This is a genomic window from Terrimicrobium sacchariphilum (assembly GCF_001613545.1).
Lineage (GTDB): Bacteria > Verrucomicrobiota > Verrucomicrobiia > Chthoniobacterales > Terrimicrobiaceae > Terrimicrobium > Terrimicrobium sacchariphilum.
Map to the genome: position 1 here is coordinate 3096367 of NZ_BDCO01000002.1, position 55074 is coordinate 3151440.

The window sequence follows — 55074 nt, forward strand, 5'->3', positions numbered from 1 at the left end:
GGCGCGGCGTGAATGAGCATGCGGGTGGGCGTCGCAGTATCGTTCCGAAACGTATGCACTTTTCCTCGCGGTGCGAAAACCGTATCGCCTGCGTCAGCCTCGATCCATTCGCCTTCCATGAGGAAGCTCACGCGTCCCTCAAGGATGTAAAACCACTCGTCCTCGCAGTCATGCCTGTGGGGCGGCGGGCCTCCGCCGGGTTGAGTCACCTCCACGAAACTCGTGAATTGTCCGCCCGTCTGCCCGCCATCGAGAAGGAGCGTCATTTGTTCACCAAAGGCGTGGAAAACGCGGGCCTGGGAGGATCGGGTAAATACGGGGTCCATGGGAAAATTACGGACAGGGCTTCAGGCAATATCCAGCTACAGCAGCGCGGGCTGCGGGCCTGCGGCGGGCGGGACGGATGATCTCGGAGGCTTCCGGCTGCCGACGAGGCGCTCGAAGATGGGTGAGGCCATGAGGGTCGTGACCACGGCCATAATGACGAGGGTGGCGAAGATTTCGGGCGAGATGACGCCGCGCTGGAGGCCGATATTGATGATGATGAGCTCCATGAGGCCGCGGGCGTTCATGAGGGTGCCAATGCCGAGGGCCTCGCGATTCGGGAGGCCGGTGGCGCGGGCGGCGAACCAGCAAGCGACACCCTTGCCCAGCACGGCGGCAATGAGGACCGCTCCGCAGATGAGCCAGAGGAAGCCAGTGTTGAGCAGGCCGATTTTCGTATTGAGTCCGGAGTAGGTGAAGAAGAGCGGCAGGAGCAGGGCAACGGTAAGCGGCTGGATACGAGCGATGAGGTCGCGGCATACGATGCCGCGCGGCATGGCGGCTCCCATCACAAACGCCCCAAAGACGGCATGCATGCCGACGAGATCGGTAAACCACGCGCCCGCCGCCATGAGGGCGAGGCAAAGGACGAGGCCGGATTCGGTGAGTTCCTCGTCCTTCGTGATCCAGCGCTGACAGTAGCCGAGCAGCGGTCGAATGACGAGTAAGGCGACGGCCACGTAACCCGCGCCGCCCGCGATGTTGGTGATGGCATGGCTCCAGTTGTTATCAAAGCTGGCCAGGACGACAGCGAGCAGGCACCAGGCGGTGGCGTCGTCGATCGCGCCCGCGCCGAGGGCGACCGTGCCCATGGTGGTTCCGGCAAGGCCCTTGAAATGAATGATGCGGGCGAGCATCGGAAAGGCGGTGATGCACATGGACGCGCCCATGAAGATCATGGCATTCATCAGCGACGTGCGCTCGGGGAAGAGGTCGGTCCACTGGTAGATGCCCCAGGCGAGCACGGCTCCCAGCACGAAGGGCGCGGCCATTCCGGCCACCGAGACAGCGATGGAACTGCGGAGGTTCTGCCGCACGATATCGACGCGGAACTCCAGGCCAACGACGAACATGTAAAGCGCGAGGCCGAGCTGGGAGGCGGGAAAGAGGTAGCTCTGGGTGTCGCGGGTTTTCTGCGTCGGGTCCCACGGAAAGAGCGCATGCTGGAGATCGGGAAAGAACAGCCCAAAAAGCGACGGCCCAAGCATCACGCCCGCGATCATCTCGGCGACGACCTGAGGTTGCCCGAAGCGCGCCGCGATGGCCCCGACGATACGGCAGAAGATCAGGATGACCGCCAGTTGCAGGAGGAACTGAATGGCCAGGCTCAGGTTGTTCATTCGGCGCGCAGTCTGGATGCAGCGCAACGAAATCCGCAACAGAAAAAGCGAGACAGGGTTTACGAGCCGTGATTCGCCTTATTACCCTCATCCACCCTCGCCCGGATGGCTTGCATAAGCGCCAAATCAAGCTGCCTTCGGACTTCCTTTGCCCGGGAAAAGTTCGGGATGAGGCGGAAACTCGATATCCGGGCCTGAGTCTCGATCGTGTCTCCGCGTTTGATGATCTGCGAAAGGGAAACGTCAAACGTACGCCGTCCCGTGATTGTTCCGAACTGATACACGGGGAGATACATCGTCCAGGGAATTTCGATCTGGTCACCCGAAACGGAAATCGTGAGCTGCTGTCCCTGTTCTGAGGGAGGCGCCAAACCCTGAAGATCAAACAACCCGTATGGGCCTGTGATCCTCGCGGAAGAAACCAAACCGAGATTGTAGAGGTTAAAACTCGGGAAACGGGAAACCCACAACGTAGCTTCCCCTCGTAGGGCAACCAGAACAACGGCGATGAAGAGAAATGCCACGCCGAAAGCGATCCATCGCCAGATATGTCGGGGGCGCTTTGCCGGCGGAAAGTTGTGTCGTAAATCGCTCACCAAAGACCTAAGGCTGACGAAAACATGCCGCAGAAACAATGCGGAAACACCTCAGCGAGCCCAGGTAATTTCACCGAGTCAAATTGACGCGGTGGGGCGGCGGGAGCATATTTAAGGTTGTATGCGTCCCGACAAATTCACCGCGAAAATGCAGGAGGCGTTCAATGCGTCGCTTGACCTCGCCTCGAAGCGCAATCATTCCGAAATCTCTCCCGAACATTTCCTCCTCGCCCTGCTCCAGCAGCCCGACGGGCTGACGCGTCCGCTGGTGGAGAAGCTGGGGCTGAATCCGGCCACGCTGGAGCAGCAGCTGGAGGCTGATCTTTCCCGCCGCGCGGCGGTGCATGGCGGTTCCTCGCCGCAACTATCGGCCGACCTGCGCAAGGTCCTCGACAGCGCCGAGGGCGAGATGGGCAAGCTCAAGGACGAGTACCTGAGCGCCGAGCACTTCCTCCTCGCCCTTTTGGGCTCGAACACGGGCGCGGCGAAGCTTTTGAAGTCCTCTGGAATCACTCAAGACAAGCTGATGCAGGCCCTGCAGGCGATCCGCGGCAATCAGCGTGTGACCGACCAGGACCCGGAGGGCAAATACCAGACGCTGGAGAAATACGGCCGCGACCTGACCGAGCTGGCCCGCAAGGGCAAGATCGACCCCGTGGTGGGCCGCGACGATGAAATCCGCCGCACGATGCAGGTGCTCTCCCGCCGCACGAAGAACAACCCCGTACTCATCGGTGAACCCGGCGTGGGCAAGACGGCCATCGTCGAGGGACTCGCCCGCCGCATCGTGAGCGGCGACGTGCCGGAGTCCCTGAAGAACAAGCGCATCATCTCGATGGACATCGGCGCGATGATTGCGGGCGCGAAGTTCCGGGGAGAATTCGAGGACCGGCTGAAGGCGTTCCTCAAGGAGGTCACCGCCAGCGAGGGCGAGATCATTCTTTTCATCGACGAACTCCACACCATCGTGGGAGCAGGCGCGGCGGAGGGCTCCGCCGATGCGTCAAACATGCTGAAGCCGCAGCTCGCGCGCGGCGAACTGCGCACCATCGGCGCGACGACGCTGGACGAATATCGCAAGTACATCGAGAAGGACGCCGCGCTCGAGCGGCGCTTCCAGCCCGTGATGGTCGACGAACCGAGCGTGGAGGACACCATCGCCATCCTGCGCGGCCTGAAGGAACGTTACGAGGTGCACCACGGCGTGCGCATCCAGGACGGTGCGATCATTGCCGCCGCCACGCTCTCCGACCGCTACATCAGCGACCGGTTCCTGCCCGACAAGGCCGTCGACCTCATCGACGAGGCGGCGTCGCGGCTCAAGATCGAGCTGGATTCCATGCCCACCGAGATCGACCAGCTCGAGCGGCAGATCATGCAGTTTGAGATGGAGAAGCAGGCCCTTCAGAAAGAAAAGGACCCGGCAAGCCGCGAACGGCTCTCCAAGCTCGAAAAGGAACTGGCCGACGTGAAGGAGGAGTCCTCCCGCCTGAAGGCTCAGTGGCAGAAGGAAAAGGAGGAGATCGGCAAGTCCCAGAAGGTGGCCGAGGAAATCGAGCGCCTGCGCACCGAACTGGAACAGGCCCAGCGCAAGGGCGATCTCGGCCGCGCCTCGGAGATCCAATACGGCGCCCTCCCCGACCTGCAAAAGCAGCTTGAGGAAGCGACGGCCAAGCAGTCCGCATCCGGCTCAGCCCTCCTGAAAGAGGAGGTCACCGAGGAGGACATCGCAAAGGTGGTCGCAAGCTGGACCGGTATTCCCGTGTCCCGCCTTCAGGAAGGCGAGCGCCAGAAGCTGGTGAAGATGGAAGAACGCCTGATGGAACGCGTAATCGGCCAGGAACAGGCGATCAAGGCCGTCTCCAATGCCGTGCGCCGCGCGCGAGCGGGCCTGCAGGACGAGAACCGGCCCATCGGTTCCTTCCTCTTCCTCGGTCCCACGGGCGTGGGCAAGACGGAACTGTCGAAGGCGCTGGCGGAGTTTCTCTTCGACGACGAACACGCCATCATCCGGCTCGACATGAGCGAGTACATGGAGAAGCACACTGTCGCCCGCCTCATTGGCGCGCCTCCGGGTTACGTCGGCTACGAGGAGGGCGGCCAGCTCTCCGAGGCCGTACGCCGCAAGCCGTACAGCGTTGTCCTATTCGACGAGGTGGAAAAGGCACACCACGATGTCTTCAACGTCCTGCTCCAGGTGCTCGACGACGGCCGCATCACGGATGGCCAAGGGCGCACGGTGGACTTCAAGAACACCGTCATCATCCTGACGAGCAACATTGGCAGCCAATACATCATGGAGGACCTGCCGAAGGACGAGCGCAACAAGCGTGTGACCGGGGCACTACGCGAGCACTTCCGACCGGAGTTCATCAACCGTATCGACGAGATCATCATCTTTGACCGTCTCGACGATCGCCAACTGGCGAGCATTGTGGAGATCCAGCTCAAGCATCTCCTCGACCGCCTGACGAAGCAGAACATCACGCTCCAGCTCACGGAAGACGCAAAGAAGTTCCTTGGTCGTGAGGGGTACGATCCCGCCTATGGCGCGCGCCCGCTCAAGCGCGTGATCCAGCGCGAGATCCTCGACCCGCTCAGCCTGGAAATCCTCGACGGAAAATTCGCCGAGGGCGACACGATCAAGGCCGACGTGAAGGACGGGCATCTGTCCTTCGAAAAGGCCTGAGCCGGGTTATAAAGAACGGGAGGGTGACTGCCCTCCCGTCCCGCGGATTAGCTCGCGCAAGCCTCTAAACGAAACGACGACGGCGGCGGCGAAAGAGAAGCAGCGTACCTACGCCTGCAAAAAAGAGGGCAATCGTGGTCGGCTCCGGCACTCGGAAGAGACCAACGGCCCTTGAGTGGCGACTGGCGTCGCCTGACTGGATCTCTGGAATCCCACTCGATTCCGCGTTGAATGTCATACGGAGAAGATTCACGGGGGCTGAACTGCTCTCGATAATCTCAAAGACAGCTAAAATATTTGGATCGGCCTCTAGAGCGACATGATTGCCATCCAAGAATGTGCCACTTCCCACATTGGCAGTTGTGTTGACCGAAGTCCTGGGCGAGAGCAGCCCGATCGGGTTCCCTTCATCGATCCCCGCCTCGCTCCGGGTGGAGTCGGCGAGGCTGCGAGAATACGTGACGAGAGAGAAAATCGCCAATGCAACCGGGAGGAACTTTGCCTTCATGCCAAGTGAGGCAAATAGGAAATCCCCTCCTTTCTGTCAATCGCCGTAAATTTCACAACCTAAAGCAAATCAGCAACTTAAATAGTCACACCTCACACAACATTGCACATCCTCGAGCGTCAACCAGTTGCAATATTGCGTACTTTTCCGGCATTTGGGCCTCTAGGAAATTATTTCGAGAGAGCGTCCAAAACGATCTGCTGAGTAAGTAATTCCGGGAGGGTTATGGGTTCCGCATGGTTGGCGGGATAGAAGACGTAGAACGGTACCCCGGCGCGACCAAAGGCTTGGAGGGCTGTGGTGATCTCAGGATTGGCGTTGGTCCAATCGGCCTTCATTGCGACGATACTGCGGTCGCGAAGGAGCTGGCGAACCGCAGGGACGTTAATGGCGGTGCGTTCATTGAACTTGCAGGAAATACACCAGTCGGCGGTAAAATCGACAAAGACAGGCGTCCCTTTGGCGCGGAGATCGTCGAGGGCCTTTTGCGAGAAGGGCACCCAGTCGATACCGTCCTTCCCCGCCGGGGCCTCCGCCATGGCCGTCGGGGGCTGACTTTGGACAAAAGCGAGCGCGACGAACTGCCATGCCCCGAAAGCAATGATCGCTAGCGCGGCGAGGATGGCGAGGAACCGCCCGGCAGGTTTCGTCAGCGGACCGCAGAAGGACCCGTAGATCCAGCAGGCGAGGCCGAGGCAGACGAGGAAGGAGAGCGTCCAGATGACGCCGCCGAGGCCCTTCTGCCCGCCGATGACGCTAAGGAGCCAGATGAGGGTGGCGATGAGCGGGAAACCCATGAACTGCTTCAGCCGCTCCATCCACGCGCCGGGCCGGGGCAGGACCTTCATCCAGCCGGGCTGGGCGGAGAGCAGGAGATACGGCGCAGCCATGCCGAGCGAAACAGAGGCAAACATCGCAAAGATGACGACGGCGGACTGGCTGAGGGCAAAGCCGAGCGCTGGCCCGAGAAAGGGCGCGGTGCAGGGCGTGGCGAGCAGCGTGGCAAAGACACCCTGGAAAAACGATCCCGCGTAACCAGAGCCAGACGAGGCCTCTGCGAGGGCGTTGCTGGCCTGGCCAGGGAGGATGATTTCAAAAACGCCGAAGAGATTGAGGGCGAAGACAAAGACGATGCAGGCGGTGAAGAAGTTGAACCATGGATTCTGGAACTGGAACGCCCAGGTGACATGATTTCCCGCCGCCTGGAGGGCGACGATAAGAGCGCCCAGGCCCAGAAACCACGCAAAGATGCCGGCGGCGAAGGCTAGGCCGTGGCGGAATATCTTCGCTGGATGCTCACCCGCCTGCCGGATAAAGCCGAAAATCTTGAGCGAAATGACGGGCAGAACGCAGGGCATGAGGTTGAGGATCATGCCTCCGAGGAAGCCAAAGAGGAGGGCCTTCCAGAACGGGAAAGTCGCGGAATCCGGCCCTTTTGGCGCGGCTCCAGAGCCAGAAATAGCGGCCGCCTGCGAGATCGGCGTGGCAGTAGCCTCCACGGTGTCGGAGGACGAGATCATCCAGCCGCGTCGATCCGGTCCGGAACCGACGACGAGCACGCCCTGAATGGAACTGACGCCAGGAATGGCGACCACAGCGGAACCCGAGCCGGTAACCGTGGTATTCGGATGCTGCACCTGCTGGCCCGCGGCGGGGATGGGGAAAACATCGACTGGCAAAGAGGCCGGAAGGCCGGAGATTTCCAGTCCGAGACCGTCCTTGCCCTGCGTCCACGCGAGTTTGTAGGGCGGCGGCTCCGCGCTGGGAAGCTGGGCACGGTACTTGGCAAAGAGCTCCTGGTTGGCAGGTTCCGCCGAGGCGGCGACGGGCAGAGTGAGCTCCAGATCGGCCTTGCCGGGAATGCAAATCTCTGCACAGACGAGCCAGGAGGATTTGGCGCGGAGGGTGACGGATTTTTCCGTGAGACTGGCGGGAGGAACGATGGTGACGAGTAGCATCGTCTCGTCCCCGTAGGCGTAGACCTCGATGTCACCAGGTTCCTTCAGGCGCTCGGGCAAGGGCCACTCGATCGGCCCCGCTGCGAAACCCGGGGGCAGCGCCCAGTCGAGCGTGGTGGGAAAGCCCGCGTCGCCGCCGTATTGCCAATAGGTATGCCACGTCGGAGCCATCTTGAGAAGGAGGCCGACCTGAAAGGGCTTGCCCGGCACGATGGCCGTAGTATTGGCGACAAGCGAAGCCGTCACCAGCGTCTGGCCCTGATGAATCTGGGCAGGAACCTGGAGACACGAAACAGCGAGGAAAAATACAACGAGGAGACCGCGCATCACAGGCGGGAATCTCCGCCATGGTGGCGCTTCTGTCCAGAACGGGAGCGAAAGTCGGAGGTGGGAATCCGGAAGTCGGAAGTTTTTGCTCCGATGAGGGGGCCTCTTGAACGAGAAGGATCTGGTGCAGGTTCCGTCACCTCGTGTCGGTCGCTTTGCGCATGTCGCCTACTGCCCCGTCGCAACCGCCACACCATGCTGCCCCCGACGTTTGAAGCTCAGTGGCTCCATTTCTCAATCGCTTCGACGCACGAATAGCCTCTGCGACCAGCGCTCACGGGGAAAAATTCGCCATTTGCGGATTCATTCGTCGTTCATGCGCGAAAAGAAAGGCGGCATTTCCAAATACCGCCCGTACGTCTCGATGCGTACGCGAGGCAACAAAGAGACGCGGGCTGAAAATTCCTCGGGCGGGCGGCAGGCAGAGCGCCACCGCCTTTCCCTATCGAAGCGGCACCGGGGCCGGAGCAAAAACTTCCGACTTCCGAAATCCCACTTCCGACCTCGCCTTATCCTTCAATAAACCGTCCCATGCCGCGGAACTTGTCGTAGCGCTTCTGAAGCAGCTTGTTCGTGGCGACGGGAACGAGTTCGTCGAGGGCGGTGACGATGGCGTCGCGCAGGAGGAGCGAGGCGGCCTCGGGGTCGCGATGGGCTCCGCCGAGTGGCTCGGGGATGACGCCGTCAATGACGCCTAGCTTCTGAAGCTCGCTCGCATTGAGCTTGAGAGCCTCGGCGGCTTCCGGAGCGTGCTTGCGGTGTTTCCAGAGAATGGCGGCGCAACCCTCGGGGCTGATGACCGAGTAATAGGCGTTTTCCAGCATGAGCACGCGGTCGGCCACGCCGATGCCGAGAGCTCCGCCGGACCCGCCCTCGCCGATGACCACGGCGACGATCGGGGTTTCCAGGACCATCATCTCGCGGAGATTCACCGCGATAGCCTCGGCGATGTGGCGCTCCTCGGCTCCGACGCCCGGGTACGCGCCGGGAGTGTCGATGAGGGCGACGACAGGCAGGCGGAACTTTTCCGCCATGCGCATGAGGCGCAGCGCCTTGCGGTAACCCTCGGGATGCGGGCTGCCGAAGTTGCGCAGAAGGTTTTCCTTCACGTCGCGGCCCTTTTGCTGGCCGATGACGACACAACGGTGCGGACCCACCTTGGCGAGTCCTCCGGGCATGGAGGCGTCGTCGCCAAACAGGCGATCACCTTTCAGTTCGACGAAGTCGGTGAAGGCCTTGTCGACGTAATCGAGGAAAAAGGGGCGGGACGTATGACGGGCGATCTGCACGCGCTGCCAGGCTGTGAGATTGGCATAAATCTCGCGGCGTGTCGCCTCTACTTTTTCCTGCATGGTACGCACCTCGGGATCGAGGTCGATATCCTGCCCCTGCACGTGTTTCTTGATCTCTTCGAGCTTCTGCTCGAGTTCCACGATGGGCTTCTCAAATTCAAGGGCTTGGATTTTCATGAAAAAGTCACTGGATGGTTACCGGGGTTCCGCGGGAAACAAGCAGAAAGATTTCCTCCATGTCGTCGACCGGAACGATGAATCCGGCGGGATGGTTCTCCGCTGCCGCATCGCCACCCCGTATGGCGACGCCTCCGCCGAGCATGAGCCAGCGGTCTGCACCTGCATAGTTCTTGTCGCCAAAGGCGACACGAGTCGTGCCATTGAGGGCGATCTTGTCGGCAACCTTGTTATTGCCGACAGCGGTGCCCTTGGCGGAAATGAGAGGGTACTCCTTGAAGAAGACGCCGTTGTTTAACACCGTGAGCGTCTTGGCTTTACGGTCGATGGCGATGGTCGTGGTGAGCTGGGGGATGTAGAGCTGCTGGCCGATGGAGAGATTGATCGTCTCGAGGTTATTGACGCGGTAGATGAGGTCGGCATTGGTCTTCATCTTTGACGCGACTTTGGCCAGGGCATCGCCGCGCCCGACGGTGTACGGCACCTTTCCACCGGCGGTGGAGGGGCTGAAGAGGTCGGTAACATTCATGTTGCCGAGGAGGCGCTTGGCGTCGCCCACCTTGAGAGATGCGGGATTTTCGGCGATGAAGTCAGCCAGCGCCTTGCGTCCCTCCTCGGGAGTGGAGGTCTTGAGCGACTGCACGGTCTTGTCAAACACAGCGATGGAATAGTCCGGCGGAGGCGTCGGCGGCGGGGCCTCGGCCTGCATTTTCTTATCCTCGCGGTCGAGCTGCTGGGGTTTCCAGTACAGCTCATAGGCAAAATACGCGGAACCGCCAAAGATGGCCCCGGCAAGCAAGAGGATGACGAGGGCGCGAACGAGTATCATCATTTCCTGGTCAGTCGTCGGGTATTAGAAACCATTCCGGGAATGGGATGCAAACTCAGATCAGCCCGCGGCGTTTCCACTCATCAACATTGCCCCCGGCGGAGCGTTGGATGAGGTCCATGGTGAACTTCAGGAGACAGACTTCCCAGGCATCGTCGACGCCGGTGATGAGGGTATCCATGGGGTCGTTGCGACTACGCATATCCTCCTCCAGCCGAGCGACTACCACCTCCATCGGGTCGTGGACGAGGTTTTGCTCGAGGTCGGTTTTGCGGAGTTCGAAGCCGTAGCGAAGGATATGGGCGACGCCGGAGAGCTTCTCCACCGCATCGGCATATTCACGGGCCGAATCGCCGAAACCATCGAGGAGAAGCTTGCGGAAATGATGCGGTGCAACGATGCGTGGGCGCTCGGCCTCAATGCGTCCCCCGCGCACGCGGACGACATTCACCTGATCAAGGAGTTCGCTCACGAGGAGGAACCGGAAGCTGGTCGAGCCAAAGGTCTCGATCGTGCGCTGCGGCTGGATCACCACGCGGGTATTCTCCAGCGCGTAGTGAAAGTCGTGTTCCTCGATCATCCAAGGATCATACGAAGCATGCCCCGGGGTGCAATAGCAGTTGTCGGGATTTGACAACCGGGGGCGTTCCGCTTTTCTGTCGGAACGACATCCGCGTCGGCAAAGACCGACCAAACGCAATCCTTACGCCCACAAGCCCACTGAGCACGCCCACACCACCCTCTCCCACACGGGTTAATCTGCGCACGCCGGATGTGATGTCCCGCGTGCAGGCCGAAGTCGAAAGCCATTACCGCAGCCAGCTGGTGGAGACGATCCGCGGCGGCGGCGGTGTGATGCGCCGTGGCAATACGGTCGTGCGGCTGGCGAAGCAATTTGGCTTTTGCTACGGCGTCGAGCGCGCCATCGATCTCGCCTACGCGGCGCGGAAAGTGTTTCCCGACAAGCGCATCTCGCTCCTCGGCGAGATCATTCACAATCCCGACGTGAACGCCCAACTCTCGAGCATGGGTATCCGTCACCTCGCAGCGCATCCGGCGGATGCGGATATCGAGGAACTGCAGGCGGAGGACGTGGTGATCGTGCCGGCCTTTGGCGCGGAGGTGGACACTGTGGCAGCCATCAAGGCGCGCGGCTGTCAGATCGTCGACACCACCTGCGGCGACGTGATGAGCGTATGGAAGCGAGTAAGGCAGAATGCCAACGAACAGGTCACGAGCGTGATCCATGGCAAGGCCTCACACGAGGAGACCCGCGCCACCGCATCCCGCGCACTCGGGCCGAAGGGCGACGGGCATTACCTCGTCGTGCTCGACACAAAGGAGACCGAGATGGTGTGCGATTACATCCGCGGCAAGGGCGACAAAAATGCCTTCCTCACACGGTTCTGGAACGCGCATTCGAAGGGCTTCGACCCCGACGTGCACCTGCGCCGCATCGGAGTGGCAAACCAGACGACCATGCTGCGCAGCGAGACCGAACAGATCCAGGGCATGCTGCGCCAGGCCATAGCCGACCGCGACAGCGGCAGCACGGAGAATTTCCGCTATTTTGACACCATCTGCGGGGCCACGCAGGAGCGGCAGGATGCGCTCTTTGGCCTGCTCGACGAATCCCTCGACCTCCTGCTCGTTGTCGGCGGCTACAACAGCTCAAACACGACGCACCTCGTGGAGATCGGCGAAAAGAAACTCCCGACGTGGTTCATCCGCAATGCCTCGTGCCTGCTTTCGGGCGACGAGATCAAGCACTTCGACATCCACCAGAAGCTGGAGGTCATCACACGGGGTTGGCTCCCGCAAAAGGAACTCCTCACCGTCGGCATCACCGCCGGAGCGAGCTGCCCCAACAACCTGATCGAAGATTCGATCAAGCGCATCCTGGAGCTGCGAGGGGAGACGGAGTAGCGGGGCGGCAACCCTTGCCTCCTCTCAGAGGCAGACAGGCCGTTCACCCAAGGTGAAACTCCTGTCCATGCCCGCCGCCTCCCGGGCACTGACCCGGTGGCATGCGCTTCAGCCCTCCGGAAGTCAAAGTCCCACCGGGCCTTTATCCGGAGTGAAGGCTACAAAAGCCTGCGCAGTCGGCGGGTGGCGGCGCGACCGAGGACTATCTCGCCTGCATCGCGGAGGAGGAGGCGGGTTTCCTCGCGATTCCCGCCCTCCGCGGCGCGGATGCGGCTGAGGTTGACAATGAGCGAGCGCTCCATGCGGACAAAGGGGGGCGCAGGCAATATCTCCTCCCATTCCTTTACGCGGCGCAGCACGACGACCGGGGACTGTCCCGCCACGTGCACGCGGGTATAGGCTCCCTCTGCCTGGATTGCCGCGATGTCCCCCACCCGCACCATATGCAAGATGCGCCCGTCGCGCAGCGGCGCGAGATCATTGAGGTCCAGCCTTTCAGGCGGATCAGCCGATACCGAAGGCGCAGGCTGGAGGCGCAGCCGCCGGAGGGTTTCCTCCAGGCGCTCGGGATGGACGGGCTTGAGCAGATAGTCGAGGGCATTGGTCTGAAAGGCCCGCACGGCATAGCTGTCATGTGCGGTGACAAAAACGACCCGGGTACCAGGAGGCAGGTGCGGGAGCAGATCAAAGCCATTGGCAGGTGGCATCTGCACATCGAGGAAGACGACATCGGGCCGTACTGCGGCGGCCAGACTCACGGCCTCCTCCACCGTGCCGGCCTCCCCGGCGAGCGCGACATCAGCATGGTCGCGAAGCAGCCGGGCCAGCCAGCGGCGGGCGGGAGGCTCATCATCGACAAGGAGGGCGCGGATCAGAGAGGGCATACTTGTGAAGGCGGGGCAACCGGGAGCTGGATTCGCGAGGTCACACTGGCTGCGGCGGGTGCCAGCGTGAGCGAGGCGCGATCGCCATAAAGAAGCTCCAGGCGGCGGCGCAGATTCGCAAGACCGATGCCGGTCGACGGATGCGTGCCAGGTTCCACCCAGCAGCCGGAGTTTGTCACCGCGACGACAAGGGTCTCTCCCTCGATAAAGGAAACAATCTCCACCCGCAGCGGACGGATGGCAGCGAGTTGACCGTACTTGATCGCATTCTCCAGCAGCGGCTGCACCAGCGCGACGGGCACGAGGGCGTCGACCACGCCCGGGCCGGTCTCGAGCACGTACTCAAACTGCTCCTCGAAACGCACCTTTTCCACCCTCAGATAACTCTCCAGCGCCGCAAGCTCCACCCCGAGGCGCTCCAGGTCGCCGCGCTGCTGGAGCGAGAAGCGCAGGTAGTCCGTAAGCGCGAGCGTGAGTTGGCGCACGGTCGCGGGTTCGTCGGAGGCGGCAAGCAGGGAGTTCAACGCATTGAAGAGAAAATGCGGGTTCACCTGCGAGCGCAGCATCTGGAGTTCCCCCGCGCGTAGGGCGGCTTCCGTACGCGCAGCGCGCAGCTGCTCCTGCTGGGCGTCGAAGAGCGAATGAATGCCAAAGTACAGAATGCTCCAAAATACATACAGGGCCGCACGCATGGGGAGGCTCACGCTGAAAACCTCCCGCAGGACGTCCATCACCCGTTCCACCCTCAGCAGGTCGGCCAGCACCAGGGTGGAGACCGTATCGGCCACGCCGAGCGACGCGCACAATGCGAGGATGCCAGCCACGCGTGGCGGGGTAAAGACCGGGCCCGACGCCCGCATCCTGCGATACAGGGGCCGTAGCAGAAACGCCGAAAGCACCACGCCAAAGGCCGTGCGGTATGCCGACAGCACCAACCCGTACTCCAGGGACAGATAGCTCGTCATCGTCCCCGACACGAGCAGCGTCGCGCCCCAGCCAAAGCACTGAAGCCTCCAGAAGAGGCTCTCGCGGCGGTCCGGGTCGAGCGATAAACCAAGCTTCACGCCGTCACCATATCTGGCACTCAACAGGAAAAAAGCCCCCAAAACGCGCCACACCTCCGTTTCGTGAAATTTTTCCGCGGTTTCGTGAAGATAGTCGTGCAAGCCCCCCGGGCCTCTCTGCCACATTCCCACCCCATGAAGACCCGGTATCGCCTGATTCCGTCGCTACGCCCTCTCCTTCCGCGCCTTGCTCTCGTTTGCCTTCCGGCCCTGGCACTCGCAGCCTGCTCGTCGAGCACCGATACCGCCGAAGCCGATACCCAGGCAGCGGCACCCAGCGGCACCATCGCCCGCAAGGCGCTCCTCCACAACGCCCCGCCGCCGATCAAGCTCCTCAACGCCGTCGGCACCGTGGGCGAGAAGGTCGAGAAGAAATTCGAAAAGAAGTCCGATACGACCACAACGACCGCCAGTACCTCGGACACGACGACCCCGCCGCAGGCCAGCCAGTAGCAGCGCGGGCTGCCCGCCTGCTCCCAACCGCAGAAAAGATCCGCCCGGTCAAATCGGCTCGCGTCAGATTCCGCGTATTGCCTCCGCCATGCACCGACGATACGGCGCGCATGGTACGTTCTAGATTAGAGACCGCCGTGCAGGGCTGCTGGAACGGGACTTATTCAGGGTCCGAAACCAGAGCCGCTAGGCTAGATCGAAGAGTCGCTCGATTTTCGCGATTCCCGCTGCCGAGGCTTTGTCCTCCGGATTGATCTCCACCGCGTGTTTGAGCGCCTGATAGGACTTCAGCCACTCTTCGCAGTTGTCATAAGCCACGCCAAGCGCGCGATAGGCCGGTCCATATTTGGGATCGAGCTTCACGGCGGCTTCAAGATGGCACGCGGCCTCCGCAGGTCGGTCCAGTTTGATCAACATCTCCCCGGCACCACGCAGCGCAATCGCGTTGAGCGGATTCCATTTTACCGCTTCCAGATAGTCATCCAGGGCCTTTTGGAACTCCCCCATCTCCCAGTACGCCAACCCGCGATTCCCATACGCGATATCGCTCGGCTCCAATTTCAGGATTTCCCCGTACACCTCTGCTGCACCGAAGAAATCACCCACATCATGCAGCGCATCACCACACAGATACCGAAGCAACATCTTTGCCTTCGGCGGTAATGGCTGCTCCCTCCGGTTTACCGCATCAATAACCCGGATGCTTTCGGCCGACTTTCCCTGCTCGTGCAAATAAACCGCAGCACGAACAACACATCGCTCATCCGATTTCCAAAAATCGTCACGATCCAGCAAGGCATCGATCAGGGCCGGGCCGGACACAACCCGATCAAGCTCCGCCTGAATTTCCTCCCATGTCATCGTACCGTTCACGACGGGTATCCCGGTTCTCAGGACCGGGGCATTTCGCAGAGTTCGACCGATCCGCCATGTATCACCACGGGGTGGCGTTGCAGCAGATCGAGGATTTCCTGTCTGTCCTCGGCGTCAAACCGCATGTAGCCCCCGATATGGTCAGAGGGCTTTGCCGTCTCGGCGTTGCCGATCGTGATTCTCTCCCCGATGGCACTCCCGCCTTTGAACAAGCCACTCTGCCGGGCCGCATCGAGAAACTCGCCCCACTCCGCCAAGGTCGGATCGCTTTCCGTGTTGTCCTGAATGAAGAGGATGTACTGGGTCATGGTGCTCGGGGATTTCGGAATTTTCCTTTGAGCCGAGCTTCTATCCCGCCTCCCCACTCGTCTAGACGCTTTTTGCGCTTCTCAAGAATGGCGAATCTCGTCCGTGCAAGATCATACACACCGACCCCTATTTTCTCGGGAAACCGGATGGTCATTTTTGATATTCGACGCCTGACCCCCACTTCACGTTTTCCCCGCTTTCCAGTAAGATAGAATTTCGAAGACTGCATAAAAGTGAAACTAGATTTCTTGTTCGCTTTTTGATTCCAAATTTTCTTCCGAGGCCCATGTATTCGGCTTCGATCTGGATTAAGTAATCCTGAATTTTTTCCGGCTCCGCTTGTTCCAGAAGCATCGTAAATACCCGAGGGAGGTACGATTGATACTCATCTTTAGGCCAATCTCGACGGCTGATTCCGATCGGATCCCAAATGTAAAAGAGAACTTCGTCGACTCGGCGGTAAAGCTGCATTTGATCGTCAGGAAGGCGTTGTCCCATATTTCTTATCTCCGGATCTAAATTGGATTGCCTATTGCCGCCCGCTTTCGCCGAGGAAATCAAGGCGGAAAGCAGATGCCGCATGAATACTCATTCAGGCCGCGGGCTTCCAGAGGGTTTAAAGAACCATGCAATTCGCCTGGCCGGAAAAGGTGAACTCTTACGTATCGCCCCCACCTTCAGCTCGATCCAGCAACTTTCATTCTTCAACGCACAGACGAGACAGCCGCGTTGAGGAAACCCCTTGTTCCCACACCATTGGGGCACAATGTACACTTCAGAGGTACATGAGCGCAGAATCTTTTAAACGGGGTCTGGCGGCAGCCGCGAAGGTTTTCACGAGCCAATCGCGAGAGTACAAGGTCGGCGATGAGGTGCTCGCTTGTACCTTCTGCCGGGGGAAGTCCTTCGAGCATCGCAGAGTGCTCCTAAACACCGCGGCAGCGACACTCGTGAACCTGGATTGGGCGAACGCACAAGCCTCCGCTATGGTATGCGATCAATGCTCCCACATCATGTGGTTCTTCAAGGAACCCACTCGAGTCCTGTGAGATAGAAACGGAAAACGCCCAGATCCGAGTCCCCTATTTTGATATTTGACTCCCGCCCCAACTTCTCACGTTCAGGCTCTCAAAATATCAATATTAAATGGCTGACCCGAATGGCATTAAGATAAGGCCGTTTTGAGAGTGTTGCGCGTGATTGGAGAGCGTTGCAGGTATTGAACCGGCTTGCTCCCGACCGATTCCCTCGTTCCCAAACAATCTACGGGATAATCGAGGGCCTGACCGATGGGCACGAAACCTGTTTTCAGGAGCTTTTCGAGCAGTTTTCGGGTTGATTTCTCCCTCGAAAAGACGCCTTATCTTAATGCCATTCATGGCTGACCCCATTTCCTCGCTCGTGCATGATTATGCACACTGAACCCTACTTTCCGGTTGAATCAATTACTCTTTTTCTCCTACCGATAGAAGAAGAAATTACCCCCGGAATCAGAACTAAAAGAGAAATCGCCACGCCAATAAGTGCATATGGCCCAATATTGTAAGCAAAAAAGTATAAAGCTGTACCGGTATCAGTTGGACGAAGAAATCTTACTTGCCCAGCACCATTTTCGTAGGTGAGTCGAATATCATCAGTCCGATCTTCGTAATCAAAGAACCTCAAATCCCTAGTCCAAGCGGTTACAAACACCTTATCTCCTGTTCGTATTTCACCGATTTCCAGCGGCTTTTTTCCAACGACAGTTTCTGCCGGATATCCAGATCTCTCAATTATTGCGGCCCCAAGAGAATTTATCGCCAGCCGTACTTCCTTCGCATTTGCTGTTCCTTCATTTGATATAACAATACTCAAAATTTTTTTTGGACTATCATAGGCAGAAAGATCACGCACGAAATGTATTGCTTCGTTCGCTTGCCGAGAAGCGACCCGGGCCGCATCCCTTAAATCCTCAGCACTCGCATGATTTTGACCGACCTTTTTATTGACGAAGGCCTCATAAAAGGCTTTCTGCGATAAGCCCGAGAATGGAGAGTCTTGTTCTTCCAATTCTTGAGTCAGCGCTATAGGTACAAGGTACGGTCCTGATTGAATCTGGGAAAACGGCGGGGGAAGCTTCAAATCCGCAATCTCAACCCGAGCAATAAGCTTATCCTTGGCGGGTCCGTAGGTTTCAAAGCACCAGGTTATCCCTTGCAAGAGGACGATACCCGCCGAAATCCATCCCACGAATTTGGCAACAATTTTCAGCGGTGATACCGGTTCAACAGCGGAAGTCGGCGACTCTGCCACCGGAGACGCCGGGGCAACGGAAGAATTCGGCTTGGACATGCGAGATAAATGAATCCCCCAGATGTATCAGATCAAGAATTATATCCTCTCCTTGAGGCAGGAATAGCAGCACGGAATAAGGACGTCTCTGCAATTTACATATCTCGAATCATATTGCACATGCGACTTGGAGAAGCGGAGACCAGAATGATGAGATCACTTCATGAATGAGAGGAATCAGGGTCAGCCATTTAATGTTAATATTAGCTTACGGATACAGACCGCGAAGGGATTGGGACAGCAGATCAAATGATAGTGAAAACGGAGAAACCGATCATCAAACTATCAACAATAAATGGCTGACCACCCCCGGTAGCGGAAAAGATCATATCAAATGTTGATCCCAAAACCGACGGTTCGTGAAGGAAAGCTCATGATCGTATTCCGATCGGTAGTAGTCGCAGAATTCATCCGACGCTCGCTTAGTAAAGTCCTTCAGTGCCCGCAACGCCTCGATAGCCCTGTACACTTTCGGATCTTCATCCTCCGCTTTCACGCCGTCATGGCCCTCCCGCAGATATCCGTCCTCGATTGCTCGTCGAATATCACGATTCCGACCATCCGTATCGCTGTAGCCAAACTCCGGCCACGGCATTTCCTCATCTCGAAAGTAATAATATAACGCGGCCCTAGCCTCGCCGGGGAGCTCCGCCATTAAATCGGTCGCTTTGTCGACAAGGCTCTCAAACTCGTCGCGATCTTCCAAGTCTTCCGCGAGAACTTCCTGAACATCAGCCTTATCCTTCAACTTAATGATCTTCTCGACCTGGCGTTCTAGAACCTCAATTCGATCTTCGGACTGCCCCAAGGCGCCCTTCGCTTCTTCGTAATTTCTTTCGAGCGCAGCATACTTCTTTGGGTCCACTTTGGCCGGTGGGACATAGGTATTTTGATATTCCTCAAACCATTTCAAGAATTCATCCCGGCGCTTTTCCCACATTGCAACTGCTTTCCGCGTTGCTCCCATCACTTCCACCAATTCTTCGTAAAACTGATTGAGGTCCTCTTTGACATTTAGTCGCAAGATTTGGGTTCCGGTGAGCACCCCTTTGATTTCTTCAAACGTCAGTGGCGGCGCTAAGAGCGGGAAAGCACGGTGAGCCATACTCCAAGATGCACCTAATTCGCAGAGGCAAAACTCGCTTGCATAGTAATCTGGAGTCAGTAAAAGGATAACAGCCTTAGGCTCTTCGATTTGCGATCGAATAAATTCTACAAAGTTGGCTCCAGCTGGAATCCCCATTCCTTCCAACGATGAACAGAATATCTCTCTGTCGGAGATTCCTATTCCAGTCTCGATAAGAACAACCAGCCGATCCGCGAGATCCTTGTTTGCAACGGCATGACTGAGGAAAAGAGGACGAGATTTCATCGTTTCACAGAGGTAACGCCGTGATTATCAACGGCAAGATTAATTGTCTATTATTTCGTTTATGGAACCACACATCTTTACTCAGAACTTCATCAAAATTTGCCTTGGTTCGCTCGCGAAGTGCTTCAAGTAACTCGCCTTTTCGGAAGAGCGGGCAAAATGGATTAGCCATTTAATACTGATATTTCGAGGATCTGTTTCCGCGCTCTTGCTGTCAAATTCGTACCTGAAGTACACGGCCAACCATCTCTGCCCATTGATCTACCTCTTCATTTCTCTATCCGATTCCGCGAGCCCCCCTACAGCCCGCCGAGGAACTTCTGCAGTTTTTCGGCGACGGCGGAGAAGCTGAGGGTGCGGGCGGCGGTGGATTCTACTTGCGCTAGGGCGTGGCGGTAGGTGGCTTCGTCGGCCAGGAGGGATGAGGCGATGGCGGAGAGTTGCTCGGGGGTGCGGCCGAGGCCGCTGGTGTCGGGGAAGGCCATTCGCTCGACGGCTCCGTCGCCGCCGACACAGATGACGCGAGCCAGGAGGGCGTCGCCTGCGACCTGGCCGGGGACGGCGCTGCGGTCGAGCTGGAAGACGATGCGGTGGCGGGCCATCTCGCGCAGGTACTCAGGGTACGGAAGCGGACCGGCGAGGATGCGAAGCGACGGGCTGATGGACTGGAGGAGACGCTCGCCGCGGCGGCCGTCGGTATTGACTACTGTGACGCGCTGGGAGAGGCGGCCGGCGGTGGCGACGGCGAGGAGGTGGTTGCGGGACGGGATGTCAAACTCGCGGGTGCCGACGAAGATGCCGGAGCGGTCGGAGATGGGGGCGGAGAAATTCCACGCCGGGGCCTCGATGGGGTACGGGGTGGGCAGGAATTCCCCCCGGCGGCTGCCGGCGGATTCGTAAAGGGCGATGAGCTCGGGGGTGCTGGCGAGATAGCCGTCGGCGGCGCGGCAGATCTCGGCAAACTTTGCGTAGCGCTTCGCGTCATTGAGGGCGTCGGAGACCTGGTGGAGGCCGGATTCCTTCCACGAGACGAGGGTGCGGACATTGCGCTCGCGGAGGGTATTGACAGCATCCAGCGCGGCGTCGAGGCCATTGCGGCGCAGGAGGACGAGGGCGGCAGTGACGGTGGGCGGAATCTCGCGCACGTCGCGGGCAAAGGACCCGCGCACACAGGCGGCGTAGGCGTGGTAGTTGATCGGCGCGTGGCCGGGGTCATTGGGCGAACCGGCGGCGCTGGGAAAGGTCTGGAAGGCGTCGCGACCACCGGGGTTGAGAACGGCAAAGGGCACGTGGAGTGTAAGGTGGGGTCAGGCTTGAGTGGAGGCGGCAGCAGCGGCGGCTTTGTGCTGGTCCCAGAGGGCGTTCATTTCGTCGGGCGAGGCATCCTCGATGCGGCGTCCCTGGGCGGCGAGGGCGGCCTCGACGGCCTGGAAGCGGGAGACGAACTTGCGGGTGGCGGCGGCGAGGGCGGTCTCGCTGTCGACCTTGAGCTTGCGGGAGAGGTTGACGACGGTGAAAAGGAGGTCGCCGAGCTCCTCCTCGACGTGGCGGGTTTCGCCGGAGGCGAGGGCCTGGCGGAGTTCCGCGATCTCCTCCTCGACTTTGTCAAAGACGGGGTCCGCAGCCTGCCAGTCGAAGCCGACGCGGGCGGCTTTTTTCTGGGCATTCTGCGCGCGCAGGAGGGCGGGCTGGCCGGAGCCGAGGCCGTCCATGATGGAGGTGCGGTCTTTTTTCTCGGCGCGCTTGATCTGCTCCCACTGGAGGAGCACCTCAGCGCTGTCGGCGGCGGCCTTGTCGCCAAAGACGTGGGGGTGGCGGCGGATGAGCTTTTCGCAGACCTCGGCGACGACCTCGTCGAAGGAAAAGGCGTCGCGTTCGCCCGCCATCTGGGCGTGCATGACGACGTGGAGCAGGATGTCGCCGAGCTCCTCACGGAGGTTGGGGTCGTCGGCCTTGTCGATGGCCTCGATGACCTCGTAGCACTCCTCGACGAGGGCGGCGCGGAGGCTGGAGTGGGTCTGCTCGCGGTCCCAAGGACAGCCATCGGGGGCGCGGAGACGGGCGACGATGTCGCGAAGGCGGGAGATGTCGCTCATATGCGCCAGAGCGAGGCGTTGCCGCCGCTGAATTCGTTGATCTCCTCGGACGAACGCCGGGAGACGTAGACGACGAGGAAGCCGACGGTGAGGATGGTGCCGATGTAGACGACGCAGGCGATCCAGGCCGGGAGGGCGTGAACGGCGAGGGCGTTATAGAAATGCTCCACGGAATCGATGGGCGAGCGGGCGTGGATGAAGACCTTCAGCGTCCAGGCGACGAGGATGATGGCAAAGATGAAGACGTAGTTGCGCTTCAGCCGTCGGGCGACGGCCTCGATGGCGGTGATCTTGAAGGAGGGCAGGATGAGATCCTCGCAGACGAGGCGACGCCACTCGCCGTCGAGGAGCTGCTGGCTTTGCGAGATCATGGGGACGAGGAAATGCGACTCGAGCATGCGCACGCGCCCGCGGAAGGCGTCGTAAAACCGATACCGCCGCGCCTCGATCCAGAGGAGCATCCAGACGAAGGCGAGATTGAAGAAAAAGACGATGTGCGGGACGTTGGGAAACGAGAAGGCGACAGTGATGATGGACGTCGTGCTCGTGATGGCCCAGGTGGTGGTGACGTCGAGGCGCTGCCGCCAGATCATGATGCGGCCGAGCTCGCCACGATAGAAGTGGATCATGGCGTTGACGTAACAACTGTCCTGCAAACTCGGGACAGGCATCCCGGAGTTGTCGGAGCGAGGCGGTTGAGGCGGAGGTATATCGGACATTTAGCGCGACCGCTCCTTATCCAACAGGGCGGCGCGGGCACGCTCAAGCTTTTCACGCTCGGCCTTGGTGAGGCTGGCGATGCCCTGGCGCGCGATCTTTTCCAGGATCGGGTCGATGGACTCGATATCCTCCTGCGGTTTCTCCCGGGGAACGACCCGCAGGCTGCGGCGCGACCGGCGCTGGCGAATAAACTGGCCAAAGGACGGGATGGCGAGGAAGGACACGGACGAGACGCCCTCGCGGGCAATCCAGAGCGCGCCGACGAAACACGAGCCCCACATCACGGCGAGGGAAACCCAGGATTGACCGGCCATCATCTGCAGCGTGTAGATGCCGATGGCGGCAATGCCGATCCAGCGGGCCTGGATGCTAAAGAAAATCTCCGCCGTCGGGTAGATGAGGACAAAGGCGATGAAGATCGCGAAATTCAGCAGGTTGGTTCCTGCCATCGGCCCGACAGGCACGCCGAGAAGGGCAAAGGCGGAGAGAATCGCCGGAGCGGCGACGAGGACGAGCACGTAGAGCCAGGCAAAGGAGCGGCGGCCGAGGAACTTCTCCACGTCGCGGCCAAAGATGCCGAGCATGACGATGGACACGGCATTCCAGATACCGGGCTCCACCACTGCGGAGTAGGTGAAGAACTGCCAGAGGTGAAACTCGCGGAGCGCGTAGTACGGGGTGAAGGCAAAAAGCGTGTCGTACCACCCGGCGCTGATGGCCGAGGCCAGCGCGGTCAGGATCATTGCCACACCCTGCGCGGCAGCGAGTGCCGTTGCGAGGTAAACAGGCACCTGGCCCACCCAGGTGATAGGTTCGCAATGCTCGAAATTGCGGTTGGCTATCATTGCTCAATGGTCAATTTAAGACTGCCCTCCCCGCGAAACAAGAAGGAATCTTTGGTCATTTTTGAGCAAAACTGATGAAAGCACTTGTCATCGTGTTTTGCATAAGATTATCTTATACGTGCAGTCTGAAAATCGCTGCCCACTTTTATGACACAACTCGCAAACCCACTGGGGACTCAACAGCCTGACAATCCGGCGGTATTGGATTGGGTGAATGAAATCGCAAAATTAACGGAGCCGAAGGAAATTTTCTGGGTCGATGGATCGGAAGCAGAAGACCGTCTCATGCGCGAGCGGATCGTGGAATCCGGCGCTGGTCAGTGGCTGAACGAAAAGCTGCGCCCGAATTCGCTCCTCGTTCGCAGCGACCCGCGCGACGTGGCTCGCGTGGAGCAGCGCACCTTCATCTGTTCGCTCTCGCCGAAGGACGCAGGCCCGACGAACAACTGGGAAGACCCCAAGGTGATGAAGGCCAAGCTGAACGGCCTTTTCAAGGGCTGTATGAAGGGCCGCACGATGTATGTGATCCCCTTCTCGATGGGCCCGATCGGATCGCCCATCGCCCAGTACGGCATCGAGATCTCCGACAGCCCGTACGTGGTGGCCAACATGCGCATCATGACCCGCATGGGATCGGCCGTGTATGCCGAGATCGCCAAGACCGGCACGTTTGTGAAGTGCCTGCACTCGGTCGGTTACCCGCTCGACGGACGCGCCGATGTGCCGTGGCCGTGCGATCCTGAGAATACCTACATCACACACTTCCCCGAAGAGCGCCTGATCATCAGCTACGGATCGGGATACGGTGGCAACGCGCTGCTGGGCAAGAAGTGCTTCGCGCTGCGCATCGCCTCGACGATGGCCCGCGACGAAGGCTGGATGGCCGAGCACATGCTCATCCTCGCCGTGACGGACCCGCAGGGCAAAAAGACCTATGTTTCCGCGGCCTTCCCGAGCGCCTGCGGCAAGACGAACTTTGCCATGCTCATCCCGCCGAAAGATCTGGCGGACAAGGGCTGGAAGGTGACGACGATCGGCGACGATATCGCCTGGATCAAGCCCGGCCCGACGGGATACCTGCATGCGATCAACCCGGAAGCCGGTTTCTTCGGCGTCGCCCCGGGCACCTCGTACGACAGCAACCCGATGGCCATGGATTCCGCCAAGAAGGACACGATCTTCACGAACGTGGCCCTCACCGACGACGGTGATGTGTGGTGGGAAGGCATGACGAAGCAGGCCCCGGCCCATCTGATCGACTGGAAGGGCAAGGATTGGACCCCGGAGACGAAGGATGCCGATGGCAAGCCCGTCCTGAGCAGCCACCCGAACAGCCGCTTCACCGCCCCGGCCCGCAACTGCCCGATCATCGACGAAGATTGGGAAAACCCCGCCGGTGTACCCATCAGCGCGATCATCTTCGGCGGCCGCCGTGCCACCACGATGCCGCTGATCTTCCAGGCCTTTAACTGGATCCACGGCGTGTACCTCGGCGCCACGGTCGGCTCGGAAATGACGGCTGCCGCAGCGGGAACGCTTGGCCAGGTGCGTCGCGACCCGATGGCCATGCTGCCCTTTGCCGGATACAACATGGGCGACTACTTCAGCCACTGGCTGGAGATGCGCGGCAAGATCAAGCACGTGCCCCGTATCTTCCACGTCAACTGGTTCCGCAAGGACGCGAATGGCAAGTTCCTCTGGCCGGGATTCGGCGAGAACACCCGCGTGCTCAAGTGGATCGTCGAGCGCTGCCAGTACGGCGCCCACGCTCTGGAGACCTCGGTCGGCTGGGTGCCCCAGTACGAGGACCTCGGCCTCGACAGCATCGAGAAGACGCTGACCAAGGAGCAGTTTGACGAAGTCCAGAAGCTGGACGTCGAAGAATGGCGCCGGGAGTTGATCCTGCAGGACGAACTCTTCTTCAAGCTCTACTCGAGCCTGCCGAAGGAACTCGTCTTCCAGCGGGAACTGCTGCTCGCCCGACTGTAAAAGATTCCGAAAGCATAGTTTTTAACCACTTTTCCGTGGGGGAAAACAGGAGGCGCGTCTTGTGGAGGGCGCGCCTCTTTGCTTTTCCAGGCATTGCCGCCCGGCGGGCGGATTGATACAGTGCCGGGCATGCGTGCCTTCCTTCCCGTGCTGTGTGCCGTAGTCCTCGCCGGTTGCGCCTCTGTAGGACACAACACCTCGAAGCCGTCGAGCGCGGCGATTCCCGCCACCGAGGCCCAGACGAATATCGCCGTCCTGCGCGCGCAGGCCATCGCCAGCCGCATGGATGAGGCGAAGATCACGAAGCTCCGCAAATCCGGCACGCCCTTTCTCGCCGTCCGCACCCTCAGCCTCACCCCCGAGCAAGCCGTCCAGCTCAAGCATCTCCTCCCCTCCGGCAACCCCGCCGAACTCATCTGCGTCGTCGTGTGGAGCGCCGTCACGGACAAAGCCGTGTCGAACGAATGCTACGTCCTCCCCACCGCGCCTGAAGTGGGCAAGCCGGTGACGCTCGGCGAGTATACGGCGGAGTATGTGGGGAGCAGGTAGGGCTTTTTTTTGGAAGGTCTCGCCCGAAAACATCCCGGTAAGCAGATAATAGCAACCGGTGGCTGCTTTCAGTTGCAGGGTGCTCATGATACGCCGAGGAACTGCTCGGACCCTTGAAGCGCAAACCTCGCGAATTCCGGAGTTTCCGGGAAGGAGCCATTATCGCCAGCCGAGCGCCACCAGGTTCGAAGGCTTTGGCTCTCCAATACGGAGGCGGATCAGCGGGCGGGAGGATATTTCGCGAGTTTACGCTGGAGCGAGCGCCGGTCGATGCCGAGCAATCTGGCAGCCTGGCTGATGTTGTTGCCACAGTCGGCAAGGATGCGCTGCAGGTGCTCCCATTCCACCCGATCGAGCGTCGGCACATCGACCTCCGTGGATTTTGGTCGCCCCTCCAGCGCGGCCTCGATCTGGTCGCTGTCGGCAGGTTTCAGCAGGTAGTCCGCGCAACCCAGCTTCACCGCCTCCATCGCAGTGGCGATACTTCCATAGCCGGTGAGCATGACGATCTTTGCTGACGGAACGGCCTCCTTCAGGCGGGGGATCAGGGAAAGGCCGGTATGACCCGGCATCTTGAGATCGAGGAGGATGGCGTCGGGATGAAAAGCCCGGCAATCCTCCACCGAGTGCTCGCCATCCGCAGCGATCACCTCATGATTGCGACGGCGCAGCGAGCGAGCGAGGGTCTCGCGAAAAACTTCGTCATCATCGATCAGCGCGATTCTCATGGATAGCAGATCAGGCGGTAAGCGGGAACTCCATGAAAACGCGGGTTCCCCGACCAGGGTCCGACTCGATCCGGAGGCGTCCCTTCATACGCTCGGTGAACATGCGTACGAGAAAAAGGCCCAGCCCCATGCCCTTGCCAGGGTCCTTGGTCGTAAAAAACGGCTCGCCCGCGTGCGCAGCGACGTCGGGAGTCATACCGGGACCGCAATCCTGCACCGTGGCAAGGACACGCTCCCTGTCGGTCTCGATACGCAGGATCACGGGACGGCCAGACTCATCGGCCTCACAGGCATTTTTCACCAGGACGGCAAGCGCCTGCAAGAGAGTCGTTGATGGGACAAAGACCGTAAGCCTGGGTTCCGTGATCTCGGCGGAGATGCGGGAATAATTGGCGGGACTGAGAAACTCCTTCAGTCGAGCCGGGATGTCGCCCAGCATGAAAGATTGCGGATTTTCCCCGATTTTGTCCGTCGTGTTCTCCGCAAGATTTTCCAGAATGGCGCGGCAGCGGTCGACCTCGGAGCGAATGAGCTTTGCGTCATGGAGACATCCGCTGCTTTCACACTGATCGCAGGCCTGCTTTTCGAGATCGGAGCTGATGACGGCTATGGTGTTGAGCGGGGTGGCCAGCTCATGGGCTACGCCTGCGGCGAGAGTGGCGAGGCCGGCGAACTTTTCATTCCTCACCCCGAGCAGCATGGCTTCCTGAAGTTGCACCTCGCGCAGGGCCAGCGCCGACTTGAGCTGCCCAACGAAGAAGGCAATGCAGATGCCGACCAGAATCATGGCTAGCAGCATGCCCTGAAGGTGAAAGTCAAAGCTGCCGCAGCAACTGATGCCAAGGCCGCTTTTAATCTCATAGGGGGACAAAAACAGGAGCGCGTAGCAAATCGAGCAAAGGACAACTCCGATCCAGGTCCACAGCGCAGGCAGGAGGACTGCTGCGATGGTGACATGCAGGAGGTAGAACGCGGTGAAGGGATTGTGAGGCCCGCCCAGCGAGTAAAGAATCACCGAAAGCGTCAACGTGTCGAGCAGGAGCAGCGCGGCACAACATTCCGTCTCGCGCAGCTTGTCCCCTCGCAGGGTGACGAAAAGATTGCTCCCCGCAGTGATAGCCAGGCACGGCAGCACCACGGCAAGAGGCAGCGCGATGTGGAGAAAATACGCGCTGGTGGCGAACAGCAGACATTGCCCCGCCAGGGAAAGCCATCGCAGCCGGATCAGCCACCGGAGGCCGGGCGCGATGGAGGCGATGCTGGATGTCATTTCGAACATGATGGCATCATCCCACCAGACAGCGCGAAAACAACTCCGAGATGCGGCAATTTGCCGCACCCGGGCCACTTGTAACAAAGGGCGGCATGTTTCCACGCCGCCCTTTGCGGTGAGAGTATATAGAGAACTGTCGTGAACCCGCAGGCCACATCTGGAGGGGTATCGGTTTCTTAGCGATGTGTCACCAGGCAGTGCATCCAAAAGGTGCGGCAAAGTGTCGCACAGGGCTCATGCTGCTTGAAGGAGCGACTGTCTGTCGCCTAGAACCCGTCGCGTATCGATTTCCGATCAGGTGATAGGAATTACCTTATCCGCAAAGAACTCACGGAGTCATGGTGCGTGATCGATTGAGGCCTATGACCCAGCTTGGAAAGCCAAATACTTATTGCATTATGAAACAAAGAATACTGTTTGCCTTGCTCATTGCGGGCTTGAGCCCGTGGAGAAAAATGATTGCGGCTTCATGGTTGAATGCGCGCCATCTCATGGTGGCCGGCGGGTTTGCGGCAGCCGGGATTGCGCAGGTCTCTGCGGCGACCCTTTCCGGGGGATCTGCGACATTCACACTCAAGCAAAACAATCCCACGGTGGCAGGTCTTTACGCCTTTGATGCGTATTTCGACGATACCGTTTCCTATAGCTACATCACGGCCTGGGATAATACCAATGGGGTCCAGGTGAACCCGGGAAATGTCGGCTACACCACTACCAGTATTGGCGGAGTGGACTACGTTGTCCTCAATGATCCGATCCGGCCCAACGGCTACACGCCTACGCCAGTGAGCGGGAGATCGCTTCAGACGACAAATCTGGAGTTTTCCACGGCTGACTTCAGTAAAGCGAACTTCCTATCGGACTGGAGCGCCTCTGCCGTCTATAGCATGTTTTATGTGAACAATGCCGGTGAGCAGATCGGCTTTACCAACATGACACGCTGGGACCCGTATAACAGTACGGGCAGCCTTATCAACGGAGACTTTGCTCTCCGTTACGTTTCGGAACGGGCTGTCGATGGAAAGTCCGGTCTGGTTCTTGCGAGCTATGCGGCGGGCTTTAATCCCTTCCTCTTTGCAGATCTGGCCAATGTCACGATCACCTTTGACAGTCTGACCAGCCAGCTAAACATTGCTGGCGATGTCCTGGTGGCCGAGGGTGTGTCCTACTGGGATGGCTTTGCCTCGAATGGAACCAACATTGGGACATTCAATCTCGCCGCCACCGTCGTTCCGGAACCCTCCACCTGGGCTCTGCTCGGGGTGGGCGCATTGACGGCATGGTGCTTTCGGCGCATGAGGCGGAGGGCATAGGCCTTCCTCATGACTCTGCTCCGGCGATCGCTGCCAGGGAGGCACTGCAATCAAAGAGGCCTCGCCTTCACCATGATCGAGCTTGTCGTGACCATCGGCATCATCGTGGCGATGGCGGCCCTGGCTCTTCCCAATGTGATCAAGGGAGTGAGAAAGGCCAAGAAAGTGGGCAGCTTGAGCAATCTGCGCACCTTTGTGCAGGCGGATATGTTGTACCTGGCGGATAAAGGGGAGTTCCCGCCCATGGATACATGGGTGCCGAGCAGCATCTCGACCGACAGGCTCTCTATCGTGGCGGAGTATTGCAATATGCCGATACCTTCGGGACCTGTGACGGCCTGGCCCAAACGGCGGAAGCAGCCGGGTTGGATCAATGATCCCCTGGCGAGAGATTCCGGAAAGGCGGAAGGAAGGACTGTCGGAGGTGGGCTCTATACCGGATATGTCTATGTAGGCAGACTGGACGAGTCGCCCATGGTCAAGATGGGACTGGGTACAATCACTCACCCGGAACATGCCGCAGATCGGAAGAATCTCCGCCGGGGAGTGCTGTGGTCGACCTTGCTGGCGGAGTTCAATACTTCCGAAGCTCGCCGGTACGAATGCTTTCACTATGATACGGTCTTTGCCTACCCGGACTTTGTTTTCAAGGAGACGGAAGTCGAGGGGTTCTATCGCGGCTGGTCGGACGGATCAGCCGAATGGGTACCGCGGAGTCAAATCAAGTTTGGCGGAGCCGACGTGCAAATCAGGCATGTCATGGGGAACTATTACTACTAGCTGCCTGAGGCGGGAAAGAGCCATGACGGAAACGTCGTCCACATTTACAGCGGATATTTACAGATGAAGGAAATCAATCCGGTAACCCGTCGCAAATTTTTCGATCTCCTGACGCTTCTCGGAGGAGGGCTTGTTCTTTCTGCCTGTGGTCAAGCTTCTGGTCCCAAGGTGGAGAACCCCCAACCGGAACCCGTCCCCTCTCAATATCCGCAGATCAAACTCGGAGAGGAGACCATACTGATACTTATCTACCCCGGTTTCACCGCCATCGATGCTCTCGGGCCAGAATATATTCTGTCCGGGATGATGGGAGCCAAGGTACGACTGGTGTCCAAAGATGGAAAACCCGTCACATGCGAGACGGGGTATCAGGTCGTCCCTCATTTCACGTTTCGCAACTGCCCGACCGCCCCCACTTTGCTGGTGGTGCCCGGTGGCACATCGGGGACACTGGACGCCATGGCGGATCGTGAAACATTACAATTCCTCCGCAAGGTCGGAGGAGCGGCGGAAATGGCCGGAAGTGTTTGCACGGGCTCCCTGCTCCTGGGAGCAGCCGGTCTTCTCCATGGATACAAGGCGACCAGCCATTGGCAAACACGGGAGTTACTGCCCTTGGTTGGGGCGATTCCGACAGACGAGAGAGTTGTAATTGACCGCAACCGTATCACCGGAGCAGGCGTCACGGCGGGGTTCGACTTTGCCCTCCGTCTGGTGCAACACTACCGGGGTGACTTTTACGCAAAAGGAATGGAGCTTTTAGCGCAATACGATCCTCATCCCCCCTTCCCAGGTGGAGGTGATCCCAAGACCGCCGATCCCGACGTCGTCGCTTTGTTGAATGAAATGCACAAACCCTTTGTCGACTTGTGCGCAGACGCTATTCAGCAGAATAAATTACCACCGATCCAGAATCCATGAGGCGATTCGATGGGTGTGGCAATATGTCGCACCCGGCGGGTCTTGCGTGTTCCTCGTTCAGAGCGTGATCTACAATGAATTCATGCAAAGTTTTCACCCGGCAAAATCATTTCTTCTCGTTTGTTCCATCTTCCTCACCGCATCAGCCCCTCTGATGGCTGATCCTGCCGTGACGATAGAGGGCGGGTGGGTGCGCGCCGTGCCTCCGGGTTATGTCAATACCGCAGCATATCTGACGATCAAAAACCCCGGCGCATCCGCCGTGCGAGTGACCGGAGCAACTGCAACGGTGGCGGAATCGGTCGGCCCGATGATTACCACCGAGAAAAAAGTGAACGGACAGACCGTCATGGGCATGGAGTTTGTCAAGGAGCTCACCATCCCTGCCAAAGGTCAGCTGGTCTTGGAGCCAGGCGGAGATCACCTGATGCTCATGGGATTGAAAAAGCGCCTTAACGAAGGAGACAAGGTAACCTTAATCCTGAATATCGAACCGGGAGCCAGCCGATTGGAAATCACCCTTCCAGTGTCCAGGCAGCAGCCAGCCCGATGAGCGAGACTTCCCCTCCCCGCAAGAGCCGCGTCGCGTGGATCGTCTGCGGCAGCCTGATCCTCCTCGCCTGCGCGCTGCTCTTTCTCTGGCGGCAGTGGGCGGCGATGACGCCTTATCAGTTTCACGGGACCTCCTACTCCGAGAACAAGGCGTTGCCGGACTTTCACCTTACCGGGCAAAATGGTCACCCAGTGAAGTTGAGCGATTTCCGAGGCAAGGTTGTCTTGCTGGAGTTCGGATTCACGACTTGCCCGAACATCTGCCCGACCTCCCTGGCAGACCTCGCCATGATCAATCGCACCCTCCGACCGGAAGAACGGGAAAAGGTCCAGGTGCTCTTTGTCACAGTGGACCCGCAACGCGACACTCCGGCCAAGCTCACGGAGTACATGCCGTTCTTTGACGAGAAATTTCTGGGACTGACAGGCACTCCCGAGGAAATCGAGACCGCGGCCAGGGATTACGGCGCGTATTATCGCCGCCTCCCACTTCCCGGCAGGCCGGACGACTATACGATGGATCATTCGACCTATACCTACCTCATTGATCGGGAGGGGCGCCTGCGGGTCATGTACGACCTTCGAAAGCTCAGGGACACGGATGATATCGTGCGAGACATCCGCCATCTCCAGCAGTCATCGTGAGTTTCCTGCGGACGATCGGGCTGGCGGCCATGGTGGTCATAACTTTTCCCTGCTGCAAACAGCGCCCGCAGAGAGGCGTGGAAGTGATTCGCGGGGCCGCCATCTACATGGAAAAGTGCGCCACCTGCCATGGGCAGAACGGCGTATCGCCCTTGCGATCGTGTCCGCCTTTACGGGACTCTGAGCGGCTGACTGGGAGCAATGAACCTTTGATCGCGATCCTCCTGGATGGATTGTGCGGACCCCTTCAAGTAAAAGGGCATACATACAACGGACTCATGCCCGCCTGGCGAACAGTCCTTTCCGACGAGGAGATCGCCAGTGTCCTGAACTTCCTCAGGCGGCAGTGGAGCACGAGCGACGAGTTGATTACATCCAGCACGGTCGCCGAACTGCGAAAGCGGACGGACACGAGGCAGACCTTCTGGACGGACACCGAGCTTCATTCCGTCTGGAATGCATCGCAAACGGACTTCGCTGGTTCCACCCAAAAGCCCGGGAGATGAAGCCCATCCATTCGCCCTCGGTGCGCCGCGCTCCCCATCAGCGCAGATATCCCGGTTGATTTCCTGCGTCGCTACCGAATGACCCTCATGCATGAAGCAGGCATCGAAGATGCGAGAGCTTATGACCCTCGGCATACATGATCGGAGGCTGAGGAAAATAGCGATATCTATGGCAAGGGATTCGAACGTACCGGGGGTAATCATACGCCAAAATCCAGCAGTTCCTGCGGGTCGTGCTCTTCCTCGATGTGGCGTTCGTCGGCGAAGCGGACTCCGGTGCCTAGGAGGCGGACGGGGCGGGGGGAGGATTCAAAGCCCTGGGTGAGGAGGCGGCGGAAAGTGTCGATGTCGGGGCGGTCGCAGAGGCATTCGCGGGTGATGCGGGTGAAGTCGTGGAATTTGATTTTGATGAAGGCCTTGCGGACGGGGCGCTCGGAGGCCTTGGTGCGGAGTTCCTCCATGAGCTCGTCGTAGAGCTCGGCCATGGCGTTCTGGCAGGCCGCGAGGGTGGCGAGGTTTTCGGCGTAGGTGCGTTCGTTGCTGAGGCTTTTGCGAATGCGGTTGGGGACGACGTCGCGGTCGTCCCGGCCGCGGCAGAGGGAATACAGTTCCTCGCCCCATTTTCCATGGCGGAGGGCGAGCTCGTGGAGGGGGATTTTTTGCAGGTCGCCGCAGGTGTGGATGCCGGCGGCGGCGAAGCGTTCGGCGCTCTTCGGCCCGATACCCCAGACCTTGCGCACGGGGAGGCCGCGCATGAAGGCGTCGATTTGATCGGGGGTGATGGCAAACTGGCCGTTGGGCTTGCGCCAGTCGCTGGCGATCTTGGCGAGCATCTTGTTGGGCGCGATACCCGCGCTGCCGGTGAGGCGGGTGGTTTCAAAGATGCGGGCTCGGATTTCCTTGGCGATGTCCCAGGCGTAACGGCCGAGGGCGGTGACGTCGAGGTAGGCTTCGTCGAGCGAGAGGGGCTCGACGAGCGGGGTGTAGGAGAGGAGGATCTCGCGGACGCGGGCGGAAGCCTCACGGTAGAGGTCGAAGCGCACGGGGAGGAAGACGAGGTGGGGGCAAAGCTCGCGGGCCTTGAAGCCGGGCATGGCGGAGCGCACGCCGTAGGCGCGGGCCTCGTAGTTGCACGTGGTGACGACGCCGCGCGGGCGTCCGCCGCCGACGGCGATGGGCTGGCCGGCGAGCTCGGGGCGTTCGCGCATCTCGACCGCCGCGTAAAAGCAGTCCATGTCGAGATGGATGATCTTGCGCACAGCCGACATGGGGGATCAGGCGGCGAGGTCCTGGAACTCGGGCCTCCGCGTGAGGAGCACGGCGACGTAGCTGCATTGCGGCACGATGCGGCAGCCGTGCTCGCGCGCATGGCGAAAGCCCGCCAGCACGAGGTGCTCGGCGATTCCCCTGCCCCGCAGCTCCGGCGGCACGAAGGTATGAGTGAATACCATGCGCCCGGCGCGCAGGTCGTACTCGGCCACGCTCAAATGCCCGTCGACGGTCATCTCAAAGCGAGACTCCGCGGTGTTGTGAATTACCTCGGGCAAGGCGGCCATGACGGGAGCTTACGAGGGCGAACGGCGGGTTGCAACCCGAGGCGGAGTTCCAACCTGACAGCTCTGACGGCAGGGGCGGGGGCAAAAAAGACCGGGGATTCTTCACCAGATTTCTCTGGGAGAGCCCCCGGACGGTAAGCCAAGAGTCCCATGAACTCCGCTTTGCATCAAGTCACCCCACCCTGCGGAAGCGCTCGTAGATGGCCTCGGGCGGGTCGGGAAAGAAGTCGTCGTAGGTCTGGAGGAGGCCCTGCTGGCGGGCGGCGGTGCGGTAGGGCTTCAGGCTGCCGCCGCTGAGCCATTCGGCGGCCTGGCGGAGTTTGCCGCTGGGGGCGGGACCGGGGAGAGAGGCGAGTTTTTGCCAGGCAGTCTCCTCGTCGGGAATGGCGGGTATGAAGGCATTGATCGCGAGGTCGGTGGCGCGGTCCTCGCCGACGAGGGCGATGTCGCCCGCGAGGCGGAAGGTGGCAAGATTCCAGTGCGCGGTCCAGTAGCGATGGCGGAGGGTTTGCAGGATGGCGATGAAGGCTCCGCAATCCCCGGCATCCAGCGCGCGGGTGATCTCGCTGAAGCGCGCGATGATGGCGGCCAGGGCGCCGAGGCGGCGGTGGGGGTGATTGGCCGGGCGGATACCGGCGAGCCGCCACGCGGCGGCGGGTAGGATGAGGCGTTCCTCGCGGGCACGGATGCGCCACCACTCCTCCCAGAGCGGGGCGAGGTAGGCACGGACATCGTCGGTCCCTTCATCGAATGTCTCGGCGTCGAGAAAGCCCGCGAGGCCGAAGAGCAGCGCCTCGCCTCCCTCGGCGCGGCAGCGGGCGAGCGCGGAGCGCTGGGCGATGAGGAGGAAGGGGATCTTGTTATTCCGGTAGCCGAGGCCGGTGGCGAGAGCCTGAAAGAGCGCATCGTCGCGATCAGTGAGGCGCGCGGCGGTGCGAAAGGCAGCGGCCTTGCGATGCAGGCGATGGCGGGCGGCGGACTCGACGAGCTCGATGGCGCGGGATTCGTCGAGCGGCGGGGCCGGGGTGAGCGGACGGGAATCGGGCGCGGCCGGATCGGCGGAAAGCCGGACCTGTGGCACCTCGCGATGGTCGCAATCGCGGGTGAAGACGCGGCGGGCGCTCTCCTGGAAATACCCGTGCAGAACGACGGAGCGAAAGGCGGGATTTGCGCCATGGCCATGGGCCTCCCAGTCGCGGTCGGCGAGATCGATCTCGATGTCGCCGCGCACCTCGGCTCCGTCAACGAGGAGACGGGCGTCGCGGAAATCCGGGCCGGGTTCGCGGTTCCAGTGGCCGGAGTGCAGTAGCTCGATGCGGCGACCGTCGCGGGACGTCCAGGCGGTGCCGAGGTCGCCTCGGTGGAAGCGGGCCTGCAATTCCAACTCCGTCGCGGTGGGCGGGAGATCGGGCGTCTCGCGGCAGCGGGCGGCGGCGCGCAGCTGGCCGTAGCGATCCATCATCGGGTGGGCCCGGGCGTGGTCACGGGGAAGAAGCGGTTTTGCAACTGCAGGAGGAGGAGCTTCTGCGCCGGAGGCTGGTTGGTGGCGAGCATGTTTTCCAGGAGGGATTTGGCTTGGTCGCGCTTGCCGGTTGCGCCGAGGAGGCCAAACTTTTCCAGCTGAAGGCGGTAGGTGATGAGCGGCGGATTCCTCATCGCGAGCGCATCGTTCACGCTCTTGAGCGAACCGGGCAAATCCCCACCGTCGGCCTGGGCTGCGCCAAGGGATTCCAGAAACATACTGCTGCCCGTGGAGGCGGCGGCGCGCTCGAGATCAGGGGCGGCAGCAATGACGCTGCCACTCGCACCGAGGACGGCCTGGCGGTATTTCTGCCAGATATTGGCTGATCCACTGACGACCGGGTCCTTCCACGCGGCATAGGGGCGGTAGAGAGGATCACCGAGCGAGACATTCATCCACGAGAGGGCGACAAGGGACGAGTAGGCGGCCTCGGCAAAGGTATAGCCATCGAGGAGACGAGCCGTAAGAACATCAAGGTGAGAAGTGAGCGTGAGGTAGGGCTCATAAACATTCCCGACGGTAGCCGCAGCGCCGCGTTCGAGAATCGGGCCGCACCATCCTGCGGAAACGTTGCGCAGAGTCGAGGCACTGAAGGAGTGCAGGTGAACGGCGACAGCGCCGGGGAGGAAGCGGAAGTCGAGTTCGCGGAACGGGCCGCTGACGTCGCCATCGTACCAGCCGAGATAATAGGCGGCGTCGGTGACGGGATAGCCCGCGGGCAGGGTCTCCGGAGCCTTGTCCCAGAGGACGGGTACGCCGCGACCGCGGAGGTTATTGGCGGCGATGTTGAGCCACTGGTCGCCTTCGAGATATGGGCCGCTGGTGATGCCGCGCGAGTCGAGGTAGGCCCAACCCCAAAGGCCGGTTTTTTCCGCCGCGAGAGCTCCATCGATCATGGATCGGACGGCTGTCTCGGAAGGAGCGTCGAGGCGGCAGACGAGGAGGATGCCGGGATCGACAAAGGAGTCGAGGATGGGCGTGACCTTGTCGGCATAGGGGTTCTTGATCGGCCCGGCGGGTGTTGGAATGGGCAGACCGAGACAGGCCAGTTCGCTATCGACCGATGCCTCGTCGCGCTCGAGCGGCGGGACGGGAGGCACAGGAGCCGGGGTGGCTCCGGGCACCACGGACGGTGCCGGGCGCGGGATGGGCCGGATTTTCAGCGGAACGCCGCGAATGACGGCGACGAAGCGTACCTTTGTCGCGGTGACCGTGCCGCCGCTCATCTGCCAAAAGCCGCCGGCCAGGAGTTTCTGCCGCAACGGACCGGCGATGGTGGTGTTGTATTCGTCGCGGGAAATCTCCTCGGTGAGCGCGCATGGAAGGCCAATGAGGTTGGCCGCCGGGATCTGGCGCTGCTTGGCATAGTATTGAGCCAGCGAGGTGGAGGTGGGGTCGGAGGAATTGTACACCACCAGGGTGGCGGCGGTTTCCTCGGGGGAGGCGGCGCGCGCGGTGAAGGCGGCGACGCAGAGGAGCAGGAAGGCCCAGCACTTGAGCTTAATCATAAAGTGAGTCGGAGTCCGTCGTAGGCGAGGCGGACGCCGGGAGGGAGGTTTTTCTCCGTCTCGGCATGGCCCAGCTCATGGCACATGTGGGTAAAGTACGTACTGCCCGGCTGCACGCGCCCGGCCACGGCGAGCGCCTCGTCGACGGTCATGTGGGTCGGGTGGTCGGCGTAGCGGAGGGCATCGAGGACAAGGATCTCCGCGCCCCGGGCGGCTTCGATGGCGGCATCGGGCACCTCGGCGCAGTCGGTGAAGTAGGCGAGTTTCCGCTCACCTCCCCGGCTGAAGACGAGCCCGGTCGTTGTCATTCGGCCATGGGGCAGATCGACGGGCACGATCTCCGTTTCGCCGAGGCGGAACGGGCCGTCGACGATGGTGGGCTCGGGGCGGATATAGTTGCGGTAGCGGTATTCCTCGCTGAAGGCGTAGGCAAAGATGCGGCGCAGATCGTCGATAGTGCGCTGCGACCCGTAGATGGGCATGTTTTTATCCTCGATCTCGCAGAACCGCCGCAGATCGTCGAAACCGAGGACGTGGTCGGTATGCGAGTGGGTGTAGACCACGGCGTCGATGTGGCGCAGGCCCTCGCGGAGGCATTGGGTGCGGAAATCCGGCGGGGTGTCGACCTGAATAACCATCTCGGGGGTGCGGAGCTGGATGCTGCTGCGGAGGCGCTGGTCCCTGGGGTCGTCGGACCGGCACACGGCGCACTCGCATCCGATGACCGGCACCCCGTGCGACGTCCCCGTGCCAAGAAATAGAATTTCCAACTCCCGCATTCGCCGCCTTTCATGCCATAGTCCGCCCATGTCCGCAACGCTCGCCTCCCTGCGCATCCGCAATCTCGCGCTCGTCGAGGATCTCACCTGGGAACCTTCACCGGGCTTCATCGCCATCACGGGCGAGACCGGCGCGGGAAAATCCGTGATCCTCGGCGCGCTAACCCTGCTCCTGGGGGACCGCGCGGACAAGGGGGTGATTCGCACCGGTGCCGATGCCGCCACGGTCGAGGCGGTCTTTGAAAACGCCACCGACCCGCGCCTCGCCACCGCGCTGGAGGACCACGGCGCGGAACCCGTCGAGGAAGGTCGCTTGATCGTGAAGCGCACGGTGCCCGCCGAGGGCGCGGGGAAGCAATTCGTCAACGGCTCGCCCTGCACGCTCGCCCTCCTGCGCGCGCTGGGCGACCTGCTCGTCGACCTGCACGGGCCGCACGACCACCAGAGCCTTTTCTCCCGCGACCAGCAGACGCGGCTGCTCGACAGCTTCGCCGGGAGCACGGCGCTGCGGGAGGAGTTCACCCTCGCCCGACGCCAGCTCCTCAAGCTCCGCGAGGAAAAGGACGCCATTCTCCAGGGCGAGCAGGCCCTCGCCCGCGAGATAGACCTGCTTTCCCATCAAGTCGCCGAGATCGACCAGGCGCAGCTCGCGCCCGGCGAGGAGGAAACGCTTCTCTCGCGCCAGAAGGCGGCGGCGAACTCCCAGCGCATCGGCGAGATTTGCACCCAGCTCGAGGCCGGCGTGAACGAATCGGACGATTCCCTCACCTCGCGGCTCGGCGAGCTTTCGCGCCTCGCGCGGGAGCTATCGCGCCTCGATCCCGGTTCGGAAGAGATCGCCCGCTCGTGCGACGAGGTCTTCACGGCGGCGGATTCCCTCGCCCGCGCCATCGCCACCTACTCCGCCTCGCTGGAGGACGGCCCGGCTAATCTCGACGAGATCGAGTCCCGGCTCGACGTGCTCCAGACCCTGAAACGCAAGTACGGCCACACGGTTGAGGCGGTGCTGGACTTTGCCGCGCAGGCCGCCGCCCGGCTGGAGGAACTCACGGGCCGCGCGGAACGCCGCGACACGCTCGACGCCGACATCGCCGCCGCCGAGCGCGCCATGCTCGACCTCGGCCACAAGCTCACGACGAAACGCACCGCCAGCGCGAAGAAGCTCGGCGACAAGGTGAAGACGGGGCTAAAGGATCTCGGGTTTGCGAAGGCGGAATTTTCCATCGCCCTGGAAAAGCTCGCCGACCCCGGCCCGCACGGCTGCGAGCAGGCGGAGTTTCAATTCTCCCCCAACCCCGGCGAGCCCGCGCGTCCGCTCCGCGCCATCGCCTCCAGCGGCGAAATTTCCCGCGTGATGCTCGCGCTCAAGGGCGCGTTGGCTGATCAGGACGACGTGCCGGTGCTGGTCTTTGACGAAATCGACGCCAACGTCGGCGGAGAAATCGCCGCCAAGGTCGGCCTGAAGATGAAGGAACTCGGCGCCGCCCGCCAGGTCCTCTGCATCACCCACCTCCCGCAGGTCGCGGCCCGCGCGGCGGAGCACTTCATCGTCACCAAGGAAGTCGAAAGCGGCCGCACCCGCACCCTCCTCGACCAGGCCACCGGAGCCAAACGCGAGCAGGAGCTGGCGCGCATGCTCGGCGGCCAGTCGGACTCCGCGAGGGCGCATGCCAAGGCGCTGCTGGCGGGGAAGTGAGTGCTTACGCTTAAGCAATCGCCAATAGCTCCGTGTCGAAAAAGGACACAATGAACCGCAAGGTCGACTTATACATTGCCCAAGCGAAGTCGTGGCGTGAGGAGACAGAGGCTTTGCGGGAGATTGCGCTGGGTTGGGGATTGACGGAAGAACTGAAGTGGGGAAAGCCGTGTTACTCCTTTGCGGGGAGCAATGTGGCGATCATTCAGGGATTTAAGGGGTATTGTGCGCTGCTGTTTTGCAAGGGAGCGCTGCTGAAGGATGTTGCGGGAATATTGGTGCGGCCGGGAGAGAATACGCAGGCGGCGCGGCAGGCGCGGTTTATGAGTGCGCGGGAGATCGCGGAGAAGGCGGATTTGCTGAAGGCTTATCTGTGCGAGGCCATCGCAGTGGAGAAGGCTGGGACGCAGGTGCGGTACAAGGAGACGGCTGATTTTGCGGTGCCGGAGGAACTGACTGCGATGATGAAGAAGGAACCTGCTTTAAAGGAGGCTTTCGCGGCGCTCACGCCCGGGCGGCAGCGCGGATACCTGCTGTATTTCGCCGGGGCGAAACAATCGGCCACACGGACGGCGCGGATCGAGAAGTGCCGGGACCAGATCCTCGCGGGCAAGGGATTGCGGGACTAAGTGACAAAGGCGGGGTTTTCTGGCATAGGCTTCGACCATTCCTTAGCCATGAAATCCCCTCTCCTCGCCCTCGTGGTATTGATCGCGGCTTTCGCCGAAGTGCGGGCGGCGGAGCCATCGGTGGTGTTTGCCAAGGTGCTGAAGGAGCGAAGCTCCTCTACGCGGGAGATGAGTTACGAGTTCAGCGGGAAGACCTTCTTGTTGCACGTCGAAATGACGCCGATCGTGGCGGATGCGGATTTTGAGCGGGCGGAGATTCTACCCGATGGGATGCTGAAGCTGTGGCTGACGGAGGCGGGGGAGAAGAAATTCGATGAAGTGGTCAAGGATTGGTACCAGAAGCAGATCGCCATCGTGATCAATGGCCGGGTCGTGTGTGCGCCCTCGCTGGAGGCAACATCGTTCGGGCGGGAGTTTACGATTTCCCACAATCTGCCGCGCGAGGAGGTGAAGGCACTGGTGGCGAGTTTTCCCCGGAAGGGCGGGCAGTAATGGCTGATCCGAAACCGCGAGCACTGGTTCCCCGCGCGGTCGCGCCTCGAGTCGCGACGCCCCGCGCGGTCGCGTCTCGCGCTGTCCCTCCGCGGTTCACGAGGAATCGCAAGCCGCTGCGCTCCGGCCAGAAAGGACCGAGGCGACCGGAACGGCCGACGCTTTCGTGGCTGGTGGCGGGGCTGATGCTGTGTGTGTTGATGGGGTTGCCGGGGCTGGCGGCGATCAAGCTTTCGCAGCATGTGCCGGGCTATGGGCTGCTGGGGTATTTTGTCGTGGTGTCGGTGCTGGCGTTTATTTTCTGCGCCTCGGACAAGCGGCAGGCAAAGGACCGCCAGTGGCGGACTCCGGAAAACTTCCTTCACTTCTTTGAGCTGATCGGGGGCTGGCCGGGGTCGTTCGCGGCGCAGCATCGCTTCCGGCACAAGGTGAAGAAGACGGGCTATCAGTTCGTCTTTTGGCTGATCGTGGCAGGATATCAACTCGTGGCGCTCGACTATCTGGCCGACTGGCGGCTTTCGCTGGGGCTGAGGGACGGGATTGCCCGGGGAGTTTCCGCATTGAATTCCGAAGGCTAATGAAACCGCCGCCACGGAGAAAGTTTCGCCCCCTGCTGGCGACCGGAATCGCGGTGCTCCATTTCGCGATCTTTGTCGTCGTCGCTTGGTTCGTACTCATTGGATCGTTAACCGGCTCGGGAGCGGGCGGACCGTTTTACCACGGCCCGGGGATGGCTGAAATCATCGGGATCACATTAGCGCCGACCTTGCTTATTCCCCTTCTGTTCGGCATCAAACCCTTGAGCATTCAACTCCTGTTCCTCACCGTTGCCTCGTCGAGCGCTCTGTATGGAGTTGCGATCTCTCTGCTGGTTTCCTATATCCTGAGTCGCCCGACGCCAACGAACCTCACGCGAAATGAGCCGGGAATACACGGCGACCCTTATTAGCTTGGCGCACGTCAACCCAACCTAGCGCTGTCGGTGGTGGCGGAGAAACTCCGCGATCCCGAAAGCGGCGCCGCTGTCGAGTTTCCCGTCTGAACTGGAGAAATCGAAGACCATTTCACGGGCGCATTTCATCGTGGCGGAAAGCTGTCCGCCCTGAACACCTTGGGCGAGGAGAAAGGCCTGAAGGCCATCGAGAAGATCGGGGTTCCTGGCAGACTCCTGGCAAAAGCGCCATTTCAGATCGCTTGCGCGGTTACCCTGAATCACGCGGCCCAACGGGATGTCGGGCATTTTCCGCCATTGCTTGCGCTTGATGCCCAGGAGGTCCTGTTCCATGGCGTCGACATCCGCCGACCGGAGGGCCTGATGTTCGCTTTTGCGATAGCAGCGATTCAGCCAGCGCTTGCGGAAGCGGATGCCCTTGCGCGAGGCCTTGTCGTTTTGCCCGAAGCAATTTCGACGATCCTTAAGCAAAGAGAGGCGTTTTTTCTCCTGTGGTGTCATTCGAGGGGGGAGCTTATATGAATCGTCAGAAAAAGAACGTGTGATTCACATACTTTACTCACCATTCGATTATGTCAGGGCTTTCCTGATCCACTGGACACCGACGATGCAGAGAACGGGGCCGATGCCAAATGCCCCGATAAGCGGCGCGGGGCGAAACTCCGGCAGGCGGTGGATGAGGTGATTGTACAGCACCCAGAGAATGATGGCGGCTCCGATGAGGCAACTCGTCGCGCCCATCACAAGGTAAACAGCCCGCCGGATCATGAGCCGAAAGTTTAGCGGCGACATCTGGGCAAAGACAAGGTTGCCGCGCCTCACTTCCGCTGGGTCTTTGACGCTGGGATAGCAGACGTAACTGGCGGTTCGGCCTGGAGGCGGGTGAGGTAGTCGTGGACGGAGTCGGTGTCGTAGTCGGAGAGGCCGTGGGTGTCGGCGACGGCGCGGACGATGATGTCGACGGGTTCGGTGATGGATCGCCAGTCAAAGGCGGTGCGAAGAATCATGCCCTGGCCGGTGCGATAGGATTCGATGACATTGCAGCAGATGGAGGAGACGACCAGTTCGCGGGCGACGGTGCGCCAGCGACCGGGGCCGTGGCGTTTTTCAAACTCCTGCACGAAGGTACGCGGGGATGGCGGCGCATCGCCGGGTTCCGTAGGGATGTGCGGGGGATGCGTGGTGTCTTCATTCATGATCAGCTGCGAAAGAATATCGTGCCGTAGCTCACGAGCTCGGCACCGGACATGCCGAGCTTCTTGGCGATGGATTTGCGATGGGTCTCGATGGTCTGGACGGACAGAGCGAGACGTCCAGCGATCTCCTTGCTGGTAAAACCTCCTCCGATAAGCTGGAGAACCTCGCGTTCCCGCCCGGTGAGACGGGAAACCGGCAGGTCGTCACCCTTGACTCGCGAACCAAAAAGCGAATCGATCCGGTCCTTGAGGGAATGAAAGGTGTTGTTTTTGTCGATCCAATAGACTCTGGGCGAACCGTTCTCGGAGATGCCCTCCGGTACCGGGAGCGCCGAGAGGATAATGAAATCCTGATCAGGTTTCAGCCGGTGCACGTCACGGATCAGATCGTGAGCGCTGCCGTCGGGCAGCATGTAATCGGAAATAATGAGATCGTAGTCGTGGGTCACACAGAGGTCCCGAGCATCGCCGAGCGTGCAGGCCGTGCCTACTCGGTCGATCGCGCGAATGGTCTTCAGCATGGACTGGAGGAGATCCAGGAACATGACCTGATCCTCGACGAGAAGGAGGGAAAGAGATTTCATGACGGAATGCCTAGGGGAAAGGCGGGTAACTCGATGCGTGCCGCCACTCCGTGCGGGTTCCGGCGGGAGAGGGTGAGTTCTCCCTGCATTTTGGAGACGAGCTTGCGGGCAATGCTGAGGCCCACGCCCATCGCCATGTCGTCGCTGTAGGAGTTTACAAAACGGCGAAAGGGGGCGATGGCGGCGAAATCATCATCGCTCATTCCGATGCCCAGGTCTCTCACCTCGATGGAAAGGATTTGATGGCTGGCGGAGGCAATGACCTGCACCTCACTACCCTCAGCGGAAAATTGAAAGGCATTGTCCACGAGTTCCTCCACCGCCTGGGATAGTTCGCGAGCGTAAAAGGTGTGCAGCTTGCAGCCAGCATGCACCACGAGGTCGCCGAGGCGCGAGCAGGATTCTGCGATGCGGGAGGCGACCTCAGCTACGAGCGTATCGACATCGACGAGTTCCTGAGACCGTAGCGGGAGAGAATCGCTGGCTGCCTCCATGAAGGAAAGATACCGCAGCAGGGTGCGCTCGAGGCGAACGGCAGACGTAGCGACAATACCGAGTTCCTCCGGTGCAGCGTCGGGCTTGTCCATCTGCATGAGCTCCAGCCCGCCCATCACACCGTTGAGCGGCGTTCGAATCTCATGGGATAGACAACGTAGCGCCCGGGCATTCATCTCGGCGAGGTGAGTCTCGATAGACCGGCGCCTTTTGTCATGGAGAGCGAGCCGCGTACGCACCACGTCGACCAGCTCACTTTCGGTAAAAGGCTTCGTCAGGTAGTCGTCGGCTCCGAGATTCATTCCCTTGCGTATCTGCTCGCGCTCGACATGAGCGCTGATGAAGATGAAGGGAATGTGCCGCGCCGCCTCAAGGAGGCGGAATCGCTCAAGAATCTGAAACCCCGAGAGCCCCGGGAGTCTCACATCGCACAGGACGAGGTCGGGCAGGATCGAGTCGCATGCCAACAACACCTCCGCACCGCCTGCGAAGGATCTCACAACATGATCGTGCAGGGAAAGAATGAGCGTCGCGTATTCCCGCAACTGCTCGTCATCCTCGACCAAGTAAATGAGTGCCATTTCGTGCGTCTCCCCTCTCCCTAGTCGCCTTGCTCGCGATGAGTGTTGCGCCGCATCGGCAGACGAACGACAAACAATGCACCACCCCCTTCTCTCGGGCGGTACCGGATGACCCCGCCGTGCAACCTGGCCGCGCGGTCTGCAATGAACAGGCCAAGGCCAAATCCGGGAGTCGACCCTACATTGGATGATCGAAAGAATGCCTCGAACAGTCGCCTCCGCTCAACCACGGGAACACCAATGCCGCGATCTGCCACAAAAAAACTCAAGCGTCCGCTCCTCACCCGCGCAATGACATGCACAGGAGCCGGGGCCGGAGAGTACTTCAAGCCATTTTCCACGAGATTCCGGAGCACGTGCGCAAAGAGAGCGCGGTCTACCAGCACCTCACCGTCAAACTCCCGGATGATAATAACGATGCGCGAAGAGGGTTGGCTGATGGCGTTCCGGATCAGGATTTCAAACTCCTGCACACTCGATACTGCAGCAGGACGAAAATCGACGCGCCCCATGTCCACATTCCCAGCAAAAAGGAGTGAGTCGATGGTGGAGGTCATGTCCCGGATAGTGGATTGAATCTCGCCAAACAGGTGCTCAATCAGGTGCTCCGGGAGTTCCTTGAAGTGGTTTTTCAAGAGCTGACTTGCGAGCATGATGTTGGCCAGCGGTGTCCGCAGTTCGTGGCTGGCCATGGCGGCGAACCGGGCCTGCTGTTGATCCGTCTGGCAAGACTGCGCGATGCCAGCCACTACGGCAGATTCTGCCCGCTTCGTATCCGTGACATCGTGGGCGCTGGCAAAAATGAGATTGTCGCCAGGCGAGGATGAGGCGCTCCAGTTCAACCAGAGATGCGAACCGGACTTTGTGCACATGCGGTTGACGAAACTCCTCGTCGGCCGTCCCTCGCGTAACTTCACGAGCTTGGCTTGAGTAAAGTCACGGTCATCTGGATGAACGAACTCCAGAATACTGTGATCCCGAATATCCTCGGGGTCGTAACCGAGCAGCGTACTCCAGGCGGGATTGAACTGTTTGATGCAACCGGACGTATCCGCCACAGCAAGCATCCCCTGCGATAATGCAAAGAGCCGGTCCCGCAAATCATCCCCAGCGAAGCGCTCGGTTGCATTAAAGACCATGCAAATAACGTTCCGGCCCGGTAAAAGTCTAAGAGCAACCTGTTGTGTAATAATTGACCCATCCCTATGTTTTCCCGGAAGCCGTCCGATCCAGAACCCCACCTGCCTCAGGGCGGGCATGGCGTCCCTGGTAATCCGGCTGCGAAACTGGGCCGGAAAGAGCATGCGCCAGGAACGCCCGAGCACCTGCTCGGACCGCGCATATCCGAACATGCGACAATGAGCCTGATTGACGTAAATGTATCTGCCAGAAGGAGCTGTGATGGATATACCATCCGGAGCGCAGTCCAGGGCTGCAAGCAGATCCGACGACGAAACCGAGCCTTGAGATGGCTTCGGTAATATCGACGCGTGCAGTGGCTCCCTCGGGTTCATTTCAACGTTCTTCCGGCGATTTTCGCCAACGATCGATCTTAACGAAGATTCGATTCGCATCCATACCCACTAACGGGTAATTTAGGTTTAGGGGATCGTTAATTATGCAACCAGATGCTTAATGGATGATCAGGATCAGTCAATTTGATAAAAGGGAATTTGTATTGACTAAATCTCAAGGAGTCAAGCCGGCGGGGGAACACCGATTCGCCTCTGGGGTGGAGTTTTACCGGTATTTGGAAGCGTACCGGCCGAGAATCGAAGAAAAAGCCCGTCTTTATGCCTCATCGATTCCCATTGACTCGTGGCCGGGACGTGAAAAAAGGGCGCAATGCGTTATTTCCTCTCTCTCGCCAGCGTGATGGTTTTGACCCTCACCGGGTGTAGTTCGGTGGGCGTTTATCAGCTGCATCAACACAAACCAGCGGCAAGAACAGCGCCGAGGACGATCTTTATCCAGGCCTACACAATCCAGCCGGGAGCGTTGCAACTAGGTGATCGCCCTGCGGCAGAGACCGCGAGGCTTGGACGCGATATCCAGACATCGCTTGCATCCCGCACTTCTCGCGAGGTCAGCCGCCATGCGGCTCCGGCGATGGTTGCCGCAGGGGGTACTATTCCGGCTCCGGGAAACTGGTTGATTCGCGGTGAGATCGTCCAGGTGGATCAAGGCAGCCGTGCGAAACGCGCGGTAGTGGGACTGGGAGCCGGACGGACACACTTCCGCACGAATGTCTCGGTATTTGCGGTGGAGAGTGGCGGCATGCGCAGGATTCTGAGTTTCCGCACGCGAGGGAGTTCAGGGATGGAACCAGGAGCAGCTTTGGGCGTAGCCACCGGTGGGGCTAGTCTCGTTGGCACAGCAGCGGGCACGCTGGCAGGAAGCCTGCCTGGCGTAAGCTCGGACGTGGATCGCACCGCGTATGAGACGGCAGCGGTGCTCTCGACCTATCTGGCCAACCAAGGGTTGCTGAGCAGATCCCGCCAGCAGGTGACACCAAACTTCGCCGGTCAGGTACCGTCGGGCTTTAACGTCCGGCGCGCATTGCCCACTCCGGTACGCGACGCCATGGATTCGCACTGAAATATCCGCGGCAAATCGCCTGCCGCTCGATTCAGTAGGCCACCTCTGGATGGCCAGGAACACCCTGGCCGCCGAGGCAGCCCGCATTCCCTCGAAGTGCCAGATATATTAATATCCGGGAGGGAATCAGACTTGTATTTTGGACGCAAACCAACCTAGAAAGCGCGGCGTCGATGGTGAGTATCATAAAAATCGTACAGGGAGCCGCTGGCTCGTTGAGGGCAGGCATGCAAAGCAGTCGCTACCAGCTAATGGCATGCGCGATAGCTGCGCTCATCGGCGCGGGCGGAATGAGCAAGGCATCTGCCGCTCCCGTCATTTGGTCGGTCGATGTGGATCTCCCCGAGTCCGGATACCTGTACTTCAACATCTTTACCGGATACGCCAGCACTCTGCCGGACCCAGGGTACACATATACCTACTCGATCCATAACTTCGCCTACAATACCACGCCGCCAGTCATCCAGACGGTCCTGAACTCCAACAATCCCGCAGACAAGGTGGTGGTAAATGGACCGGAATGCGTGAGCTTTGGCGAAGGCAGCGAAATCAACGGGAGCGAGTTTTACTGGAGCGGCGGAAATCTCGCGACCTACGATCCATCGCGGAATCCACCGTATATCTCGAATTTTACGCCAGAGTGGACCTCGTACGTCGGGCTGAAATTCAGCGATGCCGAGAGCAATGTCTATTATGGCTGGGCCAGCTTCATCGTACAGGGAGATAACACCCTGGTGACGCTGACGGGCTTCGGCTACGAATCGACACCCGGCGCTCCCGCGACAGTGGGGGCGGTACCGGAACCGTCGACGGTCGGGCTACTCGCCCTCGCCGGTGCGGGGCTGACCCTCGCGTGGCGGTCAAGACGGCGAGCCTGACGGAGAAACTTGCCTGCGGGCCTCAGAGCCACTGCTGGCGGGTGGTAAAGGCGATGGTGAGCCAGCGGTCGAGGGTGGCATATTGTTCCAGCCCGGCGGCGATCTCGCTGCGAATGGCGTCGAGTTGCGGGACAGTGCGGTCCCAGTCCTCCGGGACGAGGATGCTGATGTCGATGACGTGGATGCGGCCGGACTTCGCCGCGTAGGCGCGGTAGTCGACGATGCCGTGGCGTTCCCTGATCCCTGCCATGACCTCGTCGATGCGGCGGGAGGCATCGCGCGGGGCAATGAGAAAGACCTCCTTCACCGCGCGGCGCAGGATGCCCATGGGAATAGGTGACAGGCCGATGGTGATGACCATGAGGATGGCGGGGTCGGCGTAGGGCTTAAACTCCGCATGGCCGATCCAGCCGAGGAACTCCGCCAGGGCAAAGCTGAGGAAGAGCGCGAGCGTGATCGCGCCCGACATGATGCAGCTCTTCATGTCGATGCTGATGAACTCGGACTTCAGCACGACGTTGACCTTGCGTTCGTAGAGGTACATGCCAGCGCAAGCGGCGAGCACGACGATGGCATAGACCGAGGCCATGCCGAGTTCGACCGTGTTGCCGCCAGAGAGCAGGCTCTTGCAGCTATTGATAAACCCGTAGATGCAGACGGTGAGCATGATCGCGCCGTTGAGCACGGCGACGAGCGGCTCGAAATGCCAGAAGCCGTACTGGAAATGCGGCGTGGCATTGCGCGTCACCAGCCGCGAGACAAAAAGCACGAGCACACACATGGCGACATCGACGATGGAAAAGATTCCGTCAAAGACGATGGACTGCGATCCGGAGAGAATACCGAAGACGATGCCGAGCAGGGCGACGCATCCGCTCAGGACGATGGAAAACGAGAGGACCTTTTGCTCGGAGGGAACGGCGGTTTTTACGGCCATGGCGGAAATTAAAATCAGAAAGCGGGTTAGCTCGCCATCCGATAACACGCACGGCGGGGAGGCTGCAGATATCGTCGAATATCGCCATGAAGCCGCACTTATCCACTCGGGGCCAGGACAGAAGGCAAAATCAACTCCTTTCGCTCAATCACCGCAGCCCGGGAGACCAAGGTTTATTATTTCAATGTCACGTGGCGGAATGAACTCGACGGAAAACTGTATCAAAAGGACTTTTCCGCAGCAGGCGCGTTGTGGCCCGATGGGCCGCCCCGACAAACGATCACGGTGACTTACGATGCGAGTCGGCCACGAGATTCCTGGGTCGGGATGCGAAGCCTGCCAGATATCGAGCACATCGTGATCGCGTCCGTCATTACAGTCCTCGGCGTCGTCGCGCTCATCGCGATGCATTTTATTGCCCGGTACATCCTGCGCCGGCTGGAGCTCTCGGAGAAGCGCCGTCTCACGTGAGACTCTGCGATCGTTATGCGCCTGATGACACATGTGCGACCGCAGGGATATCCGCGCGAAGCTTGTCGGGACCTGCCTCGCGACACATAGTCGCAACCCAAGCCATGACCATTCACTGCCAGATCACGGAAGAGGACTACATCCGCGCCCAATACCTGCACGTGCGCCCGCGCCCGGTCTTCCTCGCCGCTGGCGTGCTCATGGTGGTGGCGGCGCTCACGATCATCGTGCTGAAGCTCTTCGTTTACCCCTCGACCACGTCGCAACCTGCGCCGTATGTGCTGTTTGCCGTGCTCGTGTACCTCGCGCTGCGGTTTTTTGTCATCATGCCAATGAGCGCAAAACGCATCTACCGCGAGCAGAAGACGCTGCACGACCCGTACGAGGTAGAGATCACGGAAGAAACAATACGCTTCGCCAGCCGTCATGGCGGCTCGAGCGCGGCGTGGCGGCAATTGCACAAGTACAAGGTCGGAAAGGATTTCATCCTCCTTTATCCCTCGCGGGAGACCTTTCACATGTTTCCCCGGCGGTGGTTCAGCGACGAACAGTTCACAGAGTTTCAGGGCATCCTCGCGCGGCACTTGAAGCGCGGCTAGCATTTGTAAACTTCCAAAAGCAGGGCGCCTTTCACTAAGCTTCGCTGCGAGGCTCCCCACCGAGCCCGCACCGCGAAAAGCCATGCCCCCCGCCCTTGCGATCATCCCGATCTTTACTCTGCTTTTTTTGCTGTGGGGGGTCTTTCGCTTTGGCATCTTCGTGGCGGAGCGGATGGGCGGGGCGATGGTGCCGCCGGATGTTTACCCGATCTGCACGTGGATGCTGCGCATCGTGCTGATATTTACCGCCGGGGTGGTTTTCCTCATCGCCGTTCCGGGTATGATCTCTGCCGTGGGTATGGGCGACGCCTTCGGCGGAACTCACTCCTACGGGATAACCGCAGCCATTCTTTCAATTGGGATTTACGCCTTCGCCACCATGATCCTGAATGCGCCCTATTTCCCCCTGCGGTGGAGCATCCGGGCGTATGGACCGGTGCATCTCGTGCTGCTGCCGATCGTCATGAATTTCCGGGAATTCGCGGGGGCGTTCCTTATCCCGCTGGCACTGTATTCCTTTCTCTGGCGGCTCTGTCTTGCGGACCGGCAGAAGATCCCGGCGCCGATGTAGGAAATCCGCGTCAGAACCCCGAGCTCGAGCGGGACGACCTGCCGGAAACGACGTTGTAAATCCAGATGGCCGCGTAGAGGAGGAGGTTGGCCCCGAGCATGCCGAGGAAACTCAGCGGGGTGAAATACGTCACGCCGAGGGAGAGCAGCACGCTGACCGTGCCGAGCAGCCAGCCTTTGTTGTGATATTCGTTATTCCCGACATAGACGAAGATCGAGGCGAAGGCGACGATGGCAGCAATACCGAGCATAAGATATAAATAAGCTTAGCGGACGAGACGACACTCGAAAATCCGCACCTCACTGTCAAGCGAGACATCCGCCGCCCCCAGCCAGCATTGACTCGTATCGATCGGATTCTTAAGCTTCCCGGAGGTCTTCAGCATCGTTATACGCGCGCACTTCTTTTCGGCATCGTTCTCTTTGGGATCACTTGCTCCCGGGCGGACACGGTCACCTCTCCGAGTATCGTCGCTTATGCTGACACCAAGCGGAAAGCAATCGTGATCGACAAGATAAAACCGGTATGCCCCGAGCATCTCGCGGGCAGGGCAGGCAGCCAATCTCACCTGTCCGTGGTGCGGCGGCAGTCGGCGAAGGCTTCGGCGAGGGAGGTCTTTACGTCGCCCGAGGGGATGAACTCGTGGCCGATGTAACCGGTGAAGCCAGTCTGCTGGATGGCGCGATAGATGGGAGGGTAGTGAATCTCCTGGCTCGCATCGGGCTGGCTACGACCCGGGTTGCCCGCCGTGTGGTAGTGGGCAAAATGGCGGTGGTGTTCCCCGATGGTGCGGATGAGATCTCCCTCCATGACCTGCATATGGTAGATGTCGTAGAGGAGCGCCACAGCGGATGAGTCAACACGGCGGCAAACCTCGACGCCCCAGTCGGTGCGGTCGCATTCGTACCCAGCGTGGTCGACCTTGCTGTTGAGCAGTTCGATGGCGAGCGTCACTCCGGCATCGGCAGCCTCGGGGGCGAGGCGGGTGAGGATCTCGGCGGTGGCGTCAATGCCGCACACGCCGGGCTGGCGGTTGCCGGAGAAGCAGATGAGGACAGGGATCTGCCACTTTGCGGCCTTGGCGATGTTGGCGCGAAGCTCAGCCTCGATGCGGGCGTGGTTTTCGCGAAGGTTCATTCCAGACTCGATGGAGGCGTGACCGCCGACGGCGGCAATGCGGAGCCCCTGGTTCACGACCTCGGGCCAGAGGTCCTCTTCGATGAGGTCGACGCCCTCGTAGCCGATATCACGCGCGGTGCGCAGGAGCGTAGCGGGATCGAGTCCCCGGTTGGCGAAGCACCACCAGGAGAAGGATTGCTTGAGCGGGTTCATGGGATGTTTCCTTTTGTTAGCGGGCGGACCAGTCGAAGACGATGCCCATGGTGCGGGCGCGGGCGCGGTTGGCGACGGCATAGGCCTCCTCGCACTGGGCGGGAGTGAAGCGGTGGGTGTTGAGGCCGTCGAGCGGGAATCGCCCGGTTGCGGCCAGGGTGAAGAAAAGCTCGGTGATGGACTGGTTGTTCCAGGCGGTGGTGTTGTGGCCATCGTGTGCGCCGACGATGGTGAGGCCGCGCATGATGACATCGGATGTGAGCGTCTGGCTGCCGGGCTGGCCGGTGTCGCCGAGGACGACGACCGTGCCGCGATCCGCCGCAAGGCTGAGGGCGGCGGAAAAGACGGCGGCGTTGCCGGTTGAGTCAATGACGACGCGCGGGAGATGTCCCCCGCACGCAGCGACTACGGCGTCCTTTGCCTCCGCGATGGGGCCGACAATGGTGGCAGAGGCCCCGCCCGCAGAGGCGAGGGCCATGCGATCCGGCACGGCGTCGGCCACGATGATCGAGGCGCACCCGGCTGCCCGCGCCCAGCGGGTGGACATCTGGCCGATGGGACCAGCTCCGATGATGAGCACGCTGTCGCCGAGCGTGTAGCGGGCGACGGAGGCTCCGTGAAAGGCAATCTTGGCCAGGGAAAACCACACGGCCTCGTCCCAGTCGAGGACAGCGGGAATCGGGAAACACTCGGAGGCTTTGGCATTCACGGCGGAGGCGTGGCCGGTGCGGCTCGCGACGCGGTCGCCGGGCTGAAGTGCAGTCACCTCGGAACCCACGGCCTCGACGACACCGACGGCGGTGTAGCCGGGATAGAACGGGTACTTTACCCAGCGGTCCCAATGCGTGCCGGGGTCGAAGTGGCGGTTGAAGACGATGTTCTCCGTGCCCGTGCTCATGAGCGTGCGCTCGATGCGGAGCCGCACCTCGGCGGGTTTGAGCTCGGGGAGGGTGAAACTTTCCAGTGACACTTGCTGCCTGCCGGTGAAGACAAGCCTTGATGGGGAGGCGGAGGTCATGGCTTCATACATCGCGCCGGGGGCGGCTGCGGGCGATTGAAATAAGCGGCTTATCTTTGCACTTTTCGGTTTTTTCCCAGCCTGCCTTCAGGAAATTCCCCTTCCCGCTTGAAAATTCCGGCTCCCGCCAAATGATGACGGCATGGCAAAGGCATCTCATTGGGCGAAATTTCTGGAGCGTCAGGCGGCACGGCCGCCGCTGGTGTTCGTGCACGGGATGCGTCACGCCACGCCGGTGCAACCGCGGTGCCCGATCCACGCCCATGCGGAGCTGGAGATCGTCTATCACCCGGTCGGGTGCGGCGCAACGACGGTCGATGGCTGCACGGTGGAGTTTGGCGAGGGCAGCGCGATGATTCATCCCCCGAGGCAGGAGCACGATCAGATCATGGAGACGGAGGGCGAGGATCTGTGCGTGAAAATCGCCGCCCCGCGCGGCGGCCCCGCCTTTCCCAGGGAGTGCCTGTTTGTGCCGCATATTGACGATCCCGCATTGATCGAGGACCTGCGGCTGCTGGCGGGCGTGGGGGCGGCGCTACAGCCCGCCGGGCAGGCGCTGTGCAACTTGCGGGCGACGACCGCGCTGCTCTCGCTGGTGGAGCTGGCCTGCCGGAACCGGGACCATGAGCAGGCCAGCCGCGCCGAGCGGTGCGTGACCCAGGCGGAGGAGTACCTGCGCGAGCGCTTTGCCACCGTGGAGTCGCTGCGCGAGGTGGCGGAGGCGGTGGGCCTGAGCACGGATTACCTGCGGCATGAGTTTCGCAGGCAGCGCGGGTGCAGCCTCATCGACTATGTGACGACGCTACGGGTAGACCGGGCAAGGACGCTGCTGGTTCACTCTCGCCTGCCGCTCAAGCAGATCGCCACGCTCTGCGGGTTTCGCGACGAGTATTACTTCTCCCGGGTCTTTCAGCGGCGCACGCTGACGACTCCCGCGCGATACAGAGCCAAAGCCGGTGCGTGACCCTGACCATACGGTGCGGCCCGGAGAAAACAGGCCGGGATACGTCTTGCAGGCGCGCGCGGACACGTGGTTAATCTTTCGTTCATGAGTCACGCCTATATCCTCTGGATCGCGACGTTTGCCTACGCCCTGCATGTCGTGGAGGAGTACACCTTTGACTGGAAAGGCTGGGCTGAGCACGTGCTGAAATTGCCGGTGAACTGGGTGCACTTTGCCATTGTGAATGGCGTGGTGGTGGTGCTGGGTATCTCCTGCTCCCAGGTGGCGTGGTCGCTCCCGGCGTATTCACTAGGATTGCCCGCACTGATGCTGATCAACGCAACCTTTTTCCACGTACTGCCCTTCCTGACGACGCGCGGGCGGTTTTCCCCGGGTCTGGGCACGGCGGTGCTGCTCTTTTATCCGATCGCGCTCTGGGCCTACTATGGCGCGTATCTCGACGGGGTGCTGACGACTCCGACGCTCATTTTATCCTTCGTTGTTGGCGCGCTCCTGATGGCCTCGCCCATCGTGATGCTCAAGCTCCGGCTCCTGCCGTATTTTAATCAAAACAGGTAAGTTTTCAGGGGTTCCGTTTTCAGACAGCGCACGAGCGGCGGTTCGTTGCGGGGGAAACTGATCGACTCCCGGCCTGCGAACGCCTGGCCGGGACTGAAGGGCTGAGACAGCGCCTTGCCTCAACGTGTCATTGAACCGGTTTCCCGTGCGGCGGGAGCGGCGATGGAGGAAGACGAGGGAGACGAGATCGAGGAGCAGAGCCCAAGTGGAGGGCCAGGAACCGGCGGTGAGGCTTGTCATGCCTTTCCTAAGGGGGGGCCAAAATGGCGCTATTCCCTCATGGTGAGAGGAATTCGAGGTGTCCGTCTTTTCTGGGAGCGGCGCGTATTAGTTTGAGGAAATCGCCGCTCTTTTCCGGATGGACCGCAGGGCGACCACTCCCGCCGCCAGACAGATGCCGCCCGGCAGGACCAGAGCGAAGCCGGAGAGCAAAACCGCCCAGACATCCGAGCCGACGACCCGGAGGGTGTAAAACATGTCGTCCGCCGACCGGCTATACAGGAAAAGAGCCTGCACCAGATCGATCAGGCGCGAACCGCCGAAAACGACGATGACGCCCAGCCCGGCAACGATTAACAGGACGGCCGGGACCATAAGCAGCTTGGCGGAGGTTTTCATCAGGAGGAGACTGCCTGGAAACTTAACAAAAAAGGGAACAGCGGTTCAAGCCGTTCCCCTCTTTTCCTTCCCCCTCTGCGGGGAATATCAGCCGCGCACGGAGGCGCGGTAGCGGGCGCGACGCCAGAGGACCATCGCGCAGAGTCCACCCAGGCCGAAAAGCACGGCGCTGGAGGGTTCCGGCACGGCGGTCAGCGTGAGCGAGATGACGCCGAGAGTCGAGTAGTCCCAAGTGGCGTTGTACCCGGTCAGGCCGGAGCCGAGGGTAAAGTTGGACGTGGCCTGGGTAAAGCCCGCGTCGGTAAGCGTCGTCCCGGCATTCGAGTAGAAGCGGAAGAGGTCATACGTCCCGGCGAGTGCGCCGGAGAAGT

Annotated in this window: 61 protein-coding genes (2 of these 61 cut by a window edge); 23 read left to right on the plus strand and 38 right to left on the minus strand. The window is 60.6% G+C overall.

Going from position 1 to position 55074, the window contains the following annotated elements; genetic code table 11:
- The 3 genes in view from TSACC_RS14525 to TSACC_RS21895 are tightly spaced (at most 59 nt apart) and all read right to left on the minus strand, a layout consistent with a single transcriptional unit that may run on beyond the window.
- Positions 1-326 carry the 5' portion of a cupin domain-containing protein gene (locus TSACC_RS14525; RefSeq protein WP_075079962.1) on the minus strand. It extends 121 nt beyond the left edge of the window, so 326 of the gene's 447 nt are visible here — the first part of the coding sequence; it begins with the start codon at positions 324-326; the stop codon falls past the left edge of the window.
- A 36-nt stretch (positions 327-362) separates the two neighbouring features.
- A complete protein-coding gene (locus TSACC_RS14530; RefSeq protein WP_075079963.1) occupies positions 363-1664 on the minus strand; it encodes a cation:proton antiporter in 1302 nt (433 codons plus the stop codon).
- 59 nt (positions 1665-1723) lie between these two features.
- Entirely contained in the window at positions 1724-2035 is a 312-nt protein-coding gene (locus TSACC_RS21895) for a hypothetical protein (protein ID WP_153811443.1), read from the minus strand.
- Positions 2036-2381: 346 nt separating this feature from the next.
- Here TSACC_RS21895 and clpB point away from each other — a divergent pair, with 346 nt between their 5' ends.
- Positions 2382-4949: an ATP-dependent chaperone ClpB gene (clpB, locus tag TSACC_RS14540; RefSeq protein ID WP_075079965.1), complete on the plus strand. Its 2568-nt coding sequence runs from the start codon at positions 2382-2384 to the stop codon at positions 4947-4949.
- A gap of 64 nt (positions 4950-5013) precedes the next feature.
- Here clpB and TSACC_RS14545 read toward each other — a convergent pair whose 3' ends face one another.
- The 5 genes from TSACC_RS14545 to TSACC_RS14565 form a co-directional block, all read right to left on the minus strand.
- Positions 5014-5457, minus strand: a complete 444-nt coding sequence (locus TSACC_RS14545) for a PEP-CTERM sorting domain-containing protein (protein WP_075079966.1) — start codon at positions 5455-5457, stop codon at positions 5014-5016.
- Positions 5458-5627: 170 nt separating this feature from the next.
- On the minus strand, positions 5628-7742 hold the full coding sequence (locus TSACC_RS14550) for a protein-disulfide reductase DsbD family protein (RefSeq protein ID WP_075079967.1): 2115 nt from the start codon (positions 7740-7742) through the stop codon (positions 5628-5630).
- 509 nt (positions 7743-8251) lie between these two features.
- Positions 8252-9211, minus strand: coding sequence for an acetyl-CoA carboxylase carboxyltransferase subunit alpha (locus TSACC_RS14555; RefSeq protein ID WP_075079968.1), 960 nt, complete (start codon positions 9209-9211; stop codon positions 8252-8254).
- Positions 9212-9218: 7 nt separating this feature from the next.
- Complete coding sequence (locus TSACC_RS14560) at positions 9219-10043, minus strand: LysM peptidoglycan-binding domain-containing protein (protein WP_084400493.1); 825 nt, start codon at positions 10041-10043, stop codon at positions 9219-9221.
- Between the two features lie 52 nt (positions 10044-10095).
- Positions 10096-10620 carry a hypothetical protein gene (locus tag TSACC_RS14565; protein WP_075079970.1) on the minus strand — a complete coding sequence of 175 codons (525 nt, stop codon included), beginning with the start codon at positions 10618-10620 and terminating at the stop codon, positions 10096-10098.
- A 140-nt stretch (positions 10621-10760) separates the two neighbouring features.
- Between TSACC_RS14565 and TSACC_RS14570 the strand changes: the two genes are divergently transcribed.
- Positions 10761-11966 carry a 4-hydroxy-3-methylbut-2-enyl diphosphate reductase gene (locus TSACC_RS14570; RefSeq protein WP_075080762.1) on the plus strand — a complete coding sequence of 402 codons (1206 nt, stop codon included), beginning with the start codon at positions 10761-10763 and terminating at the stop codon, positions 11964-11966.
- A 158-nt stretch (positions 11967-12124) separates the two neighbouring features.
- On the opposite strand, the gene TSACC_RS14575 is transcribed toward TSACC_RS14570, so the two are convergent.
- Together TSACC_RS14575 and TSACC_RS14580 are read right to left on the minus strand one after the other, a co-directional pair.
- On the minus strand, positions 12125-12850 hold the full coding sequence (locus tag TSACC_RS14575) for a LytR/AlgR family response regulator transcription factor (protein WP_084400494.1): 726 nt from the start codon (positions 12848-12850) through the stop codon (positions 12125-12127).
- Positions 12838-13914: a sensor histidine kinase gene (locus TSACC_RS14580; RefSeq protein WP_169809652.1), complete on the minus strand. Its 1077-nt coding sequence runs from the start codon at positions 13912-13914 to the stop codon at positions 12838-12840. The genes TSACC_RS14575 and TSACC_RS14580 overlap by 13 nt, the downstream gene beginning before the upstream one ends.
- Positions 13915-14049: 135 nt before the next feature.
- Between TSACC_RS14580 and TSACC_RS14585 the strand changes: the two genes are divergently transcribed.
- Complete coding sequence (locus tag TSACC_RS14585; protein ID WP_075079972.1) at positions 14050-14367, plus strand: hypothetical protein; 318 nt, start codon at positions 14050-14052, stop codon at positions 14365-14367.
- A 186-nt stretch (positions 14368-14553) separates the two neighbouring features.
- Here TSACC_RS14585 and TSACC_RS14590 read toward each other — a convergent pair whose 3' ends face one another.
- The 9 genes from TSACC_RS14590 to TSACC_RS14630 form a co-directional block, all read right to left on the minus strand.
- The gene (locus tag TSACC_RS14590) at positions 14554-15240 is read right to left on the minus strand and encodes a tetratricopeptide repeat protein (protein WP_153811444.1); all 687 of its coding nucleotides are present in this window, start codon (positions 15238-15240) and stop codon (positions 14554-14556) included.
- A 17-nt stretch (positions 15241-15257) separates the two neighbouring features.
- Complete coding sequence (locus tag TSACC_RS14595; protein ID WP_075079974.1) at positions 15258-15548, minus strand: YciI family protein; 291 nt, start codon at positions 15546-15548, stop codon at positions 15258-15260.
- A 151-nt stretch (positions 15549-15699) separates the two neighbouring features.
- The gene (locus TSACC_RS14600) at positions 15700-16131 is read right to left on the minus strand and encodes a hypothetical protein (RefSeq protein WP_153811445.1); all 432 of its coding nucleotides are present in this window, start codon (positions 16129-16131) and stop codon (positions 15700-15702) included.
- 843 nt (positions 16132-16974) lie between these two features.
- Positions 16975-17880, minus strand: a complete 906-nt coding sequence (locus TSACC_RS21900) for a hypothetical protein (RefSeq protein ID WP_153811446.1) — start codon at positions 17878-17880, stop codon at positions 16975-16977.
- Positions 17881-18205: 325 nt separating this feature from the next.
- On the minus strand, positions 18206-19252 hold the full coding sequence (locus tag TSACC_RS14610) for a toll/interleukin-1 receptor domain-containing protein (protein ID WP_075079977.1): 1047 nt from the start codon (positions 19250-19252) through the stop codon (positions 18206-18208).
- A gap of 299 nt (positions 19253-19551) precedes the next feature.
- Positions 19552-20541 carry a CgeB family protein gene (locus TSACC_RS14615; protein ID WP_075079978.1) on the minus strand — a complete coding sequence of 330 codons (990 nt, stop codon included), beginning with the start codon at positions 20539-20541 and terminating at the stop codon, positions 19552-19554.
- An 18-nt stretch (positions 20542-20559) separates the two neighbouring features.
- Complete coding sequence (gene mazG, locus TSACC_RS14620) at positions 20560-21348, minus strand: nucleoside triphosphate pyrophosphohydrolase (protein ID WP_075079979.1); 789 nt, start codon at positions 21346-21348, stop codon at positions 20560-20562.
- On the minus strand, positions 21345-22067 hold the full coding sequence (locus TSACC_RS14625; protein WP_075079980.1) for a DUF2270 domain-containing protein: 723 nt from the start codon (positions 22065-22067) through the stop codon (positions 21345-21347). The genes mazG and TSACC_RS14625 overlap by 4 nt, the downstream gene beginning before the upstream one ends.
- Positions 22068-22913 carry a DUF1751 domain-containing protein gene (locus TSACC_RS14630; RefSeq protein ID WP_075079981.1) on the minus strand — a complete coding sequence of 282 codons (846 nt, stop codon included), beginning with the start codon at positions 22911-22913 and terminating at the stop codon, positions 22068-22070. It abuts the gene before it with no gap.
- A gap of 147 nt (positions 22914-23060) precedes the next feature.
- Between TSACC_RS14630 and TSACC_RS14635 the strand changes: the two genes are divergently transcribed.
- Positions 23061-24902 (plus strand): phosphoenolpyruvate carboxykinase (GTP), encoded by a 1842-nt coding sequence (locus tag TSACC_RS14635; protein WP_075079982.1) that lies wholly within the window; start codon positions 23061-23063, stop codon positions 24900-24902.
- Positions 24903-25031: 129 nt separating this feature from the next.
- Positions 25032-25451, plus strand: coding sequence for a hypothetical protein (locus TSACC_RS14640; RefSeq protein WP_153811447.1), 420 nt, complete (start codon positions 25032-25034; stop codon positions 25449-25451).
- Between the two features lie 218 nt (positions 25452-25669).
- Here TSACC_RS14640 and TSACC_RS14645 read toward each other — a convergent pair whose 3' ends face one another.
- Both TSACC_RS14645 and TSACC_RS14650 read right to left on the minus strand, forming a co-directional pair.
- Positions 25670-26179 (minus strand): response regulator transcription factor, encoded by a 510-nt coding sequence (locus TSACC_RS14645; RefSeq protein WP_075079984.1) that lies wholly within the window; start codon positions 26177-26179, stop codon positions 25670-25672.
- Between the two features lie 10 nt (positions 26180-26189).
- Positions 26190-27449: a sensor histidine kinase gene (locus TSACC_RS14650; protein ID WP_169809653.1), complete on the minus strand. Its 1260-nt coding sequence runs from the start codon at positions 27447-27449 to the stop codon at positions 26190-26192.
- Positions 27450-27850: 401 nt separating this feature from the next.
- Between TSACC_RS14650 and TSACC_RS14655 the strand changes: the two genes are divergently transcribed.
- The 6 genes from TSACC_RS14655 to TSACC_RS14680 all read left to right on the plus strand — a co-directional run bounded on the left by TSACC_RS14655 (position 27851) and on the right by TSACC_RS14680 (position 32169).
- Entirely contained in the window at positions 27851-28765 is a 915-nt protein-coding gene (locus TSACC_RS14655) for a PEP-CTERM sorting domain-containing protein (protein ID WP_169809654.1), read from the plus strand.
- Positions 28766-28837: 72 nt separating this feature from the next.
- Positions 28838-29545: a type II secretion system protein gene (locus TSACC_RS14660; protein WP_075079987.1), complete on the plus strand. Its 708-nt coding sequence runs from the start codon at positions 28838-28840 to the stop codon at positions 29543-29545.
- A 63-nt stretch (positions 29546-29608) separates the two neighbouring features.
- Positions 29609-30466, plus strand: a complete 858-nt coding sequence (locus TSACC_RS14665) for a DJ-1/PfpI family protein (RefSeq protein ID WP_075079988.1) — start codon at positions 29609-29611, stop codon at positions 30464-30466.
- 154 nt (positions 30467-30620) lie between these two features.
- Positions 30621-31019, plus strand: a complete 399-nt coding sequence (locus TSACC_RS22145) for a copper chaperone PCu(A)C (RefSeq protein WP_075080764.1) — start codon at positions 30621-30623, stop codon at positions 31017-31019.
- Entirely contained in the window at positions 31016-31663 is a 648-nt protein-coding gene (locus TSACC_RS14675; RefSeq protein WP_075079989.1) for an SCO family protein, read from the plus strand. Before TSACC_RS22145 ends, TSACC_RS14675 begins: the two co-directional genes overlap by 4 nt.
- A complete protein-coding gene (locus TSACC_RS14680) occupies positions 31660-32169 on the plus strand; it encodes a c-type cytochrome (RefSeq protein WP_075079990.1) in 510 nt (169 codons plus the stop codon). Before TSACC_RS14675 ends, TSACC_RS14680 begins: the two co-directional genes overlap by 4 nt.
- A gap of 200 nt (positions 32170-32369) precedes the next feature.
- Here TSACC_RS14680 and dinB read toward each other — a convergent pair whose 3' ends face one another.
- From dinB to TSACC_RS14705, 5 genes are all read right to left on the minus strand, one after another.
- Positions 32370-33437 carry a DNA polymerase IV gene (gene dinB, locus TSACC_RS14685; RefSeq protein ID WP_075079991.1) on the minus strand — a complete coding sequence of 356 codons (1068 nt, stop codon included), beginning with the start codon at positions 33435-33437 and terminating at the stop codon, positions 32370-32372.
- 6 nt (positions 33438-33443) lie between these two features.
- The gene (locus TSACC_RS14690; protein WP_075079992.1) at positions 33444-33725 is read right to left on the minus strand and encodes a GNAT family N-acetyltransferase; all 282 of its coding nucleotides are present in this window, start codon (positions 33723-33725) and stop codon (positions 33444-33446) included.
- Between the two features lie 172 nt (positions 33726-33897).
- A complete protein-coding gene (locus TSACC_RS14695) occupies positions 33898-35187 on the minus strand; it encodes a DUF2851 family protein (protein ID WP_075079993.1) in 1290 nt (429 codons plus the stop codon).
- Complete coding sequence (locus tag TSACC_RS14700) at positions 35184-36755, minus strand: TIGR03790 family protein (protein WP_075079994.1); 1572 nt, start codon at positions 36753-36755, stop codon at positions 35184-35186. Before TSACC_RS14700 ends, TSACC_RS14695 begins: the two co-directional genes overlap by 4 nt.
- Complete coding sequence (locus TSACC_RS14705) at positions 36752-37534, minus strand: MBL fold metallo-hydrolase (RefSeq protein ID WP_084400498.1); 783 nt, start codon at positions 37532-37534, stop codon at positions 36752-36754. The genes TSACC_RS14700 and TSACC_RS14705 overlap by 4 nt, the downstream gene beginning before the upstream one ends.
- 28 nt (positions 37535-37562) lie before the next feature.
- Between TSACC_RS14705 and recN the strand changes: the two genes are divergently transcribed.
- The 5 genes from recN to TSACC_RS14730 are packed head-to-tail and all read left to right on the plus strand — an operon-like array spanning position 37563 to position 41300.
- Positions 37563-39230, plus strand: coding sequence for a DNA repair protein RecN (gene recN / locus TSACC_RS14710; RefSeq protein WP_075079995.1), 1668 nt, complete (start codon positions 37563-37565; stop codon positions 39228-39230).
- Positions 39231-39280: 50 nt separating this feature from the next.
- The gene (locus TSACC_RS14715; RefSeq protein WP_075079996.1) at positions 39281-39859 is read left to right on the plus strand and encodes a YdeI/OmpD-associated family protein; all 579 of its coding nucleotides are present in this window, start codon (positions 39281-39283) and stop codon (positions 39857-39859) included.
- A gap of 48 nt (positions 39860-39907) precedes the next feature.
- On the plus strand, positions 39908-40351 hold the full coding sequence (locus tag TSACC_RS14720) for a SecDF P1 head subdomain-containing protein (RefSeq protein ID WP_075079997.1): 444 nt from the start codon (positions 39908-39910) through the stop codon (positions 40349-40351).
- Positions 40351-40929 (plus strand): DUF1294 domain-containing protein, encoded by a 579-nt coding sequence (locus tag TSACC_RS14725; RefSeq protein WP_075079998.1) that lies wholly within the window; start codon positions 40351-40353, stop codon positions 40927-40929. The genes TSACC_RS14720 and TSACC_RS14725 overlap by 1 nt, the downstream gene beginning before the upstream one ends.
- Positions 40929-41300 (plus strand): hypothetical protein, encoded by a 372-nt coding sequence (locus TSACC_RS14730; RefSeq protein ID WP_075079999.1) that lies wholly within the window; start codon positions 40929-40931, stop codon positions 41298-41300. The genes TSACC_RS14725 and TSACC_RS14730 overlap by 1 nt, the downstream gene beginning before the upstream one ends.
- Positions 41301-41321: 21 nt before the next feature.
- Here the strand turns inward: TSACC_RS14730 and TSACC_RS14735 are convergent, their stop codons facing one another.
- From TSACC_RS14735 to TSACC_RS14760, 6 genes are all read right to left on the minus strand, one after another.
- Entirely contained in the window at positions 41322-41774 is a 453-nt protein-coding gene (locus TSACC_RS14735) for a hypothetical protein (protein WP_075080000.1), read from the minus strand.
- A 99-nt stretch (positions 41775-41873) separates the two neighbouring features.
- Complete coding sequence (locus TSACC_RS14740; protein WP_153811450.1) at positions 41874-42125, minus strand: hypothetical protein; 252 nt, start codon at positions 42123-42125, stop codon at positions 41874-41876.
- Entirely contained in the window at positions 42122-42499 is a 378-nt protein-coding gene (locus TSACC_RS14745; protein ID WP_075080002.1) for a hypothetical protein, read from the minus strand. The genes TSACC_RS14740 and TSACC_RS14745 overlap by 4 nt, the downstream gene beginning before the upstream one ends.
- Positions 42500-42501: 2 nt before the next feature.
- On the minus strand, positions 42502-43083 hold the full coding sequence (locus TSACC_RS14750) for a response regulator transcription factor (protein ID WP_075080003.1): 582 nt from the start codon (positions 43081-43083) through the stop codon (positions 42502-42504).
- The gene (locus tag TSACC_RS14755; protein ID WP_075080004.1) at positions 43080-44159 is read right to left on the minus strand and encodes a hybrid sensor histidine kinase/response regulator; all 1080 of its coding nucleotides are present in this window, start codon (positions 44157-44159) and stop codon (positions 43080-43082) included. The genes TSACC_RS14750 and TSACC_RS14755 overlap by 4 nt, the downstream gene beginning before the upstream one ends.
- Before the next feature lie 20 nt (positions 44160-44179).
- Positions 44180-45733, minus strand: a complete 1554-nt coding sequence (locus TSACC_RS14760) for a sensor histidine kinase (RefSeq protein ID WP_084400500.1) — start codon at positions 45731-45733, stop codon at positions 44180-44182.
- 271 nt (positions 45734-46004) lie between these two features.
- Here TSACC_RS14760 and TSACC_RS14765 point away from each other — a divergent pair, with 271 nt between their 5' ends.
- Positions 46005-46757 carry a DUF4410 domain-containing protein gene (locus tag TSACC_RS14765; RefSeq protein WP_075080006.1) on the plus strand — a complete coding sequence of 251 codons (753 nt, stop codon included), beginning with the start codon at positions 46005-46007 and terminating at the stop codon, positions 46755-46757.
- 251 nt (positions 46758-47008) lie between these two features.
- Positions 47009-47635, plus strand: coding sequence for a PEP-CTERM sorting domain-containing protein (locus tag TSACC_RS14770; RefSeq protein WP_075080007.1), 627 nt, complete (start codon positions 47009-47011; stop codon positions 47633-47635).
- 22 nt (positions 47636-47657) lie between these two features.
- Here the strand turns inward: TSACC_RS14770 and TSACC_RS14775 are convergent, their stop codons facing one another.
- Entirely contained in the window at positions 47658-48572 is a 915-nt protein-coding gene (locus TSACC_RS14775; RefSeq protein ID WP_075080008.1) for a cation diffusion facilitator family transporter, read from the minus strand.
- 327 nt (positions 48573-48899) lie between these two features.
- Between TSACC_RS14775 and TSACC_RS22835 the strand changes: the two genes are divergently transcribed.
- The 3 genes from TSACC_RS22835 (at position 48900) to TSACC_RS14785 (ending at position 50213) form a co-directional block, all read left to right on the plus strand.
- A complete protein-coding gene (locus TSACC_RS22835) occupies positions 48900-49043 on the plus strand; it encodes a hypothetical protein (protein WP_153811451.1) in 144 nt (47 codons plus the stop codon).
- Positions 49044-49147: 104 nt separating this feature from the next.
- Positions 49148-49642, plus strand: coding sequence for a YcxB family protein (locus TSACC_RS14780; protein WP_075080009.1), 495 nt, complete (start codon positions 49148-49150; stop codon positions 49640-49642).
- Positions 49643-49724: 82 nt separating this feature from the next.
- Complete coding sequence (locus TSACC_RS14785; protein ID WP_075080010.1) at positions 49725-50213, plus strand: hypothetical protein; 489 nt, start codon at positions 49725-49727, stop codon at positions 50211-50213.
- Positions 50214-50223: 10 nt separating this feature from the next.
- Here the strand turns inward: TSACC_RS14785 and TSACC_RS14790 are convergent, their stop codons facing one another.
- From TSACC_RS14790 to TSACC_RS14805, 3 genes are all read right to left on the minus strand, one after another.
- Positions 50224-50463, minus strand: coding sequence for a hypothetical protein (locus TSACC_RS14790; protein ID WP_075080011.1), 240 nt, complete (start codon positions 50461-50463; stop codon positions 50224-50226).
- A 314-nt stretch (positions 50464-50777) separates the two neighbouring features.
- Positions 50778-51545 (minus strand): hydroxypyruvate isomerase family protein, encoded by a 768-nt coding sequence (locus tag TSACC_RS14800; RefSeq protein ID WP_075080013.1) that lies wholly within the window; start codon positions 51543-51545, stop codon positions 50778-50780.
- Between the two features lie 16 nt (positions 51546-51561).
- Positions 51562-52563: a zinc-dependent alcohol dehydrogenase gene (locus tag TSACC_RS14805; RefSeq protein ID WP_169809657.1), complete on the minus strand. Its 1002-nt coding sequence runs from the start codon at positions 52561-52563 to the stop codon at positions 51562-51564.
- Positions 52564-52705: 142 nt separating this feature from the next.
- Here TSACC_RS14805 and TSACC_RS14810 point away from each other — a divergent pair, with 142 nt between their 5' ends.
- Together TSACC_RS14810 and TSACC_RS14815 are read left to right on the plus strand one after the other, a co-directional pair.
- Positions 52706-53527 (plus strand): helix-turn-helix transcriptional regulator, encoded by an 822-nt coding sequence (locus TSACC_RS14810; RefSeq protein ID WP_075080015.1) that lies wholly within the window; start codon positions 52706-52708, stop codon positions 53525-53527.
- 84 nt (positions 53528-53611) lie between these two features.
- On the plus strand, positions 53612-54085 hold the full coding sequence (locus tag TSACC_RS14815) for an HXXEE domain-containing protein (RefSeq protein WP_075080766.1): 474 nt from the start codon (positions 53612-53614) through the stop codon (positions 54083-54085).
- Between the two features lie 327 nt (positions 54086-54412).
- Here the strand turns inward: TSACC_RS14815 and TSACC_RS14820 are convergent, their stop codons facing one another.
- Positions 54413-54703: a hypothetical protein gene (locus TSACC_RS14820; protein ID WP_075080016.1), complete on the minus strand. Its 291-nt coding sequence runs from the start codon at positions 54701-54703 to the stop codon at positions 54413-54415.
- Between the two features lie 87 nt (positions 54704-54790).
- Positions 54791-55074, minus strand: the final stretch of a protein-coding gene (locus TSACC_RS14825) for a beta strand repeat-containing protein (RefSeq protein WP_075080017.1). The gene runs 1516 nt beyond the window's last position; 284 of the gene's 1800 nt are visible here — the last part of the coding sequence; its start codon lies off the right edge, out of view; the stop codon is at positions 54791-54793.

Bases quoted from the DNA above. Each gene is read 5' to 3' on its own strand.
- TSACC_RS14530 (WP_075079963.1), bottom strand. From the start codon at position 1,664: ATGAACAACCTGAGCCTGGCCATTCAGTTCCTCCTGCAACTGGCGGTC.
- clpB (WP_075079965.1), top strand. From the start codon at position 2,382: ATGCGTCCCGACAAATTCACCGCGAAAATGCAGGAGGCGTTCAATGCG.
- TSACC_RS14545 (WP_075079966.1), bottom strand. From the start codon at position 5,457: ATGAAGGCAAAGTTCCTCCCGGTTGCATTGGCGATTTTCTCTCTCGTC.
- TSACC_RS14550 (WP_075079967.1), bottom strand. From the start codon at position 7,742: ATGCGCGGTCTCCTCGTTGTATTTTTCCTCGCTGTTTCGTGTCTCCAG.
- TSACC_RS14555 (WP_075079968.1), bottom strand. From the start codon at position 9,211: ATGAAAATCCAAGCCCTTGAATTTGAGAAGCCCATCGTGGAACTCGAG.
- TSACC_RS14560 (WP_084400493.1), bottom strand. From the start codon at position 10,043: ATGATGATACTCGTTCGCGCCCTCGTCATCCTCTTGCTTGCCGGGGCC.
- TSACC_RS14565 (WP_075079970.1), bottom strand. From the start codon at position 10,620: ATGATCGAGGAACACGACTTTCACTACGCGCTGGAGAATACCCGCGTG.
- TSACC_RS14575 (WP_084400494.1), bottom strand. From the start codon at position 12,850: ATGCCCTCTCTGATCCGCGCCCTCCTTGTCGATGATGAGCCTCCCGCC.
- TSACC_RS14585 (WP_075079972.1), top strand. From the start codon at position 14,050: ATGAAGACCCGGTATCGCCTGATTCCGTCGCTACGCCCTCTCCTTCCG.
- TSACC_RS14595 (WP_075079974.1), bottom strand. From the start codon at position 15,548: ATGACCCAGTACATCCTCTTCATTCAGGACAACACGGAAAGCGATCCG.
- TSACC_RS14600 (WP_153811445.1), bottom strand. From the start codon at position 16,131: ATGCGGCATCTGCTTTCCGCCTTGATTTCCTCGGCGAAAGCGGGCGGC.
- TSACC_RS21900 (WP_153811446.1), bottom strand. From the start codon at position 17,880: ATGTCCAAGCCGAATTCTTCCGTTGCCCCGGCGTCTCCGGTGGCAGAG.
- TSACC_RS14610 (WP_075079977.1), bottom strand. From the start codon at position 19,252: ATGAAATCTCGTCCTCTTTTCCTCAGTCATGCCGTTGCAAACAAGGAT.
- mazG (WP_075079979.1), bottom strand. From the start codon at position 21,348: ATGAGCGACATCTCCCGCCTTCGCGACATCGTCGCCCGTCTCCGCGCC.
- TSACC_RS14625 (WP_075079980.1), bottom strand. From the start codon at position 22,067: ATGTCCGATATACCTCCGCCTCAACCGCCTCGCTCCGACAACTCCGGG.
- TSACC_RS14630 (WP_075079981.1), bottom strand. From the start codon at position 22,913: ATGATAGCCAACCGCAATTTCGAGCATTGCGAACCTATCACCTGGGTG.
- TSACC_RS14635 (WP_075079982.1), top strand. From the start codon at position 23,061: ATGACACAACTCGCAAACCCACTGGGGACTCAACAGCCTGACAATCCG.
- TSACC_RS14640 (WP_153811447.1), top strand. From the start codon at position 25,032: ATGCGTGCCTTCCTTCCCGTGCTGTGTGCCGTAGTCCTCGCCGGTTGC.
- TSACC_RS14645 (WP_075079984.1), bottom strand. From the start codon at position 26,179: ATGAGAATCGCGCTGATCGATGATGACGAAGTTTTTCGCGAGACCCTC.
- TSACC_RS14650 (WP_169809653.1), bottom strand. From the start codon at position 27,449: ATGACATCCAGCATCGCCTCCATCGCGCCCGGCCTCCGGTGGCTGATC.
- TSACC_RS14655 (WP_169809654.1), top strand. From the start codon at position 27,851: ATGAAACAAAGAATACTGTTTGCCTTGCTCATTGCGGGCTTGAGCCCG.
- TSACC_RS14660 (WP_075079987.1), top strand. From the start codon at position 28,838: ATGATCGAGCTTGTCGTGACCATCGGCATCATCGTGGCGATGGCGGCC.
- TSACC_RS14665 (WP_075079988.1), top strand. From the start codon at position 29,609: ATGAAGGAAATCAATCCGGTAACCCGTCGCAAATTTTTCGATCTCCTG.
- TSACC_RS22145 (WP_075080764.1), top strand. From the start codon at position 30,621: ATGGCTGATCCTGCCGTGACGATAGAGGGCGGGTGGGTGCGCGCCGTG.
- TSACC_RS14675 (WP_075079989.1), top strand. From the start codon at position 31,016: ATGAGCGAGACTTCCCCTCCCCGCAAGAGCCGCGTCGCGTGGATCGTC.
- dinB (WP_075079991.1), bottom strand. From the start codon at position 33,437: ATGTCGGCTGTGCGCAAGATCATCCATCTCGACATGGACTGCTTTTAC.
- TSACC_RS14690 (WP_075079992.1), bottom strand. From the start codon at position 33,725: ATGGCCGCCTTGCCCGAGGTAATTCACAACACCGCGGAGTCTCGCTTT.
- TSACC_RS14695 (WP_075079993.1), bottom strand. From the start codon at position 35,187: ATGATGGATCGCTACGGCCAGCTGCGCGCCGCCGCCCGCTGCCGCGAG.
- TSACC_RS14700 (WP_075079994.1), bottom strand. From the start codon at position 36,755: ATGATTAAGCTCAAGTGCTGGGCCTTCCTGCTCCTCTGCGTCGCCGCC.
- TSACC_RS14705 (WP_084400498.1), bottom strand. From the start codon at position 37,534: ATGCGGGAGTTGGAAATTCTATTTCTTGGCACGGGGACGTCGCACGGG.
- recN (WP_075079995.1), top strand. From the start codon at position 37,563: ATGTCCGCAACGCTCGCCTCCCTGCGCATCCGCAATCTCGCGCTCGTC.
- TSACC_RS14715 (WP_075079996.1), top strand. From the start codon at position 39,281: ATGAACCGCAAGGTCGACTTATACATTGCCCAAGCGAAGTCGTGGCGT.
- TSACC_RS14720 (WP_075079997.1), top strand. From the start codon at position 39,908: ATGAAATCCCCTCTCCTCGCCCTCGTGGTATTGATCGCGGCTTTCGCC.
- TSACC_RS14725 (WP_075079998.1), top strand. From the start codon at position 40,351: ATGGCTGATCCGAAACCGCGAGCACTGGTTCCCCGCGCGGTCGCGCCT.
- TSACC_RS14730 (WP_075079999.1), top strand. From the start codon at position 40,929: ATGAAACCGCCGCCACGGAGAAAGTTTCGCCCCCTGCTGGCGACCGGA.
- TSACC_RS14745 (WP_075080002.1), bottom strand. From the start codon at position 42,499: ATGAATGAAGACACCACGCATCCCCCGCACATCCCTACGGAACCCGGC.
- TSACC_RS14750 (WP_075080003.1), bottom strand. From the start codon at position 43,083: ATGAAATCTCTTTCCCTCCTTCTCGTCGAGGATCAGGTCATGTTCCTG.
- TSACC_RS14755 (WP_075080004.1), bottom strand. From the start codon at position 44,159: ATGGCACTCATTTACTTGGTCGAGGATGACGAGCAGTTGCGGGAATAC.
- TSACC_RS14760 (WP_084400500.1), bottom strand. From the start codon at position 45,733: ATGCGAATCGAATCTTCGTTAAGATCGATCGTTGGCGAAAATCGCCGG.
- TSACC_RS14765 (WP_075080006.1), top strand. From the start codon at position 46,005: ATGCGTTATTTCCTCTCTCTCGCCAGCGTGATGGTTTTGACCCTCACC.
- TSACC_RS14770 (WP_075080007.1), top strand. From the start codon at position 47,009: ATGGCATGCGCGATAGCTGCGCTCATCGGCGCGGGCGGAATGAGCAAG.
- TSACC_RS14775 (WP_075080008.1), bottom strand. From the start codon at position 48,572: ATGGCCGTAAAAACCGCCGTTCCCTCCGAGCAAAAGGTCCTCTCGTTT.
- TSACC_RS22835 (WP_153811451.1), top strand. From the start codon at position 48,900: ATGCGAAGCCTGCCAGATATCGAGCACATCGTGATCGCGTCCGTCATT.
- TSACC_RS14780 (WP_075080009.1), top strand. From the start codon at position 49,148: ATGACCATTCACTGCCAGATCACGGAAGAGGACTACATCCGCGCCCAA.
- TSACC_RS14785 (WP_075080010.1), top strand. From the start codon at position 49,725: ATGCCCCCCGCCCTTGCGATCATCCCGATCTTTACTCTGCTTTTTTTG.
- TSACC_RS14790 (WP_075080011.1), bottom strand. From the start codon at position 50,463: ATGCTCGGTATTGCTGCCATCGTCGCCTTCGCCTCGATCTTCGTCTAT.
- TSACC_RS14800 (WP_075080013.1), bottom strand. From the start codon at position 51,545: ATGAACCCGCTCAAGCAATCCTTCTCCTGGTGGTGCTTCGCCAACCGG.
- TSACC_RS14805 (WP_169809657.1), bottom strand. From the start codon at position 52,563: ATGACCTCCGCCTCCCCATCAAGGCTTGTCTTCACCGGCAGGCAGCAA.
- TSACC_RS14810 (WP_075080015.1), top strand. From the start codon at position 52,706: ATGGCAAAGGCATCTCATTGGGCGAAATTTCTGGAGCGTCAGGCGGCA.
- TSACC_RS14815 (WP_075080766.1), top strand. From the start codon at position 53,612: ATGAGTCACGCCTATATCCTCTGGATCGCGACGTTTGCCTACGCCCTG.
- TSACC_RS14820 (WP_075080016.1), bottom strand. From the start codon at position 54,703: ATGAAAACCTCCGCCAAGCTGCTTATGGTCCCGGCCGTCCTGTTAATC.